Below are 57,671 nucleotides of genomic sequence, written 5' to 3'. Positions count from 1 at the left end.
TTTCTTTTTCTTCTTTTTCTCTTCCTTTTCGCGCAGCTCCCTTTCTTTTCGCTCACGCTCCTTGCGTTCTTTCTCTTCCCTCTCGCGCTGTGCCTTGGCGGCGCGTGCGGCAGCTTCCTGCTCTTTCAGCGCTTCGTCGTCAACGAATATGTCGACCGGTTTGGGAGGAACATTGGAGGCAGGCTGCTGCACCGGTTTCACCTCTTGCAGGCAGCAATTCTCGTTGCCGGCAGCCAGCAGGCCCAGCAGTGTGTTGTGCATGCCGTCCTTTTTGGGCTCTTCGCTGCGTGTGTGGACGGTGGTCTGTACGAACTTGGCGGTCTTTACCTTTTCAATCTTGCTCACTCTATGGAAGGCTTTCTCAAGATTCTTCAGATTGGCTCCTCCACCGGTAAATACTACACCGGAGAAAAGTTTGTCCTCGTAGCCGGAAAGCTGTAACTGGTTCCATACGTTGGCAAGGATTTCTTCTGCACGGGCTCCGATAATATTGTTCAGCAGGGCCAATTCGAAGGTACGGCCGTCTTCCGACATACATACGGCAGGAGTCTCGGCGTCTTCTTCCTCCTCGTAGAGGGCATCACCGTATTGCAGTTTCAGCTTCTCGGCATCTTCCTCTTCCATTTGCAGGGAAGTGATGTCGTGGGTAATGTTGTTTCCACCCAGCGGCAGTACGCTGAGGTAGCGCAGGATATTGTTCTTATAGACCAGCACGGTGGTGGTGTCGGCACCGAAGTCCACCAGTGCGCAGCCCGAACGCATCTCGTTTTCAGTCAGCACGGCTTTGGCCAACGCAGTGGGGGCTACGAGCAGGTCGTCGGCAATTTCCACTTTGGCTTGCTCGAAGCTGTGTTCGAGGTTCTTTTTCAGCGAGGCGCGCGCCACGATGTTGAGGAACTGTCCGGTGATGTATTTTCCGGCAACTCCTACGGGCTCCACGTGCAACGTGTTGTCTATCTTGTATTCTTGTGGGGCTACATCCAGCACACTCATGTCTACTAGGGGTACATCACGGTTCTCGTCGCAAATCTCGTCTACCAGTTCTTGCGAAATGATGCTCTCTTCCTCCAGCGTACGGCTTACCGCATTCCTCACCGTGCGCAATGATTGTCCGCCGATGCCTACATATACTTTGGCGATGGAGTTGTTCAGCTGGCCTTCCAGCTTGTTGATGATGGAAGTCAGCGCTTGTGCGGTCTTGTCAATGTTGTAGATGGTCCCTTTGTGTATAAACGGGGATGCATCTTCGCATGCATAAGCCAACACCTGGATACTTCCGTCACTGTTCTTCTTCCCTGCGATACCGGAAATCTTGGAAGAACTCAACTCGATAGCGGCGATGAAATCTGTTGTTGCCATATCTATTTATTTACTATTTTACAATTTACAATTTACTGCGCTTTGATAAGGGATAAATCTCTTTACTCCCTCTTCGTGCAGATAATCTGATTATCGAATTCAACGTTAATGCGGGAGTATTTGTTCCAGCCCACCTGGTTCAAACCTCTTTCGTAGAATGCTTTTACACGTTTCAGTTTCTTTTCAAAACCGGCCATCTTACCCAAATAGATGAGATGGTCGCCGACACGTGGCACTAATTCTATATTTTTGCCAGGCAGTACATGAATCTGTTCAATCTGTGCATTCCAAAAAGAATTCTTCTGCAAAAATACACCAAACTTATATAAATCCCTCATGGCAAACGACTTTTCTACATTTCCGGTCACTACGGCAAGGTGTGCAACGCATTTTGCATCGGGGGGCATTACAGTACCCTTGTTGTCCAGATAGTAGTTTTCGCCATTGGCGCTCATCACGCGCAGGATGGGGATTCGCTGGGTCACTTCGATGCAGAGCTTGCTGCTCGGGGTCTTGTAGCATTCCACCTGGTCGATGAGGGGATGCTTGGCAAGTTCGCGCTCCAAGGTCTTGGTGCGCACGCGTTTCAGGTCTTTCCCAATGGGGCTGATGCCTTTCTTCTCCAGCAGGGTAGCTACTTCCTTCTTCGTGATGAAGCCGGCATATACCGTGTCTTTTATCACCAGCTCCACATCATGGCACACCTGGGTGGCCGGTTTGCGGTTGAGGGCAGTGACAGCCACTACCAGATAGACAATGACAAGCAACAGGACGATAGAAAGTAGAATCCTTTTAACCATGATACTTCTCTGATAATAGTTGGGTGATTTGGGGAGCATAGTTGTCCAGGTCGCCGGCTCCCAGCACTACCACTACTTCGGTATGCTTCTGGGCGAGGAGGCTGAGGACGTCTTCTTTCCTACAAATACATTTCTCGATGCCGGGGCGGAGGTTGTCATAAATCAGCTGACTCGTCACGCCGGGAATTGGTTGCTCGCGGGCAGGGTATATCTCTGTCAGAATCACCTCATCGGATAGGGAAAGGCTGTTTGCAAAATCCTGGTAGAAGTCGCGGGTACGGGTGTACAAGTGAGGCTGGAAGATGACGGTTACCTTCTTGTCTTGGTACAGTTCACGGACGGACTTCAGACTTTGGGCTATTTCCGCCGGATGGTGGGCGTAATCGCTGAGGAATACAATTCGGTCATTCTTCAGCTTGAAGTCGAAACGGCGGTCCACTCCGCGGAAGCTTGCCATGCCTTGCTTGATTTCCTCGTCGGTGGCACCGCTGAGATGGGCGAGTGCCATGGCGGCAACGCCGTTCTCGATGTTGATGCTGACGGGAACACCTAGCTGGATATCATTGATGCGGGTGTCCGGTGCTACGAAATCGATGAAAATTTCACCGTTTCCGATACGGATGTTCTCGGCATGGAAGTCACCTTCATGGCGCGAGTAGGTATAGGTGGCTACCCCTGGCTGTACGTCGGGCTGCATCTCCAGTCCTTTGTGCAGAATCAGGGCGCCGCCTGGTTGTATAAGCGCGGTGTAGTGGCGGAAGCTTTCGAGATAGGCTTCTTTGGTGCCGTATATATCCAGGTGGTCGGGGTCGGTGGCAGTAATGACACTCATCCAGGGTGACAGCCAGTGGAAGGAACGGTCGAACTCATCTGCTTCGATAACGGTATAAGGGCTGGTGGCGGAAAGCAGCAGATTCGTACCGTAGTTCTTCGAAATACCTCCGAGGAAGGCGGTGCAGCCCACGTGTGACTGGTGCAGCAGGTGGGCAGCCATGGTGCTGGTGGTAGTCTTGCCATGCGTACCTGCCACGCACAAACCTTTGCTGCTGCGGGTGATGATGCCCAATACTTGGGAGCGCTTATATATGTCGAAACCGTTTTCACGGAAATAGGTCAGTTCTGCATGCTCTTGCGGCACGGCGGGGGTATAGACCACGAGCGTGCTTGCCTTGTCTTTGCACATCTCCGGAATAAGGTTGATATTCTCTTCGTAGTGTATCTGTACTCCTTCCGTAATCAGGCGTTCTGTCAGTTCGCTCGACGTACGGTCGTAGCCCGCTACTTTCTTTCCTTTAGAGAGGAAATAACGTATCAGCGCACTCATGCCGATACCGCCGGCACCAATGAAGTAAACGGATTTAATTGTTTCTATATTCATATCTTTCATTAAGATGCTCTCCTAATTTATTTCTTAATTAACTTCAATACCTCCTTCGCAATAATTGTTGCCGAGTCCGGCAACGCCAGCTTGGAGATATTCTTGCTTAAGTCTTGCAGCTTCTCGGAGTTGGCGATTGTCTCCAACGCCACCGGCAGCAGCTTCTCTTTCGCTTCCACATCCTTCACATAGATAGCTGCACCCTTATCCACCAGCGCCAGCGCATTCTTGGTCTGGTGGTCCTCTGCCACATTGGGTGAGGGAACCAGGATGACTGGCTTGTGCAGCAGGCAGAACTCGGAGATGGAACCGGCTCCTGCACGTGAAATCACCAGGTCGGCAGCCGCGTATGCATTTGCCATATCCTTAATGAAGTCCGTCACGTACAGATTGGGGATGGCACTAATGCGCGGGTTGCGTACGGCTTCTCCCGTTGTATTTGTAATAGCTTCTCTGACCTGGTCAATGTATATCTTCCCCGTTTGCCAGATGAATTGCACTTCGGGATTGGCGCGAATGACATCCAGTCCGGCACTCAATGTCTGATTGATGGTGCGGGCTCCGAGACTGCCGCCCAATATCAGTATTGTTTTCTTCTCCGGGTTCAGTCCGAAGTATTTCACGGCATCTTCGCGGCAGATGGAGTGGTGGAGCAGATTCTGGCGCACCGGATTACCGGTCATGATTATCTTTTCTGCCGGGAAGAATTTTTCCATACCTTCGTAAGCCACACAAATCTTGCATGCCTTCTGTGCCAGCAGCTTGTTAGTGACACCGGCGTAGGAATTCTGTTCTTGTATCAGTGTGGGAATACCCATCATTCCCGCCATTTTCAGCGTAGGACCACTGGCATAGCCACCTACACCGACAGCTACTTGCGGGCGGAACTCCTTGATGATGCTCCGTGCTTTCCACTGGCTCCGTATCAGTTTCAGCAATACGGAGACGTTCTTCCACAGATGTTTACGGTCAAATCCGGCAACGGGTAAACCTATAATCCGGTAACCAGCATCGGGAACACGCTGCATCTCCATTCTTCCTTCGGCACCTACGAAGAGAATCTCTGCGTCGGGACACAACTCTTTTATGGCGTTGGCAATGGAGATAGCCGGAAAGATATGTCCTCCGGTACCACCGCCACTGATGATAAGCCTCACTCCCTTCCCCGTAGAGAGAGGGGTAGAGTTACTTTGACTTGTATAGTTGTTTGCCTCTTTACTCATATTCTTGTTCTTCTTTATTTTTGTATTATTGGCATACTCGCCATTACTCAATCACTCTTTTCTCCCCTCCCTATAGGGGAGGGGGTGGGGGAGAGGCTGTTATTCAAACTCCGCATCACTGTTCAGTACCTTTGCTGTCGGTTCGGCGGCTGTTTGTGCCTCGCTGTCGATCGGTTGTTTCAGGTTTTCTGCATTTCCGGTATCCACCAGCATAGTCACTTGTGCATCATGCATCCGTTGTTCCTCCAGTTTGGCTGTATAGCGGCTGACGCTCAGTATCATGCCGATGTAGGCACAGTTGATGAAAGTGGATGTACCACCCTTGCTGATGAGCGGAAGCGGTTGTCCCGTGACGGGTGCCAGACCTACGGCAACCATCATGTTGAACAACGCCTGCGTGACGAGTAGCAAGGCTATTCCGGTAATGAGGAAAGCGGGGAAGGTGCGGTCGCATTTTTTGGCGATACGGCCTACTCGCACCAATAGGCAGACATAAAGGAACACAACGACTATCCCGCCTACCAGTCCCAGTTCCTCAATGATGATGGCATAGATAAAATCGGAGAATGCCTGGCTCAGAAAGTCACGTTGTACGGAGTTTCCCGGGCCCTTGCCTACAACGTTACTCGTAGCTACGGCAATACGGGCATGTGCCACTTGCCCGTCGCCGTCGATGTCGAATTTGGCAGCAGGAACTTCTTCCTTGTTGGTAAAGTCTGCAATACGGGATTTTACAGTGGTAAAACGGTGTCCCATCGGTATATTTTCCAATGTCTTGTCTGGCGTGGCCAGCAGGAAGGCAACAAAGACTGTAACGAATGCCACAATCCCTCCTCCCAGTATCAGTAGGTTCCTGGCAGATACCCGCCCGATGAACATCATTAGGTAGACCGTTCCGAAGAGCAACATTCCCGTTGAGTAGTTTTCCGGCAGGATAAGGCCACAGACTATGCAGGTAATAATCATGATGCGCTTAAAGGCTTTCGGACTTGCACCGTCTTCGTCCTGCCCTTTCGAGAGGATAAAGGCTGTAACGATGACGACGGCCATCTTCGCTATTTCCGACGGCTGGAACTGAATGCCCATGAAGGTCATCCAGCGGGCTGCGCCGTTTACGCGGTCACCGGTAATGAATCCCATCAGCATCACAAAAGCCAGCAGTCCGATGGATATCGGAAGCAAGAATACCGGGAACACCTGGAACCATTTATAGGGGATGTTGTGTACCAGTACTACAATGACGGCACCTACCATCAGGAGAATGCTGTGCTGCGTAATCGGTCCCCAGTGGTCGCCACTCTTGTAGGTCAGCGTACTGGCAGCACTGAATACCTCTGTGATGGAGATGAGGCAAAGGAAAAGGAAAATAATCCAAATCACTTTGTCGCCTTTGAATATGCTCTTTAATAAATCCAATGCTTCGCAAATTAAAAATTAATAATTAAAGAATTACAAGTTGACAGTCTCATGCGGCACTTGTCTTTTATAGTGCTCTGACACATGCTTTGAACTGTTCGCCGCGGTCTTCATAACTCTTGAAGAGGTCGAAGGAGGCACAGCAAGGGCTGAGCAACACGGTTTCACCTTTCTTTGCCAGTTTGAAGGCTGCTTCTACGGCATCCTTCATGCCGGTCTGAACATCAGCTACGGGCAATCCTAAGCGGTCGAAGAAGTCGTGCAGCTTTTCGTTGTGTAATCCCAAATATACCAGGGCAGAGCACTTTTCGCGTACAAGGTCTTCGATTTCCGTATAATCATTTCCTTTGTCCTTACCGCCGAGGATAAGTACGGTTTTGCCGGTCATGCTTTGCAGGGCATACCAGCAGGAGTTTACGTTCGTTGCCTTGGAATCATTGATGAAGCTTACGCCGCGTACGGTGGCTACTTTCTCCAATCGGTGCTCCACTCCCTTGAAGTCGGACAAAGCCTTGCGGATATATTCTTTTCGGATACCGGCCAAGTTGGCTGAGATACCAGCGGCTAATGAATTGTATAAGTTGTGTGTGCCGTGCAGCGCCAGCTCCTCTTGCTCCATATTGAAGGCTATCGGTTCGTTGATTTCCACTTCACCGTCTTCCACGTATGCGATGGCTCCGTCTTCCTTTACGGCAGCGAACGGGTAAAGATGGGCGCGCAGGCCATGCTTGTCCAGTTCGCGCTTGATGATGGGGTCGTCGTTCCAGAAGATAAAAGCGTCTTCCGGTGTCTGGTTTTGGGTGATGCGGAATTTGGCGTCCACATATTTCTGCATACAGTGGTCGTAACGGTCCAAGTGGTCCGGAGTGATGTTCATCAGTACGGCAATGTTGGCACGGAAGTTATACATATTGTCCAGTTGGAAGGAACTCAGCTCAATGACGTAGTAATCATGCTGCTCCGTGGCTACCTGCAAGGCCAGGCTGTTGCCGATGTTGCCGGCGAGGCCGACGTTCAGTCCTGCACTCTTGAAGATGTGATAAATGAGCGAGGTGGTTGTAGTCTTTCCATTTGAGCCGGTGATACAGACCATCTTTGCGTCAGTGTACCGTCCCGCAAACTCTATCTCAGAGATGATGGGCGTACCTTTTTCCTTTAATTTCACAATGAGCGGAGCGTCGTTGGGGATACCGGGGCTTTTCACCACTTCGTCAGCATTCAGAATCAGCTCTTCTGTGTGGTGTCCCTCTTCCCAGGCAATGCCGTATTTATCCAGCAGTTCCTTGTATTTGTCTTTAATGGCAGACATGTCGGAGACGAACGTGTCGAAACCTTTCACTTTGGCCAGTACAGCAGCGCCTGCGCCGCTTTCGCCAGCTCCTAATACTACAATTCTACTCATAATATTTATATACTAATATGTCAATGTGGAAACTATGCTAATGCATCCCACATTATCTAATCTTTAATGTTATAATTGTTATCGCTGCCAGTACAATCGTCACAATCCAGAAGCGGATGGTGATTTTGGATTCGTGGAACAGCTTGTCCGGTTTGGTGAATACCACGCTGCATCCCGGTTCTATCAGGCTCATGGAAGTGCGGAAGTGGTCGTGTATCGGCGTTCTTTTGAAGAGACGTTGTTTCACGCCTTTCCGCTTGCCTGTCTTGTAGTAGAGGCGTTGCAGGATGACCGAGAGGTTCTCCACCAGGAAGATACCGCAAAGGATGGGTATCAGCAGTTCCTTGTGAATAATGATGGCGTATACTGCGATGATTCCTCCAATGGTCAGACTGCCCGTATCGCCCATGAATACTTGGGCCGGATAGGCATTGTACCATAAGAAGCCGATAAGTGCACCGATGAAGGCACAGATAAAGATTACCAGTTCTTCCGAGCCGGGAATGTACATGATATTCAGGTAGCCGGCATATTCAATGTGGCTCGACACGTAGGCGAGTATTCCCAAGGTCAGTCCGATAATGGCGGAGTTCCCTGCCGCCATTCCGTCCATTCCGTCATTCAGGTTGGCTCCGTTGCTGACGGCGGTAACTACGAAAATAGTGATAATCACGAACAATATCCAACCTGCTGTTTGGGCATGTTCACCCATAAAGCTTACTAAGTCGGAATAGTCGAAGTTGTTGCTTTTGAAGAACGGGATGGTGGTCTGCGTTGCCTTGATTTCCTTGGCTGCATGTACTACTTCTATTTGTCCCCCTGGCTTCTCTATTTCTATGTTCTCGCGGATAACCACCTGCGGGCTGAGGTAGAGAGTCAATCCGACGATAAGTCCTAAACCTACTTGACCGATGATTTTGAACTTACCGTGCAGGCCTTCCTTGTCCTTTTTGAATATCTTGATGTAGTCGTCGGCAAATCCTAGCGACCCTAACCAGATTGTGGTAATCAGCATCAATATCATATAAATATTGTCTAACTTGCCCAGTAGCAAGCAAGGAATGAGTGTGGCAAAAATAATGATGACACCGCCCATGCTGGGTACTCCCACTTTGTTCACACCGAATGGATCGATACTGGCATCACGTTGCGTTTCGGTAATTTGCTTGCGCTTCAGTAGATTGATGAACTTGTCTCCCCAGATGCTCGAAATGAGCAATGCCAGAATGATTGCCATCAACGAACGGAAGGATGTATAGCCGAACATGCCCGCACCGGGGAAGTCATATTTGTCTAACCATTGAAATAAGTAGTATAACATGATGTTAATTATTTAATTATTTCATTTAATATCTCTTTGTCGTCAAAATGGTGTTTCACGCCTTTAATCTCCTGATAATTCTCATGCCCTTTGCCTGCAACGAGAATCACGTCTCCCGGCTGTGCCAGCATGCAGGCTGTCTTGATGGCTTCGCGGCGGTCGGTGATGCTGATGGTTTTCTGCATGTCGTCTTTATCCAGCCCCGCCAGCATGTCGTTGATGATGTCCTGCGGCTCTTCAAAGCGCGGGTTATCGGAGGTAATGATGACCCGGTCGCTCAAGCGGGCGGATTCTTTGGCCATGATGGGACGCTTGCCTTTGTCGCGGTTGCCGCCGGCACCTACAACGGTAATCACTTTTCCTTTTCCTTCCAGCACTCCGTGAATGGCATTCAATACATTGACCAGGGCGTCTGGAGTATGCGCATAGTCCACAATGGCAGTGTAGCCTTTCGGTGAACGAATGGCATCGAAGCGGCCGGTTACCGGACGCAGCGTACTGAGGGCAACCAGTACATCTTCTTCTTTCTTGCCCAGCAATACGGCAGTACCGAATACCGCCAGCAGGTTATAGGCATTGAATTTCCCGATGAAACGTACTGCCAGTTCGTGGTTGTTGAAGTCAAGTAACATTCCCTCGAAATGAGATTCCAAGACTTTGCCTTTGAAGTCGCTAAGACTGCGCAAAGAGTAGGTGTATACTTTCGAACGGGTATTCTGTGTCATCACGAGTCCGTTCTTGTCATCCAGGTTGGTCAGGCTGAAAGCTCCTTTCGGCAGTTCGTCGAAGAACTTTTTCTTGGCCTTGAGATAGTTCTCCACCGTTTTATGATAATCCAGATGGTCGCGGGTCAGATTAGTGAAAATACCGCCGGCAAACTTCAGACCGCTGATGCGCTTCTGGGCAATGGAATGGGAACTGACTTCCATGAAGGCATACTTGCAGCCGGAGTCCGCCATCTCTCCAAGTAGGCGGTTCAAGGTTATTGGGTCCGGGGTGGTATGTTCGGTCGGTACGGGCTGGTCGTCGATGTAATTACATACAGTGGAAACCAGTCCGACCTTGTAGCCGAAGTAGCGGAAAGTATTATATAATAAGGTAGCAACGGTTGTTTTTCCGTTGGTTCCGGTCACGCCGATGAGTTCCATCTTGGATGTAGGGTCACCATAGAAAGTGGTGGCCACTTTCCCTACGGCATCTTCACTGTCTTTCACCAGAATGTAGGTGGTGCCGGTCTTGAGCTCTTCCGGCAATTCTTCACACAATACTGCGACAGCCCCTTTGTCGATAGCAGCTGGGATATAGGCATGCCCGTCGGTCTGCGTACCACGCATGGCCATGAACAGATGTCCGGTTTCTATCAGGCGGGAGTCTATATTCACTCCCGTTATCTCCATGTTTGTACTTCCGGCAATCCGGACCGGCTGTATTGTTGCCAACAAATCACTTAATTTCATACCTTATTATATAATGTATATCCAAATCTTGTTTATTCTCATGTTAACGTAGTGTCAGGGCTATGGTTTGTCCTTTCACTATCCGACTGCCGCTTGCTATGGACTGGTTCCTCACCCGTCCTACGCCGTTTAGCCTTACTTTCAGTCCTTTGCTCTCTAAAAGGTAGACTGCATCTTTCGCTCCCATACCGACCACGCTGGGCACGGTGCCCGAGGCCAGTTCCTGGTCTTGCAGGATGACTGCCGACGGGGCAGCTTGTGTATGTCCCCACTGCTCCTTTTTCTTTTGTTCGGAGAACTGTTTCTGGACGGGAACTTTCAGATCGTTCAATACAAGGAGCGCCTCGTTCATCTCTCCGGCTTTCACGGGAGGAATCACATTGGTGGTACTGTCTATGGCACTGCGTATGTCAAAACGCAGGTCTTTGGCATAAACTCTTTCCGCTATTTTCCCAAAGACACTACCTGCCATCAGACCGCCTGAAGCTGGTAACCCAGGCTTCTGAATGGAAACGATGCAACTGTATTTAGGTGCTTCCGAGGGGAAATATCCGCAGAAACTTACAAGGTAGTTCACCCGTCCCGACTTATATCCGGCGGCTCCTTGAGAAATCTGTGCCGTACCCGTCTTGCCCGATACGGAGAACTGCTTGCTGCCGGCGGGTTTTGCCAGACCTTGCGATACCACTTTCCGAAGGATTTCGCGGATCTGTGTCAGGGTATGGTCGGAACATATCTTGGGATTGATTACTTCCGTAGGATATTCTTTCACTACCTCACCATCCTTTACCGCTGCTTTCACAAACTTGGGGCGTACCATGACCCCATTGTTGGCTATGGCATTGTAGAAGGTCAGTATGTTCATAGGAGGTACCTGGGTCTCGTAGCCGATACTCATCCACGGCAAAGTCGTTTTGGCAAAATAACGCTCTTTAGGCCCTTTGATGTTGGGTTTCCCTTCACCAGGAATTTGCAGATGAAGCGGCTGGTCGATGCTCATGCGCTTCAAACCGTCCACGAACTTCTGCGGATTATCCTTGTAGTGCTTGTCGATGAGGTAGGAGACGCCCACATTGGAAGAAACTTCCAGAATACGTGTCACATCTATCTTTCCATAGCCTCCCCGGTGCCAGTTGTGGTCTCTCATCTTGCTGCCGTACATATTCATAATACCGTTGCCCGTGTCTACCTCGGTATCCGGGGTTATCTTGCCGTCTTCCAGTGCCACCATAATGGAGGCTGTCTTGAAGGTGGAGCCCGGTTCCAACATATCGCTGATGGCATTACTGTTCATTTCGTAGTAATTGCCGTCTCCAGCTTTCATCATGTTGACAATGGCCTTCACTTCTCCGGTAGCCACTTCCATCAGTACGGCTACCCCGACATTGGCATTGATTTCCTTCAACTTGTCCACCAGGGCTTTTTCGCAGATGTCCTGCATGCCTACGTCGAGGGTGGATATGATGTCACAACCGTCTACCGGGGGAAGGTCTACGATATTCAGGTATTTGTTCATCACCTTCTGACGGTGGGTAATACCGTTCCGTCCTTTCAGCAGGGTGTCGAAGGCCAACTCAATGCCGTTGCGGGCTCCCATGGCTGTATCGGCATAAAGACGGCCCAGGGTTTGGGCTGCCAAAGAACCGAACGGCTTTTTACGCTGGTTGTATATCTGTTCGTGGAAACCGCCTCGGTATTTGTTCATCTTGAATACGGGTAACCGCTTGGCTTCCTTATACTGAATGTAAGAGATGCGCCGGTTGCGGTTGGGAAGAATGTTGTAGTTCCGGCTCTTCATCTCCCGCCCCTTGCGCAGATGGCTTTTGAAGGTGGCGGCACTGATGTCCGGAAAAATCTGATGAAGCCCGATACAGATGGAATCGAAATTGGCTTTCCAGATAGAATCCTTGCGCTGCTGGTCCTTTTTGCGGCGCTTCTCGTCCCTTTCGCCGGACATGAAGTCCATATATATTTTATATTCCGGCAGCGAACTTGCCATCAGTTTACCATCCGAGGACAGGATATTTCCCCGGTTGGGCTTCACCGTTACATTCTCTTTTACGAAGCGGTCGGCTACATCGTGCCAGTACTGTCGCTCGGCAAACATAATCATGGCGCCTTTCACAACAATAGCTATCCCCACCAGCCCCATGAGTAGGACGACGAAGAAGTAACGGGTCATTATGTTTTTTTTATTTACAGCCAATGTTATTTACGATTTAACGATTTACGATGTGCTATTGAAATTACTTTAATCCTCAATTCTCCATTATTTTAGTAAGTACGGTGGATTAGTGGAAGTCTGCAAATCACTTTCTTTGGTGGCGATGTATTCTTCGATGCGCGATTGGCGGCTCCGTTCCATTAATTCCGAACTGCGTGTCAAGGCATCGTACTTGATGTCTATCAACTCTTTTTTAAGGTTGTCTATCTCTATCAGTTGCAGTTGGCATTCGTAACGGTTGTTGATGTAAATAATGATAAGCACCATGATAAGGAACAACAATCCGGCTTGACGGCGGAAGAAGTCTGTGGCCAGAATGTCGCCTCCTATGATGTTTTTCAGTGAGGTGCGTTTTTTCACCTTCTCCGTATTCTTTTCTTCTTGTTTCTTTTCCATTGCTAGTCACTAATCATTCGTTACTCTTTCTGCAATTCTCAGCTTGGCGCTGCGCGAACGCGGATTGCGCTCTATCTCTTCCTCGTCCGGTACAATTACTTTGTTGTTGACCAGCCGGAACGGGGTCAATACGTTCCCGAAGAAATCTTTTTCGGCCTTGCCTTCCACGTTGCCGGTTTTCATGATATTCTTCACCATACGGTCTTCCAGGGAGTGATAGGTTATCACCACCAGACGGCCTCCCGGCTTTAGCGCTTCTGTTGCTGCATACAGCATTTCTTTCAGTGCCTCCATTTCCTGGTTTACCTCAATGCGCAATGCCTGGAATACCTTTGCTAGTTCTTTCTTCTCACGTTCGCGGCCGAAGAGTGGCTTGACGATTTCCAAAAATTCGCCGATGGTGGCAATTCTCTGCGTAGCCCGTGCTTTAACAATGACAGATGCCAGTTTCCGGCTGTTCTTCAGCTCGCCGTACAGATAAAAAATATCGGCCAGCTTTTCTTCTTCGTAGGTATTCACGATGTCGGCAGCTGTCAGGCCGGCACGTTTGTTCATACGCATATCCAGTGCTCCGTCGAAGCGGAAGGAAAATCCCCGTTCGCTGTCATCAAAGTGATGGGAAGATACGCCGAGGTCGGCAAGTATGGCATCCACTTTTTCGATGCCGTGATAGCGTAGGAAGTTGTGCAGGTAGCGGAAGTTGCTGCGTACGAATGTAAAATGCGGGTTGTTCACAATGTTGCGTTCCGCATCCTCGTCCTGGTCGAAGCTCAGCAGCCGGCCGCCGTCTTCCAGGCGGGACAGTATCTCGCGCGAATGTCCTCCTCCACCAAACGTTACGTCTACATACGTGCCGTCCGGACGGATGCTCATCGCATCTACGCTCGGCATCAGCAATACGGGGATATGATATGTTGTTTCTTCTTTCATCATCTGTTGTTTATAGCTTATTTTCGTCACAGCAAATATTTTCGTCTCCCAGCAGCTCTTCAAGAGCCTCACTGAACTCGTCAGGGTTCATGAATGGTTGTTCGGCACGTTCCTTGGCCCAGATTTCTATTGTGTTGTCCACGCCAATGAAGCGGACATCACTTTGTATACCCACCATTTGCAGGTAACGCTTTGGGAGCAGGATGCGTCCGTTCCCGTCAGGGATCATGATTTCCGCGTCACTTACGAACTGGCGGAAAATCATTTGCTGTTTAGCGTTCCATTTATTCAGCCGGCAGCGAAGTTGGTTTTGGGTGGCAAACCATACACTTTCCGGGTAGAGCACCAGGCAATCCTGATATACGTCCTTGCGCAACACGAGCTTTTCTTCGGAAGCGGCCTGCAGCTGTTTCCGGAAGGTGGCCGGGATGAAAACTCTTCCTTTTGCATCTGCCTTCGCCTCGATATTACCTAAGAATTGTATCATTTCTCACCTTATTATAATAAGCGACGGTAAAAATACACATTTCTCCACAATTCCCCACAATCTTTTAACTAAAATCTTAGGAAGAAGTTTTCAACACCTTGTTGATAGCTTATTCATTTGATAATGAAGCTACTTTTGAAGCACTTTGCTGGTGGGGAATTTGTGTAGTCTCTTTTGAAAAGATTCAGTTAGAGATGGCGGGTCTTTGGTTTGAAAGTCGCTTGTTGGTGGAATGGTGTCTTGGGCGGGAAACTTCTTTCCCAGCCTTGCGGATATCTAAACCAAGCCTTGGTTTTTCTATCTCAAGGCTTGGTTTGGAAAAACCAAAGTTTGGGATAAAGCTCTTTCTTAACTCTTCCTTGTTTTAGTATTAACTTCTTAACTCTTTTTTGTTAATTTACCATCTTTTTTTGTGAACGTTACCGTTTGCCGGGAGATGATGGGGAGGAGTGATAATATTTCCCTAGGGTGGTTGATTATTATATTCATCCACAGAATCCGGTGGATAAATCTTTTTTTTACTGTATGCTGTTCAGCGAGTCAAGTTTGTCTTCATTGACCAGCTGTACGTAGTGCCATACCTGCGTACTTGACGTGCTTGCTCATGGCCGGCTGTACGACAAAAACAGCAGGAGCTTCCATTGCCATTGTTACAAATGTGCAGGCTGTAATGGTTGTCTGTTTCTTCATGTTGTTTATTAATCACTCGGTTTTTCTTTAGGTATCTTGGTTTGTATTCTATGATTGTCTGAAAATAAGTATATTTCGTTTTTATCCGGCCAATAAATAAACAATTCTTTGCTTGCCGTATTCTCTTATCTGAAATCCTTCAAGTCATGCTGCAGCTTCTGGCGGGTAAAAAAGATACGGCTCTTTACTGTTCCAAGTGGGAGGTTCAGCTTTTCTGCGATTTCACGGTACTTGAAACCGGAAATGTGCATGGAGAAAGGTATCTTGTACTCACGTGGCAGGGCATTGACAATGCGGTGCATTTCCTTCAGGTCGTAAGCACTTTCTGTGCTGTCGAGTGTGAGGTCATGCGGTGTATTCAGATGATAGAGATTGTCTGTGGTATCTGCAAACGTCTGGTCACGTACCACTTTACGGTAATTGTTGATGAAAATATTACGCATGATGGTATATATCCATCCTTTAAAGTTGGTATCAGGTGTATACTTCTCTTCATTGTCCAGAGCTTTTAATGATGTCTCTTGAAGCAGATCGTTGGCTTCTTCGCGGTTGGAGGTTAATTTATATGCAAAGCGTAATAAGTCGTTTTGAACTCCGAGTAGGTCTTGGGTAAATGTTCTATTATTCATAATGGATGTTTTTTTAATTATTGTTCGTTTTATTGATGATGCAAAGTTATGGATGATTCTTTTTTTTGATAGACGGAAATCAAACTCTCTTTGGGGGGAAATCTAATAATTGGCAGTTTTCAGGTGGTTTTGGTTAGCTTTCAGTGCTTCGGATAGCTGGAAAGGTGGAATGTAACCAGAGGTTACTACCTGATTTTTGTAAATAATATTATCGCAAAGCGTAACGGCTTGAATATGTTCGTGCAGAAATATAAAGGCGAGGCCATGAAAGGTAGACATGGGATTGTCCCGGCCTACCTTTCTCTCTTTTGATACAACTAAAATTTGTACTCTTCTTAATTTATGGAAATCACTGGTTTTATATGCTGGGTTCTTAAACAAAATCCTTCAAGTCTTGTTGTAATCTTTGGCGGGTGAAGTAAATGCGGCTCTTTACCGTGCCTAAGGGTAACCCCAGCTTCTCTGCAATTTCGCGGTACTTGAAGCCGGAGACATGCATGGAGAAGGGAATCTTGTACTCCCGTGGCAGGGCGTTGACAATGCGGTGCATCTCTTTCAAATCATATGCTCTTTCTGTGCTCTCAAAAGCGGTGTCATGCGGCAGGTTCAGGTGATAGAGATTATCCGTGGTGTCCGCAAAAGTCTGGTCACGCACCACTTTGCGGTAATTGTTGATGAAGATATTACGCATGATGGTATATATCCATCCTTTGAAATTGGTATCGGGAGTATACTTCTCTTCGTTATCCAGAGCTTTCAGGGATGTTTCCTGCAGGAGGTCGTTGGCTTCTTCACGGTCGGAAGTAAGTTTGTATGCAAAACGCAATAAATCGTCTTGAACTCCGAGCAGGTCTTTTTTAAATGTTATATTGTTCATATGTGCTATGTTTTTTCGTTAATCATGATATTGCAAGTTTACGGAAGTTTTCTTTTTCAGGCAGACGGATTTCAAACACACTTTAGGGGGAAAACTGTCAATTGATAGTTTTTAGGTGTTATTTGATAGATTTCGGGTGTAGTTTTCTGTCCTTTTTTTGCGATTAATTAAAAAGATGAGTTAATTTTGCACATTCATTTCATCAAAAGAAGAATGGCTGACGACTCTTTATTTTTGATTGACATAGACAAGATACTTCGGGAAAAGGCTCCGAAGAAGTCTAAGTATATCCCCAAGTTCGTAGTTTCTTATTTGAAGCATATCGTTCATCAAGAGGAATTGAATGTCTTTTTGCGGGAGTCGAAAGATAAAGTCGGTGTGGATTTTCTGAAAGCTTGTCTGGAGTTCCTTGATGCCAATATTGTGGTAAAGGGGGAGGAGAATCTGCCTAAAGAAGGGCTTTATACTTTTGTATCCAACCATCCCCTGGGTGGGCAGGACGGAGTGGCGTTGGGTTATGTCTTGGGCTCCTTTTATGGCGGCAAGGTGAAATATATGGTCAACGACCTGCTGATGAACCTGCACGGACTGGCACCGCTCTGCATCCCCATCAACAAGACGGGAAAGCAGGCCAAAGACTTCCCGAGAATGGTGGAGGCGGGATTTGCTTCGGACAATCAGCTCATCATGTTTCCCGCAGGTCTTTGTTCACGTAGGCAGAATGGGGTCATCCGTGACTTGGATTGGAAAAAGACCTTTATCGTGAAGAGTGTCGAAGCCCACCGTGATGTAGTTCCCATCCACTTCGAAGGGCGGAACTCCAATTTCTTTTATAATCTTGCCAATCTTTGTAAGATATTGGGTGTCAAGTTCAATATCGCCATGCTTTACCTGGCAGATGAAATGCTGAAGAATCGCCATAAAACATTTACTATCACCATAGGGAAGCCTATCCCCTGGCAAACTTTCGATAAATCGAAAAGCCCGGCTGGATGGGCGCAATATGTGAAGGATATTGTATATAAATTGTAGAGAGACCGTATTTATATAAAAGAAGAACTACTAACAGAGAAATATGGAAGATGTAATTGCACCGATAAGCAAGGAGCTGTTGAAAGCGGAGTTGACTGAGGAGAAGCGCCTGCGCATGACCAATAGAAGTCATAACCAGATATATATCATTACTGCCCAAGACTCTCCGAATACCATGAAGGAGATCGGCCGTTTGCGCGAGATTGCGTTCCGCGCTGCGGGAGGAGGAACGGGCAAGTCTATGGATATTGACGAATATGACATCATGGACAATCCGTACAAGCAGTTGATTGTCTGGAATCCGGAAGCTGAAGAAATTTTGGGTGGATACCGTTATATCTTAGGTACGGATGTGCGTTTTGATGAACATGGTGCCCCTATTCTGGCAACTGCCCATATGTTTAACTTTTCGGATAAATTTTTGAAGGACTATCTTCCTACGACCATTGAGTTGGGACGTTCGTTCGTTACGTTGGAGTATCAGTCTACGCGTGCAGACAGTAAAGGTCTGTTTGCGTTGGATAATCTGTGGGATGGTTTGGGCGCACTGACCGTAGTCATGCCCAATGTGAAGTATTTCTTCGGAAAGGTGACTATGTATCCCAGCTATCATCGTCAGAGTCGTGATAAGATTCTTTATTTTCTTCGGAAACACTTTGCGGATAAGGACAACCTGATTACTCCGATGAAGCCGTTACTTCTGGAATCGGACGAGAGTGAATTGGCAGCTCTCTTCTGTAAAGACTCTTTTAAAGAAGACTATAAGATTTTGAATTGTGAAATCCGTAAGGCGGGGTATAATATTCCCCCTCTGGTGAATGCCTATATGAGTCTCAGCCCTACCATGCGTATGTTTGGTACAGCCATCAATTACGGTTTCGGAGATGTGGAGGAAACGGGTATCCTGATTGCCGTGGACGAGATTTTGGCAGAAAAGCGCATTCGTCACATCGAGTCATTCATAGCGAGCGCACCGGAGGCATGCAAGCTTACGTCGGGAGCAAATAAGGTTGTATCATAGGACTATCCGGAAGAATGCTTGTCGTCTGTTATACCGCTGGCAAGCTATTCCCGTTTATTTTCCTGTATAAATCGAGTGCAAATACATCTGTCATTCCGGAGATGTAATCCAATACCGCCTGTATTCTTTCATAGAGTGCAGGCGCTTTTATGTTGTACTGGCCCGATACGCGATTGATGAGCAGTTGCGAATATGCCTTTTCTGGAGAACGCACGGCGTCAATCATCAGTTCGAGTAGGGTACTGATGATGCGGAAACCGGCAAGTTCAATGTCCAGTACGTCGCGTGAGCGGTAAATCCTCTTCAGGGAGATGTCTGCACAGTGCTTGTAGGCATTGGCTGGTACCTCGGATATATGGTTGATGAGGCTTCCTTCAAATTCTCCTTTCAGAATCTTTTCTTCATTGTCTACAAAGGCTTGCACGCATTCGCCGATAAGCAGCCCGATAACGCTGGAACGCAGATAGGCTATTTGCTCATTGGTGTCACTTACTATCTCCATCGTTTTGAGCCGGTGTGCTTGGCGCTCTTTCGAGAAATAAGAAAGAAGCAACTCTTTGGTTTCTTGTGTAGTCAGAATTTTCAGTTTGTGAGCATCCTCAATATCCATCATCTGGTAGCAGATGTCATCGGCGGCTTCCACCAGATAGACCAGCGGGTGGCGGGCATATTTCAACGGGGCATCGTTCTGCTTCTCCATACCCAACTCTTCTGCTATGCGGCGAAAACTTTCTTCCTCTGTGATGAAGAAACCGAATTTTGACTTTTTGCCTGCAAGACTCGATGAAAAGGGATATTTCACGATGCTTGCCAAGGTGGAGTAGGTGAGTACAAATCCTCCCTGTCGCCTTCCCTCAAACTGGTGGGTAAGCAGGCGGAACGCATTTGCATTCCCTTCAAAGTGGGTAAGGTCCTCCCATTGGGAAGGTGTCAGTTGGCCCTTCAGGGACATTCCTTTTCCTTCAGAAAAAAAGGTGGAAATAGCTCGTTCTCCCGAATGTCCGAAAGGAGGATTTCCCAAGTCGTGTGCCAGGCAGGCGGCCGAAACTATGGAGCCTATTTCGGTGAGGTAGCTGCCTTGCAGTTCCGGGTGGCGGGCAATGAGAACTTTCGATACATCGTTGCCTAATGAGCGGCCTACGCATGATACTTCCAAGCTGTGTGTCAATCGGTTGTGGACAAATACACTACCGGGAAGAGGGAATACCTGGGTTTTGTTCTGCAGACGGCGGAAGGGGGCAGAGAAGACAAGGCGGTCATAGTCACGTTGGAATTCCGAGCGGTTTTCATGGCGTTCCTGGTGAAACTCTTCCAGTCCGAAGCGTTTGGCAGATATGAGCGTATTCCAATTCATCATGATGTTATTTGAGATTTGACGATTTACTATTTACGATTGAAGTTACTATTATTTAACTGCAAATGTATCACTATTTTGTATAAAAAGCCGTATTTTCGCCCAAGTTTATAGTAAAAGGAAGATGAATTGCGAAACTTGAATTACTCGAATTGTAAGAATAGAAGTAGCCCCAATCGTAAATAGTAAATCGTCAAATCGTAAATAACATCATGTTGAACGTACAAATCATCAATAAATCAAAGCATCCGCTTCCGGCTTATGCCACTGAGCTGTCTGCAGGAATGGATATCCGTGCAAACCTTAATGAACCTATTTCGCTGGCTCCGATGCAGCGGTGTCTGGTGCCTACTGGCCTTTATATCGCTCTTCCGGAAGGATTTGAGGCGCAAGTGCGTCCGCGTAGCGGATTGGCCATTAAGAAGGGGATTACCGTGCTGAACTCCCCTGGAACGATTGATGCCGATTACCGTGGTGAAGTTTGTATTATTCTCGTCAACCTTTCTGCAGAAACCTTCGTCATCGAAGATGGGGAGAGGATTGCACAAATGGTGATAGCGCGTCACGAACAAGCTCTTTGGCAGGAAGTGGAAGTGCTGGATGAGACGGAGCGCGGTGCCGGTGGCTTCGGGCATACGGGTAAAAAATGAATGGATATTGTTCCGTTTTACGGGTTAAGAATTTATAATTAAATAGATGAGAATCAGAGTAAAAATAATACTTGCGTTGTTGATAGGTACCTTCTGCTTTACTACGTACGGAGTGCAGGCTGCCAATGTTCAAGCTTCTAAGGAGAAAATGAGCGGGTACGGTCGGTCTGAAAAGGCACGGAAGGAATTGAAGAAACGGAAGAAGTCGAAGAAAGCCGACGTTTCGCCCGTAAAGGAGCTTACCCCCGAACAGCAGCGCCGTTACGACTACTTCTTTCTTGAAGCCGCCCGTCTGAAAGTCCAGAAAGACTATGATGCGGCTTTCGATGTCCTGCAACATTGCCTGACGATAAACCCGAACGCATCATCGGCTTTGTATGAGATGGCCCAGTATTATATGTACCTCAAGCAGGTGCCGTTGGGACAAGCCGCGTTGGAAAAGGCGGTGGAGAATGCTCCCCATAATTACTGGTATGCCCAGGGACTTGCCAATCTGTATATGCAGCAAAACGAAACGGAGAAAGCCGCTGCCTTGTTGGAAAATATGGCGGTACGTTTCTCGGATAAGCTGGACCCGCTATACAACTTGCTGGAGATTTACAACCGCCAGGAAGAGTATGACAAAGTTATCGGTATACTGAACAAGCTCGAGGAACGGATGGGCAAGAATGAACAGCTCAGTATGGAGAAGTTCCGCATCTATCTGCAAAAGAAGGACGACAAGAGCGCCTTTCATGAAATAGAAAGTCTGGTAGAAGAGTATCCCAACGATATGCGCTATCAGGTTGTGCTGGGGGATGTCTATATGCAGAACGGGAAAAAGCAGGAAGCTTATGAGATTTACAAGAAGGTGCTGGCCGAAGAGCCGGACAATGCAATGGCCATGTACTCATTGGCTTCTTACTACGAAGAGACCGGACAGAAGGAGCTGTATGAACAGCAATTGGACACGCTGTTGCTGAACAAGAAAGTGGCTTCGGACACCAAACTGAATGTGATGCGGCAGTTCATCGTGCAGAATGAGCAGGCAGGCAAGGACAGTACACGTGTCATTACGCTCTTCAACCGCATCATGGAGCAGGAGCCCGATGAGGCGCAATTACCTTTGCTGTATGCCCAATATCTTCTTTCCAAAGGAATGAACAAGGAGGCAGGGCCGGTTCTGCGCCAGGTTCTGGCGATAGACCCTACCAACACAGCGGCTCGTATGACATTGCTGGGGGAAGCTGTGCGCCAGGAGGATTACAAGGAAATAATGAATTTGTGCGAAGCCGGTGTGGAGTCCAATCCCGATATGTTGGAGTTCTATTTCTATCTGGCCATTGCCTACAACCAGGCGGAACGGACGGATGATGCCCTTGCCATCTGTCAAAAGGCTTTGTCGCATGTCAAGGACGACAGCAAGAAGGAGGTCGTATCAGATTTTTATGCCATTATCGGTGATGCTTATCACACCAAGAATCTGCATGTGGAAGCTTATGCGGCTTATGATTCCGCTTTGGTGTACAATCCTTCAAACATCGGTGCCTTGAATAACTACGCATATTATCTTTCCGTGGAGCGCCGCGACTTGGACAAGGCGGAAGAGATGAGCTACAAGACAGTGAAAGCCGAGCCGAACAATTCCACCTATCTCGATACATATGCATGGATATTGTTTGTTAAAGGTAATTATGCCGAGGCGCGTCTCTACATAGATGAGGCGATAAAGAATGATAAAGATAGCAGTGACGTGGTCTTGGAACATTGCGGAGATATCTATTACATGACTGGCGATGCGGAAGGTGCCTTGAAATACTGGAAACAAGCCTGGGATAAGGGCAATCGCTCTGATACGTTGAAACAGAAAATACAAAAAAAGAAATATATATCAGATGAAACTAAACCTGCTGAATGATATGGCAAGGATATGCCGCCTGTTGTCCTTGCTGTTGTTGCTGGCTGTGGGGCTTGCCGGTTGCAAGACTTCGCGTCACTCAAGTTCTCTGTCCGGAGAATCTGCCTGCCTTTCCTCCAAAGTGCAGCTGACGGTACCCCATAAAGATGCCACCCTTACTGTGAACGGTACGATGAAGTTGAAGAAGGAAGAATGCATGCAGATTTCCTTTCTGATGCCGATACTTCGTACGGAGGTGGCACGTATGGAAGTCACCCCGGATGAGATTCTGTTGGTAGACCGTATGGGAAAACGTTATGTCCGTGCAACACGTAAGGAACTGAAGGATGTGCTGCCCAAGAAGGCGGATTTTGCCCATTTGGAGAAACTGCTTTATGCTGCTTCCAAACCCAATGGCAAGAAGGTGCTTACCGGCAAGGAACTCGGGATACCCTCTCTGGAAAAGGGAAAGATTGAACTTTCCAACTTCTCGGATAAGCCTTTTGCACTGACTCCTACCCAGCTCTCACAGAAATATAAAGAGGTGGAGCTGGAAGAACTGCTGGAAATGCTGATGGACCTTTGATTAGTTGATAATTGTCAGATAATCCCTCATAACTTATAACTCATAACTTATGAAGCTTCTCCTTCTCTTCTTTCTCCTCCTTTTGCCGGTTTCTCCGCTCCTTGCCCAGTCCAACAAGCTGATTAAGGAACTGGAAAGCAAGCGTGGTGCCTTGCAGAAACAGATAGCAGAGTCGGAAACGCTGTTGATAACCACCAAGAAGGATGTGGGAAGCCAGTTGAACGGTCTTGCTGCACTGACCGGACAGATAGAAGAGCGCAAACGCTATATTCTGACTATCAATAATGATGTGGAATCCATAGAGCGCGAGTTGTCTTCATTAGAACGTCAGTTGACCCGCCTGCAACGTGACCTAAGGGACAAGAAGAAGAAATACGAATCGTCCGTTCAATATTTGTATAAGAACCGCTCCATTGAAGAGAAGCTGATGTTCATTTTCTCTGCCAAGAGCCTGGCACAGACCTATCGACGCATGCGCTATGTACGTGAATATGCTACTTATCAGCGCCTGCAAGGCGAGGAAGTGTTGAAAAAGCAGGAGCAGGTGAACCGTAAGAAGACTGAGCTTCAGCAAGTGAAGGTTGCCAAAGAAGGATTGTTGAAAGAACGTGAAGAGGAGAAAGTCAAGCTGGAAGCGCAGGAGAAGGAACAAAAGTTGTTGGTAGCCAATCTGAAAAAGAAACAGCGGGGCTTACAGAACGAACTGAATAAGAAACGCCGTGAAGCCAATCAGCTCAATGCACGCATTGACCGTCTGATAGCGGAAGAAATAGAGAAAGCGCGTAAGCGTGCGGCAGAAGAAGCGCGCCGTGAGGCAGCCGCACGTAAAAAGGCTGGTGAAAAAACCGAAAAAACGGCAACTGCCTCTACGCCCGCAAAGCCGAAGGCACAGCCTTTGGAAACTTACTCCATGAGTAAGGCAGACCGTGAATTATCAGGGAACTTTGCTAATAATCGCGGTAAGTTGCCGATGCCCATCACCGGAGCGTATATCATTACCAGCCATTACGGCCAGTATTCTGTGGAAGGTTTGCGCAATGTCAAGCTGGACAATAAGGGCATCGATATACAAGGGAAACCGGGTGCCCAAGCCCGTGCCATCTTCAATGGTAAAGTGGCGGCTGTCTTTAAACTGAACGGACTGTTCAATATCCTTGTCCGTCACGGGAATTATATATCAGTCTATTGCAACTTGTCATCGGCCTCGGTGAAGCAGGGCGATGATGTCACCACCAAACAGACCCTCGGACAAATCTTCTCGGATGGGGCCGACAATGGTCGTACGGTGCTACACTTCCAATTGAGGAAAGAGAAGGAAAAACTGAATCCGGAGCCGTGGCTGAACAGATAATGATAATTTAAATTTTTACTCCTTCCAGCAGCTCCAGATACATCCCTATCGCCTCCTCTATCTCCTTGACAAAGATAAATTCATCGGCAGTGTGTGAACGGGCACTTTTCCCCGGTCCCATCTTCAGAGAAGGGAATGGCATCAGTGCCTGGTCGGATAAGGTCGGCGAGCCGAAAGGAGTACGTTTCATGGCAATAGCCTTTTGCACTACCGGATGCTCCGGAGCTACGTGTGAAGAGCTTAGCCGGAAGGAGCGGGCTTTGGCTTCACACGTGATGTGTTTCTGTATTTCATCGAATAGCTCCTGATTGCTATAACACTCGTTGCTACGAATGTCTACGACAAAAGTACAACGGTCGGGAATGACGTTATGCTGTGTACCGGCGTTTACCATGGTTACGCTCATCTTCACGGGACCCAGCAGGGAAGATTCTTTTGGGAAACGGTAATCACGAAACCAGGCAATATCATCCAATACCTTATATATAGCATTATCTCCCTCGTTTCGGGCAGCATGTCCCGATTTTCCGGTAGCAGTTACGTCCAGCACCATCAATCCTTTTTCTGCAATGGCAGGTTGCATCTCTGTCGGCTCGCCTACAATGGCAAACTGTATGGGAGGGAGTTCCGGCAATACGCATTCTATTCCCCCCTTGCCTGATACTTCCTCCTCACACGAGGCAAGATATATCAGATTGTAGGCCTGAGTGGTGCGGCACAATGTCAGGAATACTTGCAGCAGGCTGACTACACTGGCTCCGGCATCGTTGCTGCCCAGCCCGTAGAGCTTTCCATTACTTTCCAGCGTTGGTTTGAAAGGATCTTTCCGCCACCCGTTGACGGGTTTTACGGTGTCGATATGGGAATTCAGCAGCAAGGTCGGTTTCTTTAAGTCGAACATCGGGCTGAGGCACCATACATTGTTGCCTTTACGTCCTGTTGCCATGCCTTGCATTTCGATATAGTTCTGCAGATAATCTGCCGCCTTCTCCTCGTCGCGGCTCAAGGAAGGAATGGCTATCAGTGATTTGAGCAATCCGATTGCTTCGGAAGTTAAAGTCGGTATATCGTAAATCATATTCGGTAAATAAATAATCTGGCCGCAAACTTACGGATAAAAAATGAAAAGGACGCCAAACCGACGTCCTTTCTGTTTTTTCAATATTGTTTAGAAGAAGCAACTGAGTGATATCATCAAGTTGCGGTTTTTGTTGCCTGAATCTTTAATGTTCTCTACCAGTCCCCAGTCATAACCGATGGAAATCTGATATTTCTGACTGAATTCGACTCCGGCTTTTAATCCGAGACCGAAATCAAAACGCTTCATGGCATCATCCCCGAATACATTGGTGGAGTTATCATCAAACTCATATTCGTCAAGAATATCTCCTTCCGCCTTGGCTTTGCCAAAAAGACCGATGGCTAAATAAGGACCGGCATTGCCGAATATGGCAAAGTTCTCATTTACTGCATATTTATAGCCAATGTGTACAGGAATTTCCAGGTAGTAGGGATTGAACTTGATAGAAGCAGCAGAGCCTCCGTCTATTTTGGCTCCTTTCAGCGTAAGTAATGCACCCATATCGAGGTAGACTCCTTCTGAAATTTGAGGCAATCCTACTTCAGCCTTTACCCCAGCATGAAAGCCTATTTTACTGTCGAAACCGGTAATGGAGAAGTTACTGGAGTTCATGCCGACTGTTGCTCCCCATCTGAGGTTGTCTTGAGCATTGATGCTTGCTAAACCTATGGTCAGCATAACCATTAAAAGCAATACTTTTTTCATGTTCATTGAATTTGATTTAGTTTGTATATCACCACAAATATATAGATATTTAATATGTTTCTATTGTTTTAATGGTAAAGAAAGTATCTTTTGTGGATAATTTGCTAACGGATGGTCGGATACTTTAAAGGTAAAGTTTGAATAATTACCCGCTAATATCAAATTAGTTTCAAATGAAACCACTACCTTTGTACCGTATTTACCAATATCAAAAGTTATGACTTATCATCATTTATCTGTCCTGGTGCACCGCCAGGCAGAGAAGTATGGAGACAAAATAGCCCTGAAATACAGGGACTATGAAACTGCACAATGGATACCCATCTCTTGGAAAGAGTTCTCACAGACTGTACGCCGGACTGCCAATGCAATGGTGGCTTTGGGAATAGAGCCACAAGAGAATATCGGTATCTTCTCGCAGAATAAACCCGAATGTCTCTTTACTGATTTCGGTGCATTCGCCAACCGGGCGGTGACTATACCTTTGTATGCTACCAGCTCACCGGCCCAGGCACAGTATATCATCAACGATGCACAGATACGTTATCTGTTTGTAGGCGAGCAGTTCCAGTACGATGCCGCTTTCAGCGTGTTCGGATTTTGCCAGTCTCTGCAGCAGCTCATCATCTTCGACCGTGCTGTGGTGAAAGATCCGCGCGACATGACTTCCATCTATTTTGATGAATTTATGGCAATGGATGAAGAGTTGCAGCACAATGCCATTGTAGAAGAACGTACAGCAGCTGCCTCAGATGATGACCTCGCCAATATCCTTTATACTTCCGGTACTACCGGTGAGCCGAAAGGTGTCATGCTCCATCATTTCAATTATAGAGAGGCTTTCCGCATTCATGATATCCGATTGCCTTTCATGACAGACCAGGATGTTTCCATGAACTTCCTTCCGCTGACCCATGTATTCGAAAAGGCATGGACCTACCTTTGTATACACCGGGGAGTGCAGGTCTGCATCAATCTCCGTCCACAAGATATCCAAACTACTATTAAAGAGATACGCCCTACACTGATGTGCAGTGTACCCCGTTTTTGGGAGAAAGTCTATGCCGGTGTGCAGGAGAAGATTTCCCAGGAAACCGGTCTGCGTAAGGCGATGATGTTGGATGCCATCAAGGTGGGCAGGACGCATAACATTGATTATTTGCGCCAAGGAAAGACTCCTCCGATGATGCTTCATCTGAAATACAAGTTCTACGAAAAGACCATTTATGCTCTGCTGAAGAAGACGATAGGTATTGAGAACGGTAATTTCTTCCCTACGGCAGGTGCTGCTGTGCCCGATGAAATCTGCGAGTTTGTGCATTCTGTAGGTATAAACATGGTGGTGGGCTATGGTCTGACGGAATCTACGGCTACCGTTTCCTGCTTCCTCAACGAAGGCTATGAGATTGGTTCCGTAGGTACGGTGATGCCTGATGTGGAGGTGAAGATTGGCGAGAACAACGAGATACTTCTTCGTGGTAAGACTATCACTACCGGCTACTACAAGAAACCGGAGGCAACGGCTGCTGCCATCGACCGTGACGGTTGGTTCCACACGGGTGATGCCGGTTATTTGAAGGATAGCCATCTGTATCTGACGGAGCGTATCAAAGACTTGTTCAAGACTTCCAACGGAAAATACATTTCACCGCAGGCATTGGAAACGAAGCTGGCTATTGACCGTTACATTGACCAGATTGCTGTCATTGCCGATGAGCGTAAGTTTGTTTCCGCTTTGATAGTTCCCGTTTATGGCTTTGTGAAGGATTATGCCAAGGAGAAAGGCATTGCATACAGCAATATGGATGAGTTACTGCAACATTCCAAGATACAAGCGTTGTTCCGTGCCCGTATCGATACCTTGCAGCAGCAATTTGCCCATTATGAGCAAGTGAAGCGTTTCACGCTTCTGCCGGAACCATTCAGCATGGAGCGTGGGGAACTGACGAATACGCTGAAGCTGAAACGTTCTGTTGTGGCAAAGAACTACAAGGAGCTGATTGACAAGATGTACGAGGAATAGATTTCCATTTGTTTGTTTTTGAACCGTCCGACTTGGAGTGAATTATTTTCATTCCGGGCCGGACGGTTTGTTTTATGTATGGACTTGCCCTTGGCAGATAGGACTCTCGAGTATGTGCACGTTAGTTAGGCTTAAAAAACAGCCTGGTAGATAAATGGGGATTTATCATTTCAAAACAGCTTCTTCAAAGATAAAGGGGAAGAACCGTTTGTCATCTGTCACGGGATTCAAGCACGTAGTCCGGAACGCTCCCCTTGTTCAGTCCGTCTTTCCCCGTTGCTTTATCCCTCAAACGCTTGGTGTCTGTCCCCGAAACAGCCTTTGTTCATTGTCGGCTCACTCGGGTGAACAAATCAGCTCACTATGGTGAACAACTCCGTTCACTATAGTGAACGAGTCAGACCACTATAGTGAGCCGCTCAGAAACTCAAAGCCTCTATAAGACAAAGAAGCGGACACAACAAGAGAAAAAAGGGGACGAGACAAGAGAAAGCAAGGGAACGGGACAGACCGAACACCGGTGAGGGCAAAATTTGCCCTCACCCTTTTTATTTGCCCTCACTCACCCATGTAATGCCGATGAACAGGGCGGTTCGGGAAGTGAGTGAGGGCGGTGAGGGCAACATTAAGAAAATCGTATTAGTTTTTCCTTCTTCTTCCGAACCCGATTAACTTTTATTAGCAAAGAAACTTCTGTTTCTCGATAGGGTTGCGGTTCTCTACCCGGTTTTATATACGAAGCTTAAAAAGAAATCTGCAGAATAAGAGACATTTTAATAAGCTCGAGTATTAACCGTAACATTCTAATAGCCTATGTAGCATACAAAAAGAAACAAATGAGATTGACATTCAACCCTGCTTGTCAATCGGAAAGACAGACCCCATCAGAATCTGTTTATTAACTTAACACACATTTAATCTAATATTTATTTTCCGAAAAACAGCTTATGAAAAAAAGAATTATGCTGACCTTGGTTTGCCTGCTGGCAGCCATCGGTTGGGTAGCAGCCCAAAATTCCCCCATTACCGGTATCGTTATTTCAGCTGAGGACAATGAACCGATTATCGGAGCTTCCGTATTGGTAAAAGGAAGCACTACCGGAGCCGTAACAGACTTAGACGGCAAATTCACTATTACAGATGCGCCCGCAGGTGCGAAAATCCTGCAAGTGTCTTTCGTAGGTATGATAACACAAGAAGTTCCCGTCACTCCGGGGACGATAAGAGTCACATTGAAGAATGATGCCAAATTGCTGGACGAAGTGGTGGTAACGGCATTGGGTATCGCAAAGAAAGAAAAATCACTGACCTACTCTACCCAGGTGGTGAACGGTGATGAACTGGCACGCGTGAAAGACCCCAACATGATGAACGCATTGGCCGGTAAGACGGCAGGTGTGCAGATCAATAAGAGTTCTTCCGGTCTGGGAGGTTCTTCCAAAGTGATTATCCGTGGTAACCGTTCGGTAAGCGGAAGTAACCAGCCGCTCTATGTGATAGACGGTGTGCCGTTCGGCTCTTCCACCAACGAAAGTACGGCTACTACCATCGGCGGAAACAACGACAGCGGTAACTACGACCGTGGAGACGGTATTTCCAATCTGAACCCCGATGATATTGAAAGTATGAACATACTGAAAGGTCCTGCCGCAGCTGCCCTTTACGGTAGTTCGGCTGCCAATGGTGTGGTGATTATTACCACTAAGAAAGGAAAGGAGGGACGCGCCAGTATCAGTTTCAACTCAAGTACGACGATTGATAATGCGGCTTATGGCATTCCCGAGTTTCAAAACCATTATACAGGTACTGGTCAGAGTTGGGGTAGTAAAATCAACGGTAGTCCCGATTATGCCGACGAGTTCTTCAGAACCGGTGTAACTACTATCAACTCTCTTTCTTTGAGCATGGGTTCGCAGGCTATGCAGACTTATTTCTCGTATGCCAATACTGTAGGAAAAGGAGTGGTAGAGAATAATCGTCTGATGAAGCATAACTTCAACTTCCGCGAAACTGCCAATTTCTTGAATAACAAGTTGACTATTGATGCTAATATTAATGGTATGTACCAGCGTGGTAACAACCGTGTAACTTCCGGTGGTTACTACATGAATCCTTTGGTAGGACTTTATCACTTCCCACGTGGTGGAGTAGAAGGGGGCAAGGACTTCAACTACTATAAAGAGAACTATCAAGTACTTAATCCGTCTCGTAATATGATGGATCAAGCTTGGTACCAGAATGCCAGTGTAGGTGCAGGTGACTTTGAGCAGAATCCATATTGGTTGATTAACAAAGTTCCTAATGAGGATACCCGTTATCGTGCCATGTTTAATCTGAGTGTAAAGTATCAGTTTAACAAACTCTTTAGCCTGCAAGCCCGTGGTAGTGCAGACTTTATCAACGACAAGAATGAGACGCATATGTATGCCGGTACCAGCTCTATCTTGGCGGGTCTGAACGCCCAGCAGACGGGTTCCAATGGTCGTTATATCTATGGTGAAGGCAGTGAACTGACCACTTATGGTGATATTCTGTTTACTTATCAGCAACAATTCGAGAAGTTTAGCGTGAATGCATCGGTCGGTGCCAGTATAAATGACTATACCGGTAGAGGTACGGGATTTGACTCCTATCCGGGTACGCTTTCCATTCCGAATGTATTTGTAATAGGTAATGTGGATGTGAACGGAGGTCTTCCGAGCGATTGGAAGACTCACACGCAGTCGCAATCAGTATTCTTCACCGGACAGGTAGGCTTTATGGACCAACTTTACCTGGATGTCACTGCTCGTAATGATTGGACTTCCACACTTGCATTCACTAAATACAAGAACAAAGGTTTCTTCTATCCGTCGGTAGGTGTGACTTGGTTGCTCAACGAAACGCTGAAACTACCCGAATGGATTGACTTGGGTAAAATTCGTGGTGCATGGTCGCAAGTGGGTAACGGATTGAGTTCTTATATTTCTCATCCACTCAATTCTATTAGCAAAAATGGTAATGTAAACTTTAATACTACTGCCCCGTTTGACGAACTGAAACCGGAAAGAACTACTTCTATAGAATTCGGTACGGAATGGCGCTTCTTCAATAGCCGTTTGGAGTTTGACTTTACCTATTATAAGACAAGTACCAAGGATCAGCTTTTCAATCTGCCGGCTCCTACCGGTTCTTCTTATGCGCGTTATTATGTCAATGCCGGTGAAATCCAAAACAAGGGTGTGGAAATTGTGCTGAATGCCACTCCGGTGATGACTAAGGATTTCCGTTGGAAAACAGGTGTGAACTTTGCCACCAACAAGAATGAAGCAATCAAACTGGTGGATGAACTTGACCGTTTTATGTTCAACGGTGGTGAAAGTAATAATGTATGGAGTTATCTGGAAGTGGGCGGCTCGTTCGGTGATATTTATGGTACTACGTTTGTACGCGATGACAATGGCAAGATTCAGTATGAGAAGAAAGAAGTGGAAATTGACGGAACGAAAGAGACCATGACTATTCCAATGGTCAATAAGGATCCCGTGAAGCTGGGCAATTCCAGTCCTGACTTCAATTTGGGATGGAGCAACACCATCACTTGGAAGGACTTTTCTCTTTACTTCTTGATTGATGGACGGTTTGGCGGTGATGTGATGTCATTGACAGAAGCTGACTTGGATCAACAAGGTGTAAGCAAGATATCGGGTGATGCCCGTGACCGTGGGTACATTATGTTGGAAGGAACCCGCATCGACGGTGGAAAAAACAACCGGAATATTCAGGAATTCTACAATGTGGTGGGCGGACGTGCCGGTGTGACAGAACACTATATGTATGATGCTACCAACATCCGTCTGCGCGAATTGTCACTCTCTTACTCATTGCCGCAAGCACTGCTTGCCAAAACCGGCTTCATCAAAGGGCTACAAATTTCTTTGATAGGGCGCAATCTGTTCTTCTTCAAGAATAATGCTCCTTACGACCCGGACGGTCTGATGTCTACCAGCAATCGTTTGCAAGGTGTCGATGTATTCGGTATGCCGACTAATCGCTCGTTTGGTTTCAACTTGAAGGTTAACTTTTAAATGATTTAGCAAATATGAAGAAATTTATAAAATATACAGGTATTGCTTTTTTAGCAGCCTCTTTCCTTACTGCTTGTACGGGAGCTTTTGAAGATATGAATACAAATCCCAAAGGGGTTACGGACGAAGAACTGAAACAGGACGGTAATTATATAGGTGCTCATTTTGTACCTATGATGAAGTCGGTTTATTACAATACCAGCGGTGGAAACTGGGAATTCCAGTTGACGCAGAACTTGCATGCCGACATGTTTTCCGGCTATATGTCAAGTATCAATCCCTTTAATGGCAATGTCAATAATATGACTTATTCCATGAATGCCGGTTGGAACGATTACTGCTGGGATTATGCTTATAATACGGTCATGTCGGAATGCCTGAAGGCACAGAAAAAATGTGCGGAAGACCCGGATACCTATGCTCACTTCAATGCCATCAGTACCATTATCCGCGTGCTTGCCATGTCGCGTACGGCTGACCAATACGGTTGCATCATCTATTCTGAATATGGCAAGTCGGCCACCGGAGGTAAATACGATGCCGGTGATGTGGTCTATAAAGCTTTCTTTAAGGAATTGAAAGAGGCTGCGGATGTATTGCGTGACGCTCTGACGAAATCAGTGGTAGGTTTTGGTGCCTTCGACCTTGCCTATGGTGGAGACCTTGCCAAGTGGGCCAAGCTGTGCAACTCTTTGCGTCTTCGTTTAGCTATGCGTGTAGTGAAGTTTGATGCCGTTTGGGCGCAGACAGAAGCTGAAGCTGCCATGAGCGATTCTAATGGTCTGATTGAAACCAACGATGGCAACCTCAAATTCTCTGGTAAAGGCTATACTAATCCGTTGACAACTTTGGTTGCATGGGGCGATTGCAGTTTGAATGCGAATATGACTTCTATCTTGGGCGGTATGAACGATGCTCGTTTGAAGCTGATGGCCAATGAAATAGATGGTAAAGTCGTTGGTTTTAGAACAGGTGTTGATATTCCGGGTGGTTTTAAAGACGTGGCTTTTGGCAAGGTAAGTTCGCCTGCTACAAAAATTGATGAAACGATTCCTTTGGTTACTGCCAGTGAAACGCTTTTACTGGAGGCCGAGGCTGCTTTGCGTGGTTGGAACGTTAACGGCAAAGGAACCGCAAAAAGCCTTTATGAAAGAGGGGTACAGACTTCGTTCGAACAATGGGGAGCAGTTATTGGAAACTACCTTGAAGGTGAAACTCCTGCAACTGACCATAACGATAATTTGTTGCCGACAGCTTCTACAAAAGCTGTCAGCAAGGTGACAGCCAAGTGGAACGATGCTTTGAGCAACGAAGAGAAGTTTGCCAAGATTGCCACACAGCGCTGGATTGCTATCTTCCCCGAAGGTATCAACGGTTGGGCCGATTATCGTCGCACAGGTTATCCTAAGCTTTTCAAGAACGATGTTAACTATAGCCAGGGAGAGATTGACACGGATTTGGGACCTCGTCGTCTGCCTTTCACATTGGCTGAGAAAACTACTAATCCCGACTATGCGGATGCGGTTTCCAAATTGGGTGGTCCTGATAATGCGGGTACTCGTGTATTTTGGGATATAGATAAACCGAACTTCTAGGCTAATCGTATCATAGATAAAAGAGTTCTGGAAAAAATAATCTTTGATAAATGAAAATAGGGAGAAGTCTGAGATATGTTTCTCATACTTCTCCTTATACAATATTTGATATTATACTTGATTTTTATGAATGCAAAATATATTCGGAACAGTTTATTCATATTGTGTTATTCAATGTTTTTAGCATTAACAAGTGCTTGTGATAATGGATTAGAAGCAGTTAGCTTTGAAAAACAAAAGCCACAACGACCCGCCTCTATCGGAGATGATATGTGCATAATCCAATCACTTGGATTTGATACTTTAGATGTAGTAAAACTAAAATCAGGATATCTGATTCAAGGTGATATATATATAGAAAAAAGTAAACTTGTTGCTTATGGTCAGCCACAAACAAGACAAGCTTATCATACTACCGGTTTAATTGGTCACCCCAAACAAAGAGCGATTACCGTTGGTGTTGATAGCTCGATACCTGCATCAGGTGTAGATGATTGGCGAGATGAAATACAGGAAGCCATCAATCTGTGGAATCCTCTGAGTAACCTTAAAATGACTTATACTACAGCTGCTAATCCGGATATACTTATCCGTAGTGATGCCAGCACTCCTTTACCGAACAATGCTATTGCGGCAGGCTCTTGGCCTATGAACGGAAAACCAGGTCCCTCTATTTGGATAAACTTGGATTATGATTATAACAAAACCATTCCAAGACTTCAGAAGATATACAATATGGTGCATGAGTTGGGACATTGCTTTGGTCTAAGACATACAAATTGGAAATCAAGGAATGAATCTAACGCTTATGACATTTATGGAACGCCTGATTCTGATTCCTATTCTGTGATGAATGGAGGAACTGCCGAATATCAATGGTCTGGGTTTAGTGAGGGAGACAAGAAAGCTATTGAATATTTGTATCCATCTACTTTTACTGCAGATTTTGTGGGTTATCCTCAAGAAGTGAAGCATTGGGGAGTTGATGTATATAGGTTGAGCGTTCGAGGCAGTCATCCGATTGTTAGTTATGAAGACTGGAGTATGTCTGGTGGATGGGTCGTCCGTATTAATGATGATTCAGCGGATGTCGTTTTTGGAAGTCCATATACTTCTGCTGCTTATGTTACATTCACAACTATTTATGGAGAAAAGTATATCTTAACTAGGTGGTATACAGAACAAATCCCCAATTTGTCACGTATTGACTAATTTGGTGTTTTATAGAAGGGGAATTCTTAACTTAGCACAATCAGGCTACTGAACCCCATTTTTTCAATAGCCTGATTTAATCTTAAAAAATATATTATGAAGAAACTCATGAAACCTCTCTGCTTGTTGACCGGTCTGCTTTGTGCCCCGGCTGTTTTGCTTCATGCCCAAGTAGATGAAAAGTTGAAAGCCGACATCGTCAGCACGGGCTACGTGCACAGTCCGTTGCCGCTCGACGAGACAAAGGCTTTCGAGACATTCGGCTTGAAAAAGAAAGTGTTGGAAACTGTGATGCTGTGTGATATGGAGGATTTCTCCAAATGGTCGCACAAGGGCATCGGTAAGATTGGTTTGACTGACGAACGGAGCAAGTCCGGCAAGTACAGCCTGCGCCTGGAAGCGCCCGCCCATCCGGAAAAGATTCTCGGCTGGGGGTTGGGACGCGGTACTTGCATGGCCTCTTATGATATAGGAGGTGTGAACTGGGAAGGTTACAACCGCCTGAAGTTCTATATCTATCCCACGTGCGAAGGAGCACGCAGCATCTACCTCAACCTTTATGTAGAGAATGACGGAGAAATAAAAGTACCCGACATTTACGGTCGGGAAGGCTACCACGAAATCAATCTGAAAAATAACCAATGGAACGAATGCTTCGTCGAGATGTCTGGACTGGCGCGCGACAAGGTAACCAAGATTTCATTTGCCATCGAAGTGTTCGGCAAAGAACGTACTATGGGCGACTTCCTTCGCTTCGATGTAGATGCCGTGGAACTTCAGAAGGTGGAGAACCCGGAAACCGTAAAAGGCTGGATGCCTGCACAGAACCGCATTATCTTCTCTACTACCGGTTATAGTATAGAGAGCCCCAAAAGCGCCATTGTCAATGTGGAAAAGCACGGCGGACAGTTCCAGTTGAAGGATGCCGCTACGCAGGCCATCGTTTATACCGGTCCTGTTCGTAAGGAAAAGACCGGCCTGGGAGAGTTCGAGACGATAGACTTCTCGGACTTCAAGACACAAGGCCGTTACGTCATTCAGGTAGGGGATGTCACCACCTTGCCTTTCTATATCCATCAGGATGTGTGGGAGGATTCTGCCTGGCGTATGGTGAACTTCCTGTTCTGCGAGCGTTGCGGTTATCCCGTTCCCGGAAAGCACGGGGCTTGTCATAATGACTTGCATGCCACTTACAACGGACATATTATTCCTATAAACGGAGGATGGCACGATGCTGCCGACATGTCCCAACAGACCTTACAGACGGGAGAAATAGCCTATTCCTTGCTCTTGATGGCCGAACGCGCCAAAGAAAAAGGCAATGTCGACTTGTACAACCGCCTGATGGAAGAGGCTTTGTGGGGAATGGACTATGTGATGAAGACCCGGCTGGGCGATGGTTACCGTGCACAGACATGGGGTACCAATCTATGGACTGACGGTGAGGTAGGCACCGACGACGATGCCGGCCGCCGTGAACTGCTTGTCCATAACGGAGCTTTGGAAAACTTCCTGCTTGCAGGAATTGAAGCGTATGCCTCCATGATGGTTGAGAAGGATGAAGCCCTCAGGAGCAATCTGAAAAAGATTGCAAAGGAAGACTTCGGTTATGCCATGAAACGCTTTAATGAGTTGGGCTTTGCCGAACTGATAAAGAAGGGTGGGGGACATGCCGCCATGGCATCCGAAAGCCAGTATCACGCCAATATTTCATGGGCAGCCAGCATGCTCTACAAGCTGACCGGCGAACAGCAGTATGCCGATGAGGCCGTGAAGGCTATCCGCTACACCTTGCAGTGCCAGCGCACCGAACCGCTGAAAGACAAAGACAAGACCTGCGGCTTCTTCTACCGTGATTTGGCCAGGAAGTCCATTGTACACTATACCCACCAGTCCCGCGACTATGCCTATATGGAAGCCCTTGCCGCCCTTTGCGAGACACAGTCCGGCCATGCCGAGTATGAGCAGTGGATTCGTGCCATGAAACTCTATGGCGGTTATCTGAAGAATATCATGAAGTATGTATATCCTTATGGAATGGTGCCCAGTGGCATCTATCACAAAGATGAAGTGAAGGATTCCGCCAACTTCTACGCCGTTCAGGTAGGGATTCGCAGCGGTGCCGATAAGGATTTCGAGGAACAGCTCGAAAACGGTATCCGTCTGGATAAAGAGCATTATTTGCGCATATTCCCCGTCTGGTTCTCGTTTAAGGGAAATATTGCCGTACATTTGTCTACCGGTAAAGCTGCCGCTATCTGTGCCAGGGTACTGAAGGACAAGGAACTGAAAGACATTGCAGAACAGCAGCTCTTCTGGGTTGTAGGCCGGAATCCTTTCGGGCAGTCCATGATTTATGGGGAAGGCAGCAACTATCCGCAGCTCTACACGGCATTGCCCGGAGAAACGGTGGGAGAGATACCCGTAGGCATGCAGTCCTATTTCAATGAGGACGCGCCCTATTGGCCACAGTTCAATACGGCTACTTATAAAGAGGTGTGGGGCTCTTCGGCAGCCAGATGGCTGATGTTGGTTTCTGAATTCTAAAGCAAGATGATATGAGTGACAAGACTGTTTATTCACGGCGCAACCTGGCCATCGACATGCTGAGGGCATTGACCATGTTCATCATGATTTTCGTCAATGACTTCTGGAAAGTGCATGACGTACCCCATTGGCTGGAACATGCCGTCTATGGTGAGGATTTTATGGGACTGGCGGATATTGTATTCCCCTGCTTTTTGTTTGCAGTGGGAATGTCCATACCTTACGCCATTGAGCGCAGATATGCCAAGGGCTTCTCGGCAGAGTCCACCTTGGGGCATATCCTTTCCCGCACCTTTGCCTTGCTGGTGATGGGGGCGTTTATAACGAACTCGGAGTTCCGGCTTTCACCGGAAGCTCCCTATCCGATAGGAGTATACTGGTTCCTGATGGCCATAGGCTTTATCGGTGTGTGGAACCAATATCCGAAACCGGCTTCCGGCACTCAGAAGAATCTTTTCCGTGCTTTTAAAATAATCGGAGTATTGGTTCTCCTTTACCTTGCCTTCACGTTCCGCAATCCGCAGGGAGGTGTATTCGGTGCCTATTGGGGAATATTGGGCTCCATCGGCTGGACCTATCTGGTATGTGCCGTAATCTATATTTTCAGCCGTGACCGGTTGCAGTATCTGCTGCCTGCCTGGGGTGCCTTTATCCTGATATGCCTGCTGGGTACGCCTTTGCGCGAGGGCTTTGGCGGTGAGGCTATCCTTGCCTTTCCCGAACGCAACTTCTATCAGGACATGTTGTCCATCCTGCATATCGGCAACGGGGCTTTGCCCGCATTTACAATGGGAGGTGTCATCCTTTCCATTCTCAGCGCCCGCTATGCCGGCAAGGGTGACGGCTGGAAACTCCGCAATGGGCTGACGGTTGCCGTTCTGCTTCTGCTGGTCGGAATTGGGACACACCATTTCTGGATTGTGGCCAAGATGGGTGGCACTCCTCCCTGGGTGTTCTATGTGACTGCCATTTCCGTGGGGCTCTACACACTGCTCGGCTATCTGGTCAGCCATCAGGTCACAGGTTGGTTCAACCTGATACGCCCTGCCGGAACGGCTACGCTGACCACTTATCTGGTGCCTTATGTCTTCTATGGCTTTGCTGATGTGACCGGTGTTGTCCTGCCGGACTGGTTCACACATGGATTCATGGGGCTGGTCAACTGCCTTTGTTTTGCCTTTGTGGTAATCGGCGTTACGTGGGTGATGGAAAAACTGCATGTTAAACTTAAAATTTAGATAGAATGAAAAAGAGCTTTTTACCTGCATTCTTGCTGCTGTTCCTTGCGCTGGGCATGTTCTCGTGCCAGCAGGGAGCTAAGGAAACAACCAAGGAATATCCCATGTTCTGGACGTGGCTGGACTATCGTCCCGGCATGAACTTCGACTCCATCTGCCAAGTGATGAACGACATCGGCATGGATGGAATTATGCTGAATGCGCCGACTCCCGACGATTACCGGGCTGCTATACCGGTTGCCCATAAACACGGAATCGAAGTGTATGCCTGGTTATGGACCATGAATCTGGAACACGACCGTGACAAGATATTGAAGGAGCATCCCGAATGGTTCAGCGTGAATCGTAACGGCAAGAGCCTGGCAGACACTACCGCCTATGTAGGCTATTACAAGTTTCTCTGCCCGGCATTGCCCGAAGTCCGCGAGTTCATCAAGGAAAAAATCAAGGCCTACTGCGAAGTGGAAGGCTTGAATGGCATTGCCATCGACTATCATCGTTTTGTGGATGTGGTGCTTCCCACCACCTTGTGGCCCCATTATGGCATTGTGCAGGACCGTGAATACGCTGCGTGGGATTACGGTTACCATCCGGAAATGCTCAGGTTGTTCAAGGAGCAGTACGGTTATGACCCCCGCGAGCAGGAAGACCCTTCCCTCGATGTGAAGTGGCGCCAGTTCCGTTGCGACCAGATAACCGAAGTGGCCAATATGATTGCCGAAGTGGTGCACTCCTACGGCAAGACAATGGCTGCCTCCCCGTTCCCCACCCCGAAGATGGCTTCACGCATGGTGCGCCAGGACTGGGGCAAATGGAATCTCGACATCGTGTTCCCGATGGTTTACCATACCTTCTATACGGGCGATGCCAGCTTCATTTCCGACTGTACGGTTGAGAATGTACGCGACAAGAACGATATGACTACACTGTACTGCGGCATGACCGCCACCGACGGCCCGATGATGTTCGAATGCATGGATGCCGCTCTCAACAACGGCGCCCAGGGAATTGCCGTATTTACCATTCATGGACTGCGTTCTCCGGAGGTGAAGAGGCAGTTCAAGGCTTATACGGACAGTGTCAGAGCCGTGCGTGCCGCCAATGGCGGGGTGATAAAGGCTACCCATCCCGAAGTGGCGGATCCCGACCCCTTCAAGCATGAAGGCATTATGAAGCTGATGCAGGAGCGCATGCAGCAAATCATAGCCAAGGCTGCCGGCAAGGAAGAGCCGGCTCCGCTGGCATTGGGCGAGTACAAGGAGGTGGATTCCTATGACGCGACACGCTGCTACCAAGTGGTGGATGAGAATAGCAAGACTACTTTTGACGTGACATTCTATCTTTACGGCGACGTTGTTTCCGGTTGGGATGTAGCAGTAGCAGACAAGGCTTCTACTAATAAGAAATGAAAGGACGTTTTATGATAGTGAGAGATTACGGGAGCAAACTCCTTCTGCTCTTGGTGTTTTCAATGGTAGGCATGGTTTGTTGCAATGCCCAGAGTGGAAAGAGCTTGTCCGTAAAGAAAGTAATGTGTACGGCTTCACCGGAAGGTGAGGCTGTGCCGTCCTTGCTGGACGAGAACGGGATAGAGTTTCAGCCCCTTGATGTGGTCAACTGGAAAGATTATCCCTACAAGCCGGAAGTGAGTTTCCGCATAGCCCATACGGGGCGCGAAATCCTGCTCCACTACAAAGTGAAGGAAGCCAGTGTGCGTGCAGTGGCCTCCGGAGACAATGGCCGGGTATGGGAAGATGCTTGTGTGGAATTCTTCGTATCTCCCGAAGGTGACGACCGCTATTACAATTTCGAATGTAACTGCGCCGGCAGGCTGCTGATTCAGGGAGGTGCAGTCAATGAGCGCCGTCCTACGGCGAGTCAGGAGGTGCTGGGCATGGTGAAACGTTGGAGCTCGTTGGGCGGCGAACCTTTCGAGGAACGTTTGGGCGAGTGCAGCTGGGAACTGGCCATGGTTATTCCCGTTTCCGCTTTCTTCCAGCATTCCGTCGGTTCTTTGGACGGAAAAACAATGAAAGGGAATTTCTACAAGTGTGGTGACAAACTCCAGACTCCCCACTTCCTTTCTTGGAGTCCTATCGGGCTGGAACGCCCCATGTTCCACTGTCCGGCCTTTTTCGGCACCTTGTCTTTTGAATAAATCTTTAGGGTGTTCTGGTGGAATCATTTGCCGTTAGCATTACTTATTGGATTGACAATTGCGGAATTATGTGTTTTTTTATACCTTTGCACTTCCTAAATTGTAAATGCATATATGATTACCGCAGAACAACTGAAAGATATCAAAGAACGTACCGAGGCGTTGAACCGCTATCTGGACATTGAAGGAAAGAAGATACAGGTGGAAGAAGAGCAGCTCCGCACCCAGGCTCCCGGTTTCTGGGACGACCAGAAGGCTGCCGAGGCTCAGATGAAGAAAGTGAAGGGCTTGCAGCAATGGATTTCCGGCTACAATGAGGTAAAGACCTTGACTGACGAGGTACAACTGGCTTTCGACTTTTACAAAGACGAACTGGTGACTGAAGAGGAAGTGGACGATGCCTATGCCAAGGCAATCACTGCTGTCGAGGCCCTCGAACTCAAGAATATGCTTCGCGAGGAAGCCGATCAGATGGACTGTGTGCTGAAAATTAACTCTGGTGCCGGTGGTACGGAGAGCCAGGACTGGGCAAGCATGCTGATGCGTATGTATCTGCGCTATGCCGAGACTCACGGCTATAAGGCCACCATCGCCAACCTGCAGGAAGGAGACGAGGCAGGTATCAAGACTTGTACCATCGAGATTTCCGGCGATTATGCCTACGGCTACCTGAAAGGTGAGAACGGTGTACACCGCTTGGTGCGTGTTTCGCCCTACAATGCCCAGGGCAAGCGTATGACTTCTTTTGCATCCGTGTTTGTCACTCCCTTGGTAGATGATACCATCGAGGTGAACATCGAACCTGCCCGCATGTCATGGGATACCTTCCGAAGTGGTGGCGCCGGTGGACAGAACGTCAATAAGGTAGAGTCCGGTGTCCGTCTGCGCTATCAGTATAAGGATCCATATACGGGCGAAGAGGAAGAAATCCTGATTGAAAATACCGAGACACGAGACCAGCCCAAGAACCGCGAGAACGCTCTCCGCCTTCTCCGTTCCATGCTTTACGACAAGGAACTCCAACACCGCATGGCCGAGCAGGCAAAGGTGGAAGCCGGTAAGAAGAAAATCGAATGGGGTAGCCAGATTCGTAGCTACGTCTTCGACGACCGCCGCGTGAAGGACCACCGTACCAACTTCCAGACCAGTGATGTGAATGGTGTGATGGATGGAAAGATAGACGGCTTTATCAAAGCTTACCTGATGGAGTTTGCAGGAAGTGGCGAATAAATTTTCTCCCTTTCATTTGCATTCTTCCCGAATTTCTTCTTACTTTGTTCATCGTTGAACTTTAAACTATAAAACACACCATGGGAAAAAGTAAAAAGAAAGCAATGCACAGCCAGAAGGAAGAGCAACAAGCCAAGAAAGTGATGATGACGATGGGAGTAATAGCCATTGTATTGGTCATCGCCATGTTTGTGGCTTACTCTTACTGGGGCTGATAAAATCACTGGAAACGACATGCCGCAGGAGATAGAACGGAAATTCCTCGTGACGGGAGAATACAAGCCACAAGCGTATGCACACAGCCGTATCGTACAAGGATACATCAGCAGTGTACGTGGACGGACAGTACGGGTGCGCATCCGCGATGAACGGGGATTTCTCACCATCAAGGGTGCATCCAATGAATCGGGAACCAGCCGCTACGAGTGGGAAAAGGAAATTCCGCTGTGCGAAGCGCGGGAATTGCTGAAGCTGTGCGAACCGGGTATCATCGACAAGACCCGTTACCTGGTGCGCAGCGGACAGCACGTCTTTGAGGTGGATGAATTCTATGGCGAGAATGAGGGACTGACTGTGGCCGAGGTGGAACTCTCCTCGGAAGACGAGCCTTTCGTGAAACCTGCATTCATCGGACGGGAGGTGACGGGAGATGTCCGCTACTATAACTCGCAACTGATGAAACACCCTTTCACCACATGGTAGCAAACCAATTGTATGCCGTACTTGTTTAATCGTCATGGAGAAACTTTACGACTACCTGCCAAGAGAACTGGTCACCTTCCTTTTGGTCACTGTATTCTCTTTACTCATCGGGCTTTCACAGCGTAAAATCAGCTTGAAGCGCGAAGGGGAAACTACGCTTTTCGGTACCGACCGCACCTTCACTTTTATAGGCATTCTGGGCTATCTGCTCTATATCCTCGACCCTACGGGCTATCGTCTGTTCATGGGAGGAGGAGCCATTCTGGGACTGCTGCTCGGACTGAACTATTATGTGAAGCAGTCACAGTACCATGTGTTCGGAGTAACCACCATCATTATTGCACTCATCACCTACTGTATTGCTCCCATTGTGGCCACGCAGCCGTCGTGGTTCTACGTCATGGTCATAGTGACCGTCCTGCTCTTCACCGAGCTGAAACACACCTTCACGGAACTGGCCCAGCGCATGAAGAACGACGAGATGATTACGCTTGCCAAGTTCCTTGCCATCAGCGGCATTATCCTGCCGATGCTGCCCAATGAGAATCTTATTCCCGGCATCAACCTGACGCCATACAGTATTTGGCTGGCCACGGTGGTTGTATCGGGCATTTCCTACCTTTCTTATCTGTTGAAGCGTTACGTTTTCCATGAGTCGGGCATTCTGGTTTCGGGCATCGTGGGAGGCTTGTACAGCAGCACGGCTACCATTTCCGTACTGGCGCGAAAGAGCCGTAAGGCTTCTGTGCAGGATGCTCCCGAATATGTGGCAGCCATGTTGTTGGCGGTCAGCATGATGTTCCTCCGTTTCTTGATATTGATAGGTATTTTCAGCCGGGAGACGCTACTGGCCATTTATCCCTACCTGCTGATAATGTCGGTGGTAACGGCAGCCGTGGCATGGTATCTGCATTCCAAGCGGAAACGGGTGGACGACGGCACGCAGACCACGGAGGACGAGGACAGCAGTAATCCGTTGGAGTTCAAGGTAGCGCTGATTTTTGCCATGCTGTTTGTGGTGTTCACTATCTTGACCCACTATACGCTGGTGTATGCCGGCACGGGTGGACTGAACTTGCTCTCTTTCATTTCGGGGTTCAGTGACATTACTCCTTTCATCCTGAACCTGCTTCAAGGAACGGGCAGTGTGGCGGTGCTGGTGATTACGGCTTGCAGCATGCAGGCTATTGTCAGCAATATAGCGGTAAACATGTGCTACGCGTTATTCTTTGCCGGTGGAAAAAGCCCTTTGCGGCCGTGGATATTGGGGGGATTCGGCTCTGTTATTGCCGCAAATATCTGTCTGTTACTTTTCTTCTATTTTCTCTAAATTGCTTTCTTTTTGCTTTTTTAACTCCGAAAGTCTCGTAAATGCATGAAAAAGGGGCTATTTTTGCAGAATTCATTGTGACAAAACTCGAACGGGAAACGTCTAATACCAAGACAATAAACATGAATAGTCACTAAATATAAAAACGCAATGAGAACAAAATGGACTGTGCTGCTATGGATGCTGATGATTTCGGGACTGCTTGCAGCGCAAAACACGGCAAACACTTCTTTCCAGGTTAAAGGAATTTTGCTCGACTCACTCACCCAGGAGGGTGAACCTTATGCTACCATTAAAATCGTGAAGAAAGAGGCCCCTGCAAAGGCGCTGAAAATGCTGGTAACGGACATGAAAGGCCAGTTCCAGGAGAAAGTACCCGGTACGGGCAACTTCGTGATGACCATCACTTCCGTGGGACGTACTCCCATCGTGAAGGACTTTTCTGTGAAGGCAGGGGAGAAGCTGGTGGACTTCGGCACGCTGTATATCGTAGATGCCTCCAATGAGCTGGGGCAGGTGGAAATAGTGGCACAGAAGCCTCTGGTGAAGGCAGATATCGACAAGATAGAGTACAATGTGCAGGATGACCCTGACGCCCAGTCGAACTCCGTGCTGGAAATGCTTCGCAAGGTACCGTTGGTAACGGTGGATGGCGAGGACAATATTCAGGTGAACGGGAGTAGCAGCTTTAAGGTATATGTCAACGGAAAGCCCAACAACATGATGAGCAACAACCCGACGGAAGTGCTGAAAAGTATGCCTGCAAACAGTATCAAGCATATTGAAGTGATAACCAATCCCGGCCCCAAGTATGACGCCGAGGGTGTGGGCGGTATTCTGAACATCGTCACCGTGGGCAGCGGACTCGAAGGCTATACGGCTACGTTCAGTGCCAACGTCAGCAACCGCGGTGCAGGCGGCGGGGCATTCGGTACCATAAAGAGCGGAAAGCTGACCGTCAGCGCCCGCTACAATTACAATTACAACGACCAGCCCCGCAACTACAGCAGTGGTAGCCAGCATGTGACACCGGAAGCTGTTACGGAGAATTCTTCCAATCTGGACTATGACGGCAGCAACAAGGGACACGGTTCTTTCCAGTCGGGCAGCATGGAGGCCAGCTACGAAATAGATACATTACGCTTGGTTACCATGTCTTTCGGACTTTGGGGCGGTGGGAATAAGAGTAACGGCTCTACGGACTACATCGCCACCTTTCCAGAGAACATAAATGCTGCTCCCATTTACAGTTATTCTGCCTTTAACCGCAGCAAGTCTTCCTGGTATTCTATCGACGGAGGTATCGACTACCAGCGTCTGTTCAAGGTCAAGGACCGCATGCTGACGTTCTCCTACAAGATAAACACCCGTCCGCAAACGTCGGATTCCTATACGGAATATGAAATAGACAATGGCTATAACCCCGATTGGGCGGACTATCTGAACCGTTTGAAGAACCAGCATAACGACGGTGAGCAGAATACCACGGAGCATACGTTCCAGGCCGACTATACCACGCCTATCGGCAAGCTGCATACCTTGGAGGCAGGTGCCAAGTACATTCTGCGCAACAACTCCTCCGAAGACGACCGTTTTGATGCGGACGATACCGGAAAGTATGAATACAACAAGAACCAGAGTTCACACTACAAGCATTTGAACGATATTATCGCCGCCTATCTGGGATATGGACTGAAGGTGAAGAGACTTTCGGGCCGTTTGGGATTACGCTACGAGCATACCATCCAAGATGTGAAGTATCTGGTGGGCCGCGGCGAGGATTTCACAAAGAACTTTGACGACGTAGTGCCTTCCGCTTCTATCGGCTACAAGCTGACGGATATGTCCAATCTGCGTTTAGGATACAACATGCGTATCTATCGTCCGGGAATCTGGTCTCTGAATCCTTATCTGAATGATACGGACCCCTCCTACATCAGCCAGGGTAATCCGGAGCTGGACAGCGAGAAGAGCCATGCTTTCAACTTGAGTTACAGTAACTTCACACAGAAGTTCAACATCAATATCTCGGCCCGTTACTCGTTTACCAACAACAGTATTGAGAATGTGACAAGGCTCATGCCCGATACGGAGATTGAGGGATTGAAGAATCCCACGGGCAAGGATGTGCTTTATTCTACCTATGCCAACATCGGCAAGACCCGTTATGCCAGTGTGAACGGCTACGTCAACTGGAATGCCACTCCACGTACACGTATCTACATGAACATGAGCGGCAATTACTCTTATCTGGAGGGCAGTGAAGGCATGCGTAACGATGGCTGGAGCCTCTTTGCCTACGGCGGTGCACAGCAGACGCTGCCCCATGACTGGCGCATCAGTCTGAATGTCTTCGGACAGACGCCGTGGATTATGCTGCAAGGTAAGGGCAGCAGCTTCTTTGATTATGGCTTGAGCGTCAACAAGTCCTTCCTGGACAAGCGCCTCACCTTGTCTGCCTTTGCCAGCAACTTCTTCAAGAAGTATATGGACCAAAGCTCCACCACCGAAGGCAGCGGTTTTATACGGGAAAGCAATTATAAGTACAGCCGCCAACGCTTCGGCATAAGCGTCAGCTACCGTATCGGTGAGTTGAAGGCAAGCGTGAAAAAGGCTGCGCGCACTATCAGCAATGATGATGTGAAGAGCGGTGGCAGTGGTTCTGGTGGCGGCGGTGAATAGGTTGTAAATACATCCCCTTCTGAAACTTGTACCTCGCTATTCATCAGAGAATACAAGTTTCAGAAGGGGATTTTTTATGATAGTAAGTTACTTGCTGACTGTTGAGAACCCCAACTCCTTCAACCCTTTCTGCACATCCGGATGACTCATGAAGAGCTTCCACAGCAGTCCCGACCGATAATTCTCGAGCATGACGGCTATCGGGCCCTGGTCAATGGCGAGGTAGCGCTGCGGATACCAGTTGTCCGTTTCGCTGAAAGCATCGTAGAAGCCATAGGGGCCGAAGACCTTATCTCCCATCTCGTAGAGGTGGCGCATCACTTGCAACGACTGTTCCGGGGTATAGACGATGGATGACAAGGCGGCAGTTGGAGAGATGACTCCCTGGTCGTCGCGTTCGTTGGGAGCGTGGGCGGCATATCCGTTGACGGAGTAGCTGGCTGTCAGTCCCCAGCAGTCGGGCCCGAAACCTTTGTAGTGCTTGGGGTTGCGGACACAGTAGGCACGGTTCACAAGCGTCAGGTTACGCATCTCGTCGAAGTAGTTGGCGCAGTATTCATCCTTCAGCCCGATGGGGTCGAGGCCGAGGAACGAGTATTGTGCCCAGAAGAGCGGTCCGGCTTCTGTGCCTTGATAGCGCAGATGCAACTCGATATTCTCCACTTTATGAGGGTCTACAATGGCCCCGTTCTGCGCCCAGCCCTCGTGATAGACTGCTGCAGGCACGCCGTGGGTAGGCGAGGCGGCAGCAAGGATATACATGATGAGGCATTCGTTGTAACCGTGTACGGGAAAGTTCATTTCCCAACCGTATTCCGGACTCCAGTGCCAATAGAGCACGTTCTGGCCGTTCTGGCGGTAGAAGTTCCAGTCCACTTCGCGCCACAACTTGTCGATGCGGGCGGCGAGGGCTTGCTCGGCGGGCGAACCGTCGATGTAGTACTGGTGGACGGAGAGCAGCGCCTGCATGATGAAGGCTGTTTCTACCAGGTCGCCGCCATTGTCTTTCTGCCCGAAGGGTTTCACCTTGCCCGTATCGCCATACCACCAGTGCGGGTAGGCACCGTGGAAACGGTCAGCGGTTTCGAGGAAGGAGACGATTTTCTCCATTCGTTCCAGCCCTTCCTGGCGGGTGACATAGCCGCGGTCTATACCGGCAAGTATAGCCATGATGCCGAAGCCGCTTCCACCGGACGTGATTACGTTCTGGTCGTTCTCCGGATAGACACCGTCTATGTGGATGCGTTCGCGTGCCAGTCCGCTGTTGGGCTCGGCACCTTCCCAGAAGTAGTTGAAGGTACGGCGCTGTACGGTGTCCATCAGGGCATCGTCGCTCAGCCGGTCTTCTTTGGCGGCGGGGCTTTTGCATTGCGTGAAACCGAGCAACAGCAGGAATAATAATAAACTGTATTGTATTTTCATTGTACCAATGCTTACTTGTTTTTTTATCATTTACTTATCTATATTCATTGCACGGTCAATTCAACAAGTATAGGACAGTGGTCAGAAAGATAACTGTTCTCCGGTTTGTCTTGGATAACGCGGTAGCGGTCTATCTTTGCGCCTTTGGTCACGAAGACATAGTCCAGCAGTACGCGTTCCTCCACCGGCAGACGGCCGAAGTCATGGAAAGACCAGGACGGACCGTAGGTGACGGCAGCTGTCTTTGCGGCATTTTCCATTCCTCCCTTTTCCAGCGTTTGCAGAGGTTCTTCACCGGGCGTACAGTTAAAGTCACCGGTGATGATGGCGGGCATGTCCGGTGCTATCTCCTTGATTTTGTCGAGAATGAGTTGCACGCCCTCTTTGCGGGCTGTCTTTCCGTCGTTGTCCAGATGGGTGTTGAAATATACAAACTTTTGTCCGTTGTTCTTTTCCTGCAGTATCGCCCAGGTGGTGACACGGTTGTAGGAAGCGTCCCAGCCCTTGATGCCGATAGTTTCGGGTTGCTCGCTGAGGGAGAAATTGCCGTATTCCAACAGTGTAAACCGGTCGGTCCGGAAGAATATCGGGCAGTATTCGCCTGCTTCCTTGCCGTCGTCGCGCCCCACACCGAGTGCTGTGTATTGCGGCAGCCCGCGTTTTAGGTCTTCCATTTGGTTGTGAAGCACTTCCTGCATGCCCAGCAAGTCGGGGCTGTAGTAGGCTATCATACGGCAGGCGTCACCCTTGCGGTAATTCCAGTTGTTTACACTGTCCGAAGGAATATCCAGGCGGACATTGAACGTCATCACTTCCAGCGGCTGTCCGTTCTGTGCGGAGGGCTGGCTCTTGCAGCTGCTAAGGAGCAGAATGCTGCAAAAACAAAGGAGTAAAGTAGTATATCTCATGTTTTCTTGTTTTTAGAGTGCAATATTAAATATTTTATTTTATTTCAGTGTCAGTCGGGCTATCTTTTCTGCCTGGCTGCTGCCACCTATCATCACATCGAAATCTCCCGGCTCGGCCACGTGGTTGAGGTCGTAGTCGTAGAAGCGGAGCAGCTCAGGGGTAATCTTGAAGGATACGGTCTTGCTTTCGCCCGCTTTCAGGAACACCTTTTCAAAGCCTTTCAGCTCGCGTACGGGGCGGGTAATGCTGCCTACGAGGTCGCGGATATAGAGCTGCACGACTTCTGCGCCGTCACGCTTACCGGTATTGGTCACGGTGACTACGGCAGTGGTGGAGCCATTTTGTCCCATGACCGGGGTACTGAGGGCGATGTCGCTGTACTGGAAAGTGGTGTATGAGAGCCCGTAGCCGAAGGGATACAGCGGTTCATTGTCCACATCCAGATAGTTGCTGCGGAACTTCTCGAACCAATTGCCGGCAGCCAGCGGGCGACCGGTATTCTTGTGGTTGTAGAATAAAGGTATCTGCCCTACGTTCTTCGGGAAAGTCATGGTCAGCTTACCGCTTGGGTTCACGTCACCGAACAGTACGTCGCCGATGGCGTATGCCGCTTCACTGCCACCGAACCATACGTTCAAGATAGCGGGCACATGTTCCTGCTCCCAGGTGAGCGTCAGCGGTCGGCCGGTGAAGAGGGTCAGTACAACGGGCTTTCCGGTCTTCAGCAAGGCTTCCAGCAGGGTGCGTTGCACGTCGGGGATGTCGAGGTCGGTACGGCTGGAGCTTTCACCGCTCATTTCGGAAGACTCGCCCAGGGCGGCTACAATCACGTCGGCACCGGAGGCTACCTTCAAAGCTTCGTCCAGCAGTTCCTTATCCGTACGGTTGTCCCGGCCCAGCGATCGGCCGAATAGGGTGGCGCGTTCCTCGTAGGCTACATCACCGATGAGGTTGCTGCCTTTGGCGTAGGTGATGTTCACCCGGCCGGCTGTCATTTCTTTCAATCCTTCGTACAGAGAGGGATAGTCGTCCAGGCGTGCGGCAACACTCCAGGTACCGGGCATGTTGCTGCGGGTATTGCCCAGGGGGCCGATGACGGCGACGGTGCCTTGCTTCTCTAAGGGAAGGACGGGACGAGAAGACTTCTTGCCTTGTCCCTCAAAAGGTTCGTTTTTCAGCAGCACAAAGCTTTCGGCGGCAATCCGGCGGGCAGCGTCGCGGTGCTTGCGGGTGAAGATGTCGCGTGCGGGACGGCTGAGGTCGCAGTATTTGTAAGGGTCATCAAACAGCCCTAACTTGTATTTCGCTTCAAGGATGCGGCGGCAGGCTGCATCCAGCGTCTTCATGGTTATTTTGCCTTCGGTGAGCGACTTTTTCAACGTGCCCACGAAACCTTCGCTCACCATATCCATGTCCACACCGGCGTTGAGCGCACGGGCGGAAACGGTCTGCAGGTCACCGATGCCGTGCTCCACCATTTCGGAGATACCGGTAAAGTCGGTCACCACAAAACCGCTGAACCCCCATTGTTTGCGCAGCACGTCTGTCATCAGCCAGCGGTTGGCTGTGGCGGGCACACCGTCCACTTCGTTGAAAGAGGCCATTACACTGCCCACTCCGGCATGGACGGCTGCTTCATAGGGGTACATGTATTCGTTGAACATGCGGTTGCGGCTCATGTCTACGGTGTTGTAGTCGCGTCCGGCTTCTCCGGCACCGTACAGTGCGAAGTGCTTGACGCATGCCATGATTTCGTCGTTCCGTTTCAGTTGGTCGTTCAGGTCTTTTCCCTGATATCCCAACACCATGGCGCGGGCGATGGCGCCTCCGAGGAACGGGTCTTCGCCCGAACCTTCGGATACACGTCCCCAGCGTGGGTCACGGCTGATGTCTACCATTGGACTGAATGTCCATGAGATACCGTCGGCACTGGCTTCTGTAGCGGCTATGCGGGCAGACTGCTTGATGGCTGCCATATTCCACGTGCAGGAGAGGCCGAGGGGGATGGGGAAGATGGTCTCATAGCCATGTATCACATCCATGCCGAACAGCAGGGGGATGCCCAGGCGGGAGTTCTCTACGGCCAGTTTCTGTACGTCGCGTATCTTGGCCACTCCTTTCAGATTGAAAAGCCCTCCCACGAGCCCCTGCTCAATCTTCTTGGCCACGTCGCTGCTCTTTGCCTGACCGGTGGTGATTTCTCCGGTCACGGGCAGGTTGAGCTGGCCGATTTTCTCTTCCACAGTCATCCGGCGCATCAGTGCGTCGATGAAGCGGTCCATGTCCTGCGGAGATTTCTGCGCCTGCACGGTGGCGGTGCCACCTATTAAAGCGGTTGCGAGCAGCAGACTTGTTCTCTTGAAAATTTTCTTCATATTCATATTGAATTAATTGTTTGTAAGTATGTTCCCTTCATTGTTTTTAGATTGCCGTCACTCTATTGCAGTGGTGCTATGACTTCTTTGCAACGGTGCTGCAATTTCTCTGCAGTGATACTGCAAACGATTTGCAGCGCTACTGCAACTGCTTTGCAGCGACACTGCAACTGTTGTGCAGTACTACTGCAACACTTTTGCAGTGCCACTGCAAAAAGTTTGCAGCTCTTTGCAGTAGCAATGCTTTGATTGAAAGCAAGTTATGAAATAGACCTTTTGCCATTGATTGGGTCGGCTGTTTCCTTTGGCCGGGTATCAATAGTCGGGGTTCTGTACCAGTACTCCGTTCGATTTGTCTATCTCTGTCTGGGGCAGAGGCAGTAGTGCATTCTTGTCCTGGTAATTCTTTCCGGCAGCTTGCAGCACTTCTTTGGCAATGCCCCAGCGCACGAGGTCGTAGAAGCGGTCGGGTTCCAGTGCCAGCTCTACGCGGCGTTCGTGGCGAATGGCGTCACGCAGCACAGACTGGCTGGCAGATTCTACCTTCGGAAGCACGTCTGCCAGTGTGCCGCGGGCATGGGCGCGTACTTGTTCCAGATACCCGGCGGCTTCGCCCGTCAGCCCTTTCTCGTTGGCGGCTTCGGCAGCCATCAGCAGCACGTCCGGATAGCGGATGAGGCGGATGTTTACCCAGAAACCCATACGGCTGTACTTGCGGCGCAGTGTCGGGTCCGTGTAGGCCTTCTTGTTGAAGTAGGCACCCATGGCGGTGGATACGGGTGACTCGCCATAAGGCTGGTTGGTATTCTCCGGTGTGATGGGCTCGTCCGTGCTGCGGCGGAAGTAGAGCAATGTGGCGTTCCGGCGCGGGTCGCCCGGCTCAAAGGCTTCTCCCATCAGTTTGGTGGCCATGTGCCAGCCCCATCCCAGGTCCCACTCGCCGGCTCCGCGCACCCCTTGCACCTGACAGAACTGGCTGCCGATGCTGGCATCCTCTTTCATGGCATCGGTGGCTTCGCATTGCAGTTCGAAGATGCTCTCACCGCAATTCTCCCCTTCTACGGTGAAGACTTTGTCGACCGGTGTATTCAGGTTGTAGATGCCCGACTTTATCACTTCGGTGGAGGCTGTGTACATATTGTCCCAATCGTTCCGCATCATATAGGTGCGTGCGTGCAGGGAGCGTGCGGCGCCCCAGGTCAGCCGTCCCGTATAGTCGCTGTCCCACCGCAGGGGCAGGCATTCTTCGGCTTCGGTCAGGTCTTTGTCAATCTGTTCGTATATCTTTTCCGCCGTGGTCTTGGGCACGTTGGCATCGGAGGCTTCCACTACCTTGATGGTGACCAGCGGCACTTCGCCAAAGGCGCGTACCAGGTTGAAGTAGCACCAGGCACGGAAGAAGAGCGCTTCGCCGCGGTTGCGGATGGCTTCGGTGTCGTCCTTGTGTCCGCTCTTCTCAATGTCGTCCAGGATTTCGTTGCACTGGTAGATGATTTTGTAGTTCTGTCCCCAATAGGCGCTGAGCGGCCCGTTGGAGGCAGTGTATTCGAAGTCGTCCCACATGGCGGCCTCGTTGCTGCCGTCGCCGGCGTCACTGCCTTTCTCGGAGTCCTCGCTGCGCACCATGTGCACCATAAAAGCAGGAATACCGGCAGTGATGTCGTACGAGCGCATCAGGTAGTAGACGTTGAATATCTTCCCGCCTACAAGGGCGTTGGGAGAGTCATCTTCCGTGAACTGCCCCAGCGGATCGCGGTCCAGGAAGTCGTTGCAGGATGTCAGTGAGAGGGCTGTTGCACCCACCAGCAATGTAAATATGTATTTTATCAGTTTCATAAATTTATATTTTTCATTCCCCGTTCCCTTTGAAGGAGTCGGGGGAGGTTTGAAGTTACTCTTTTTTAGGGGAGAGGCTTTTAGAACGTCAGATTAAATCCGAACGTATAAATCGCCGGCATCGGATAACTGCCGTCGTCCACCCCGAAGGCGATGGCGCTTCCGCCCAGTTCCGGGGTATATCCGGTGTTGTGCTTCCACGTCTTCAGGTTCTGTATGTTCACGTAGAGCTTCAGCGCCTGCATGCCTATCTTCGAAATCAGCGCCTTGTCGAAGTTGTATGCCAGCGACACGTTACGGATGCGGAAGAACGAGCCGTCCTCTATGTAATACTCGGAGTTCAGATTGTTGATGGTATGCTTGGTGTTCAGCAGCGGCTGGGTGTTGCTGGTCCCTTCACCGTGCCAGCGGTCCATGCGTTGCTCCATAAAGTTGAACTGGCTCCAGTTGTAGTTGTCCCAGGTACGGTAAATCTGATTGCCGCCTTGTCCCATCATGTCAACGGCAAGCTCCCAGTTCTTGTAGCCCAGGCCGAGCGTGAAGCCGTAGGTGACATCGGGTGTAGGATTACCAATCATCGTACGGTCTGCCGTGGTGATTTCACCGTCACCGTTCACGTCGCGGAATTTCAGGTCGCCCGGGGTGACGGTTGCCAGTGTGTTCTTGGGAGAGTGCTCAATCTCCTCCTGGGTCTGGTAGACGCCTTCCACCTTGTAGCCGTAGAAGTAGCCGATGGGGTATCCTGCCATTGTGTAGCTCTGCTGCTTGTCTCCGGCTATGATGGAGTAGCCTTCCTGCACGAGGCTCAGTACCTTGTTCTTGATGGTGGCAAGGTTCATTCCGATGTTGTAGTTCCAGTCGCCTATCCGGTCGCGCCAGCTCAAGGCAAGCTCTACGCCCGAATTCTCGATGGAGCCAAGGTTTCCGATACCCGGTACGGTGCCCGAGATGCCCGGCACTTCGGCCAGCAGGTCTTTGGTTTTCTTCTTGTAGTACACCCCTTCAAAGTGCAGGCGGTTGCGGAGGAAGTTGGCTTCTGCACCGGCTTCCCAGGCTTCCACCTTCTCCCAGCGCAGTTTGGGGTTGGGCAGGTAGGCAAGCTGGTAGCCCGGATAGATGGCAGACGGGGTGCCGAACACGGCGGAGTAGGCATTCGTCAGCAACGGTTCGGCGGGATAGGCGCGGTCCAGGTTCTGGTTGCCCAGTGTGCCCCATGAGCCTTTCAGTTTCAGCATATCCAGCCAGGTGATGTCCTTCATCCATGCTTCCTCGCTCATCAGCCAGCCCAGGCCGACGGAGTAGAAGTTCTGCCACTGGTTGCCGGTGTAGGAGAAGGCGGAAGAACCGTCGCGGCGGTAGGAGCCGTTGAACAGGTACTTGCCCTTGTAGTTGTAGAGCACGCGTGCCAGCACGGACACGGTGGAGCGCTCCCACTGCGTACTGCCGTTGGTGGCGGTGGCTGCGTCGCCGATACTTACGTACCATTTGTCGGGATTGTCCGGAATGACCAGGCCTACCCCTTGGGTACGGGCGCCGTTCAGATTCTCGAGCTTGTTGTAGTAGGTGGTGAAACCGGCTGTGGCCGTCACGCTGTGGTCTCCCCAGGAGTTGGTGTAGGTCAGCAGATAGTCGCTCTGTACCTTCATTTCCGTTTCTTTGGCTTGGGACACTCCGGTCTTGCCGTTGCCCAGCGTGGCTATGTCTCCCTCGACGCTTGCGTCATATACCTGGATAACCGGGGTGTATGTCCGTGTGCTGTTCGAGGCATAGTCCAGGGAGAACATGGCCTTGAACTGGAAGTGTTTCAGGAAATCCCATTGCCCGTACACGTTGCCCGAGCCACGGTAGTTCTCGGCTTTCGTGGTATTCGCCTTCAGGTCTACGTCCACCATCGGGTTGTTCATCTGTGCCTTCTGGAATCCGGGCAGTGAGGTGTAGAGGCCGTACTCGGAGTTGAATACATGCGCCACCGGAGCTGCGCGCAGGGCTGTAGCCACACTCTTCGTGTCGGCGGGCAGCATGCGTGCCCCGTTGAATTGGAAACCTACCTTGAGGTTGTCCGTCACTTTATAGTCGTTGCTGATGTTCAGCGTGATTTTGCTGTACTTCTCGTGCTTGATGTTGCCTTGCTCGTAAGCATAGCCCGCACCGAGATAGAAGCTGTTCTTGTCCGAGGCACCCGTGATGCTGATGTTGTTGTTGGTGATGAACCCAGTCTGGAAGATTTCATCCTGCCAGTTGGTGTTTCCCGTCCAGTCCGAGAAGTTGTATTCCGGGTTGCCTTCATTCCTCAACTGTTCGTTGTACAGCAGTTTGAAGCCTTCGGCATCCGTCAGTGCAATTTTGTCGGTGACGGACTTGAAACCGAACGAGCCGTTGATATTGACGCGTGTCTGTCCCTCTTTCGCCTTCTTGGTGGTGATGATAATCACGCCGTTGGCACCGCGCACACCGAAGATGGCGAGCGACGACGGGTCTTTCAGTATCTCCATGGATTCGATGTCCTGCGGATTCAGGAAGTTGATGTTGTCGTTGAACAGTCCGTCCACCACATAGAGTGGCTTGTAGCCGTTGATGGAGTTTGTTCCGCGTACACGGATTTCCGGGTCGGAGCCTGCCTTGCCGGAGTTTATCACCTGCACGCCGGCAATCTTGCCTTGCAGTGCGGATACGGGGTTGACCACCGGCTTGTTGGCGATTTCGTCGCCTTTAATGTTGGTGATGGAGCCCGTAAGGTCTCGCTTCTTGGCGCTGCCATAACCGATGACAACGGTTTCGGCCAGCATCTGCGAGTCGTCTTTCATCTGGACGTTGATTACCGACTGGCTGCCTACCTTGACAGCTTGCTTCACCATGCCTACATAGGAAAAATCCAATGTGTTCTCCGGGGTGGCCTGGATGGAGTACCGGCCGTCTATGTCGGTAATCACGCCATTGGAGGTTCCCTGCACCAATACGGTGGCACCAATCAGCGGGTCACCCAGGGCATCGGTCACGGTACCGGTTACTGTTTTCTCCTGCGCCGATGCGGCGACACTTGCCAGCAGGCACACCGTCAGAAATAGGTTTCTCAGTCTTCCGGTTTTCTTCTTGGGAAGGTTTAGGTTCTTCTTCATTACATTGATTTTTTAGTGGATAAATCATTCAGTTTCTCCTCTGAACAATCAAAATGCAAAAAAGATTTGGTGACGGTGTTAAAAAAGGGCAGCCCGGTTTTCGCGGACTGCCCTCTTACCTAAAAGCAAAACTATACCTATTTCAACTCAAAACTCGTAGTCTTTACATCGCGGCTGTTGGGTCCAATCATTACATGGAACTCGCCGGGTTCGTATACATACTGTATGTCGTAGTTGTAGAACTTCAGCAATTCGGGGGTAATGGTGAAGGTCACCTGCTTGCTTTCGCCTTTTTTCAGGTGGATGCGCTCGAAGCCTTTCAGCTCTTTCACGGGGCGGGTAATGCTGCCCACCAAGTCGCGGATATAGAACTGTACGATTTCATCTGCATCGTAGTTGCCCGTATTGGTTACGGTTACGGAAGCGGTCAGCTTGCCGTCCGCATTCAGTTGCTTGGAGCTGAGCGTGATGTCACTGTACTGGAAGGTGGTGTAGCTCAAGCCATAGCCGAAAGGATACAGCGGGTCGTTGCTCACATCCAGGTAGTTGCTGCGGAACTTCTCGAACCATTTGCCTTCTTTCAGAGGACGGCCGGTATTCTTGTGGTTGTATGCCATAGGCAACTGGCCCACATTCTGCGGGAAAGTGGTGGTCAGCTTACCGCTGGGGCAAACGTCTCCGAACACTACGTCGGCAATGGCGTCTGCAGCTTCACTACCTCCGAACCATACATTCAGGATGGCAGGAACATTTTCATTCTCCCAAGTCAGCACTACGGGACGTCCGGAGAACAATACCAATACTACGGGTTTGCCCGTTTTCAGCAATGCTTCCAGCAGGTGGCGCTGTGCGTCCGGCATTTCCAGTTCGGAACGGCTACTGCTCTCACCACTCATCTCGGAGGACTCGCCGAGGGCGGCTACAATGACATCGGCTTGTGCGGCTACTTTCAGGGCTTCGTCCAGCAGTTCTTGGTCATTGCCA

44 protein-coding genes (2 of these 44 only partly in view) are annotated in these 57,671 nt (G+C 49.1%); 20 read left to right on the top strand and 24 right to left on the bottom strand.

Translation table 11 applies throughout. The features are described from left to right. From ftsA to mraZ, 12 genes are all read right to left on the bottom strand, one after another. Positions 1-1,359, bottom strand: the 5' portion of a protein-coding gene (gene ftsA, locus EYA81_RS07330) for a cell division protein FtsA (RefSeq protein WP_131225571.1). The gene continues 75 nt to the left of window position 1, outside the view; 1,359 of the gene's 1,434 nt are visible here — the first part of the coding sequence; the start codon lies at positions 1,357-1,359; its stop codon lies beyond the left edge, outside the window. Positions 1,360-1,421: 62 nt separating this feature from the next. Continuing rightward, a complete protein-coding gene (locus tag EYA81_RS07325) occupies positions 1,422-2,159 on the bottom strand; it encodes a cell division protein FtsQ/DivIB (protein WP_117600202.1) in 738 nt (245 codons plus the stop codon). Continuing rightward, positions 2,152-3,537: a UDP-N-acetylmuramate--L-alanine ligase gene (gene murC, locus EYA81_RS07320; protein WP_119961450.1), complete on the bottom strand. Its 1,386-nt coding sequence runs from the start codon at positions 3,535-3,537 to the stop codon at positions 2,152-2,154. The genes EYA81_RS07325 and murC overlap by 8 nt, the downstream gene beginning before the upstream one ends. Before the next feature lie 26 nt (positions 3,538-3,563). Then, positions 3,564-4,760 (bottom strand): undecaprenyldiphospho-muramoylpentapeptide beta-N-acetylglucosaminyltransferase, encoded by a 1,197-nt coding sequence (murG, locus tag EYA81_RS07315; RefSeq protein WP_117600285.1) that lies wholly within the window; start codon positions 4,758-4,760, stop codon positions 3,564-3,566. Positions 4,761-4,859: 99 nt separating this feature from the next. Further along, positions 4,860-6,176 (bottom strand): FtsW/RodA/SpoVE family cell cycle protein, encoded by a 1,317-nt coding sequence (locus EYA81_RS07310; RefSeq protein ID WP_117600203.1) that lies wholly within the window; start codon positions 6,174-6,176, stop codon positions 4,860-4,862. A gap of 67 nt (positions 6,177-6,243) precedes the next feature. Further along, positions 6,244-7,578, bottom strand: coding sequence for a UDP-N-acetylmuramoyl-L-alanine--D-glutamate ligase (murD, locus tag EYA81_RS07305; RefSeq protein WP_119961397.1), 1,335 nt, complete (start codon positions 7,576-7,578; stop codon positions 6,244-6,246). A gap of 52 nt (positions 7,579-7,630) precedes the next feature. Continuing rightward, entirely contained in the window at positions 7,631-8,899 is a 1,269-nt protein-coding gene (gene mraY, locus EYA81_RS07300; RefSeq protein WP_117600205.1) for a phospho-N-acetylmuramoyl-pentapeptide-transferase, read from the bottom strand. A gap of 8 nt (positions 8,900-8,907) precedes the next feature. After that, complete coding sequence (locus EYA81_RS07295; protein WP_117600206.1) at positions 8,908-10,356, bottom strand: UDP-N-acetylmuramoyl-L-alanyl-D-glutamate--2,6-diaminopimelate ligase; 1,449 nt, start codon at positions 10,354-10,356, stop codon at positions 8,908-8,910. A 43-nt stretch (positions 10,357-10,399) separates the two neighbouring features. Continuing rightward, entirely contained in the window at positions 10,400-12,538 is a 2,139-nt protein-coding gene (locus tag EYA81_RS07290) for a penicillin-binding protein (protein ID WP_117600207.1), read from the bottom strand. Between the two features lie 87 nt (positions 12,539-12,625). Next, complete coding sequence (locus EYA81_RS07285; RefSeq protein WP_005830386.1) at positions 12,626-12,976, bottom strand: FtsL-like putative cell division protein; 351 nt, start codon at positions 12,974-12,976, stop codon at positions 12,626-12,628. Positions 12,977-12,985: 9 nt separating this feature from the next. Then, positions 12,986-13,906, bottom strand: a complete 921-nt coding sequence (rsmH, locus tag EYA81_RS07280) for a 16S rRNA (cytosine(1402)-N(4))-methyltransferase RsmH (protein WP_117600286.1) — start codon at positions 13,904-13,906, stop codon at positions 12,986-12,988. A 10-nt stretch (positions 13,907-13,916) separates the two neighbouring features. After that, positions 13,917-14,393, bottom strand: coding sequence for a division/cell wall cluster transcriptional repressor MraZ (gene mraZ, locus EYA81_RS07275; RefSeq protein WP_117600208.1), 477 nt, complete (start codon positions 14,391-14,393; stop codon positions 13,917-13,919). Between the two features lie 98 nt (positions 14,394-14,491). Between mraZ and EYA81_RS07270 the strand changes: the two genes are divergently transcribed. Further along, positions 14,492-14,761 carry a hypothetical protein gene (locus EYA81_RS07270; RefSeq protein WP_226791248.1) on the top strand — a complete coding sequence of 90 codons (270 nt, stop codon included), beginning with the start codon at positions 14,492-14,494 and terminating at the stop codon, positions 14,759-14,761. A gap of 184 nt (positions 14,762-14,945) precedes the next feature. Here EYA81_RS07270 and EYA81_RS19175 read toward each other — a convergent pair whose 3' ends face one another. From EYA81_RS19175 to EYA81_RS07260, 3 genes are all read right to left on the bottom strand, one after another. Then, positions 14,946-15,083, bottom strand: coding sequence for a hypothetical protein (locus EYA81_RS19175; protein ID WP_158562784.1), 138 nt, complete (start codon positions 15,081-15,083; stop codon positions 14,946-14,948). A gap of 125 nt (positions 15,084-15,208) precedes the next feature. Then, positions 15,209-15,712 carry an RNA polymerase sigma factor gene (locus EYA81_RS07265; protein ID WP_117600209.1) on the bottom strand — a complete coding sequence of 168 codons (504 nt, stop codon included), beginning with the start codon at positions 15,710-15,712 and terminating at the stop codon, positions 15,209-15,211. Positions 15,713-16,085: 373 nt separating this feature from the next. Further along, entirely contained in the window at positions 16,086-16,589 is a 504-nt protein-coding gene (locus EYA81_RS07260) for an RNA polymerase sigma factor (RefSeq protein WP_117600211.1), read from the bottom strand. Between the two features lie 213 nt (positions 16,590-16,802). Between EYA81_RS07260 and EYA81_RS07255 the strand changes: the two genes are divergently transcribed. Continuing rightward, positions 16,803-17,621, top strand: coding sequence for a 1-acyl-sn-glycerol-3-phosphate acyltransferase (locus EYA81_RS07255; protein WP_117600212.1), 819 nt, complete (start codon positions 16,803-16,805; stop codon positions 17,619-17,621). A 43-nt stretch (positions 17,622-17,664) separates the two neighbouring features. Further along, on the top strand, positions 17,665-18,642 hold the full coding sequence (locus tag EYA81_RS07250) for a GNAT family N-acetyltransferase (protein WP_117600213.1): 978 nt from the start codon (positions 17,665-17,667) through the stop codon (positions 18,640-18,642). A gap of 28 nt (positions 18,643-18,670) precedes the next feature. Here the strand turns inward: EYA81_RS07250 and EYA81_RS07245 are convergent, their stop codons facing one another. Continuing rightward, complete coding sequence (locus tag EYA81_RS07245; protein ID WP_061411069.1) at positions 18,671-19,999, bottom strand: deoxyguanosinetriphosphate triphosphohydrolase; 1,329 nt, start codon at positions 19,997-19,999, stop codon at positions 18,671-18,673. 212 nt (positions 20,000-20,211) lie between these two features. On the opposite strand from EYA81_RS07245, the gene dut reads away from it, so the two are divergent. From dut to EYA81_RS07225, 4 genes are read left to right on the top strand one after another with little or no spacing between them, the layout of a single operon-like run. After that, positions 20,212-20,646, top strand: coding sequence for a dUTP diphosphatase (dut, locus tag EYA81_RS07240; protein ID WP_025831605.1), 435 nt, complete (start codon positions 20,212-20,214; stop codon positions 20,644-20,646). A gap of 46 nt (positions 20,647-20,692) precedes the next feature. After that, positions 20,693-22,543: a tetratricopeptide repeat protein gene (locus tag EYA81_RS07235; RefSeq protein WP_117600214.1), complete on the top strand. Its 1,851-nt coding sequence runs from the start codon at positions 20,693-20,695 to the stop codon at positions 22,541-22,543. Then, entirely contained in the window at positions 22,521-23,108 is a 588-nt protein-coding gene (locus EYA81_RS07230; RefSeq protein WP_008662710.1) for a DUF4292 domain-containing protein, read from the top strand. The genes EYA81_RS07235 and EYA81_RS07230 overlap by 23 nt, the downstream gene beginning before the upstream one ends. Before the next feature lie 49 nt (positions 23,109-23,157). After that, positions 23,158-24,459, top strand: a complete 1,302-nt coding sequence (locus EYA81_RS07225; protein WP_057253814.1) for a murein hydrolase activator EnvC — start codon at positions 23,158-23,160, stop codon at positions 24,457-24,459. 7 nt (positions 24,460-24,466) lie between these two features. Here the strand turns inward: EYA81_RS07225 and EYA81_RS07220 are convergent, their stop codons facing one another. Both EYA81_RS07220 and EYA81_RS07215 read right to left on the bottom strand, forming a co-directional pair. Further along, complete coding sequence (locus EYA81_RS07220) at positions 24,467-25,537, bottom strand: M20 family metallo-hydrolase (RefSeq protein WP_005830364.1); 1,071 nt, start codon at positions 25,535-25,537, stop codon at positions 24,467-24,469. A gap of 90 nt (positions 25,538-25,627) precedes the next feature. Beyond that, positions 25,628-26,245 (bottom strand): porin family protein, encoded by a 618-nt coding sequence (locus EYA81_RS07215; protein WP_165491361.1) that lies wholly within the window; start codon positions 26,243-26,245, stop codon positions 25,628-25,630. Between the two features lie 217 nt (positions 26,246-26,462). Between EYA81_RS07215 and EYA81_RS07210 the strand changes: the two genes are divergently transcribed. From EYA81_RS07210 to EYA81_RS07155, 13 genes are all read left to right on the top strand, one after another. Beyond that, positions 26,463-28,268 carry a long-chain fatty acid--CoA ligase gene (locus EYA81_RS07210; protein WP_117600216.1) on the top strand — a complete coding sequence of 602 codons (1,806 nt, stop codon included), beginning with the start codon at positions 26,463-26,465 and terminating at the stop codon, positions 28,266-28,268. A gap of 947 nt (positions 28,269-29,215) precedes the next feature. Then, the gene (locus EYA81_RS07205; RefSeq protein WP_117600217.1) at positions 29,216-32,335 is read left to right on the top strand and encodes a SusC/RagA family TonB-linked outer membrane protein; all 3,120 of its coding nucleotides are present in this window, start codon (positions 29,216-29,218) and stop codon (positions 32,333-32,335) included. A 14-nt stretch (positions 32,336-32,349) separates the two neighbouring features. Then, positions 32,350-33,930, top strand: a complete 1,581-nt coding sequence (locus EYA81_RS07200) for a SusD/RagB family nutrient-binding outer membrane lipoprotein (RefSeq protein ID WP_117600218.1) — start codon at positions 32,350-32,352, stop codon at positions 33,928-33,930. Positions 33,931-34,056: 126 nt separating this feature from the next. Beyond that, positions 34,057-35,142 (top strand): M57 family metalloprotease, encoded by a 1,086-nt coding sequence (locus EYA81_RS07195; RefSeq protein WP_242496928.1) that lies wholly within the window; start codon positions 34,057-34,059, stop codon positions 35,140-35,142. A gap of 96 nt (positions 35,143-35,238) precedes the next feature. Next, positions 35,239-37,689 (top strand): glycoside hydrolase family 9 protein, encoded by a 2,451-nt coding sequence (locus tag EYA81_RS07190; RefSeq protein ID WP_117600219.1) that lies wholly within the window; start codon positions 35,239-35,241, stop codon positions 37,687-37,689. An 11-nt stretch (positions 37,690-37,700) separates the two neighbouring features. Then, positions 37,701-38,927: a DUF5009 domain-containing protein gene (locus tag EYA81_RS07185; protein WP_117600220.1), complete on the top strand. Its 1,227-nt coding sequence runs from the start codon at positions 37,701-37,703 to the stop codon at positions 38,925-38,927. Between the two features lie 5 nt (positions 38,928-38,932). Beyond that, positions 38,933-40,336: a family 10 glycosylhydrolase gene (locus EYA81_RS07180; protein ID WP_005830352.1), complete on the top strand. Its 1,404-nt coding sequence runs from the start codon at positions 38,933-38,935 to the stop codon at positions 40,334-40,336. Further along, complete coding sequence (locus tag EYA81_RS07175; RefSeq protein ID WP_117600222.1) at positions 40,333-41,085, top strand: carbohydrate-binding family 9-like protein; 753 nt, start codon at positions 40,333-40,335, stop codon at positions 41,083-41,085. Before EYA81_RS07180 ends, EYA81_RS07175 begins: the two co-directional genes overlap by 4 nt. A gap of 114 nt (positions 41,086-41,199) precedes the next feature. Beyond that, positions 41,200-42,315: a peptide chain release factor 2 gene (prfB, locus tag EYA81_RS07170; RefSeq protein ID WP_005830350.1), complete on the top strand. Its 1,116-nt coding sequence runs from the start codon at positions 41,200-41,202 to the stop codon at positions 42,313-42,315. A gap of 80 nt (positions 42,316-42,395) precedes the next feature. Then, positions 42,396-42,530 (top strand): hypothetical protein, encoded by a 135-nt coding sequence (locus EYA81_RS19795; RefSeq protein ID WP_005830349.1) that lies wholly within the window; start codon positions 42,396-42,398, stop codon positions 42,528-42,530. Positions 42,531-42,549: 19 nt separating this feature from the next. Beyond that, entirely contained in the window at positions 42,550-43,017 is a 468-nt protein-coding gene (locus EYA81_RS07165; RefSeq protein ID WP_005834595.1) for a CYTH domain-containing protein, read from the top strand. Between the two features lie 34 nt (positions 43,018-43,051). Next, on the top strand, positions 43,052-44,347 hold the full coding sequence (locus EYA81_RS07160) for a DUF4010 domain-containing protein (protein WP_005830344.1): 1,296 nt from the start codon (positions 43,052-43,054) through the stop codon (positions 44,345-44,347). Positions 44,348-44,497: 150 nt separating this feature from the next. Further along, positions 44,498-47,029 carry a TonB-dependent receptor domain-containing protein gene (locus EYA81_RS07155; RefSeq protein WP_117600223.1) on the top strand — a complete coding sequence of 844 codons (2,532 nt, stop codon included), beginning with the start codon at positions 44,498-44,500 and terminating at the stop codon, positions 47,027-47,029. A gap of 87 nt (positions 47,030-47,116) precedes the next feature. Here EYA81_RS07155 and EYA81_RS07150 read toward each other — a convergent pair whose 3' ends face one another. The 6 genes from EYA81_RS07150 to bglX (EYA81_RS07125) all read right to left on the bottom strand — a co-directional run. Further along, positions 47,117-48,451: a glucoamylase family protein gene (locus EYA81_RS07150; protein WP_117600288.1), complete on the bottom strand. Its 1,335-nt coding sequence runs from the start codon at positions 48,449-48,451 to the stop codon at positions 47,117-47,119. A 44-nt stretch (positions 48,452-48,495) separates the two neighbouring features. Beyond that, complete coding sequence (locus tag EYA81_RS07145; RefSeq protein ID WP_131225570.1) at positions 48,496-49,359, bottom strand: endonuclease/exonuclease/phosphatase family protein; 864 nt, start codon at positions 49,357-49,359, stop codon at positions 48,496-48,498. 39 nt (positions 49,360-49,398) lie between these two features. Next, complete coding sequence (bglX, locus tag EYA81_RS07140) at positions 49,399-51,735, bottom strand: beta-glucosidase BglX (RefSeq protein WP_117600289.1); 2,337 nt, start codon at positions 51,733-51,735, stop codon at positions 49,399-49,401. A gap of 315 nt (positions 51,736-52,050) precedes the next feature. Then, a complete protein-coding gene (locus EYA81_RS07135) occupies positions 52,051-53,571 on the bottom strand; it encodes a RagB/SusD family nutrient uptake outer membrane protein (RefSeq protein ID WP_005830332.1) in 1,521 nt (506 codons plus the stop codon). Between the two features lie 80 nt (positions 53,572-53,651). Next, positions 53,652-56,687, bottom strand: coding sequence for a TonB-dependent receptor (locus tag EYA81_RS07130; RefSeq protein ID WP_035447064.1), 3,036 nt, complete (start codon positions 56,685-56,687; stop codon positions 53,652-53,654). Positions 56,688-56,824: 137 nt separating this feature from the next. Next, positions 56,825-57,671 carry the end of a beta-glucosidase BglX gene (bglX, locus tag EYA81_RS07125; protein ID WP_131225569.1) on the bottom strand. It continues 1,445 nt past the right edge of the window, so only the last 847 of its 2,292 coding nucleotides appear in the window; its start codon lies off the right edge, out of view; the stop codon is at positions 56,825-56,827.

Source organism: Bacteroides sp. A1C1, from assembly GCF_004328515.1.
GTDB classification, from domain to species: Bacteria; Bacteroidota; Bacteroidia; order Bacteroidales; family Bacteroidaceae; genus Bacteroides; species Bacteroides uniformis.
This window is presented reverse-complemented; position numbering and strand designations above follow the sequence as displayed.

Bases quoted from the DNA above. Each gene is read 5' to 3' on its own strand.
- EYA81_RS07190 (WP_117600219.1), top strand. From the start codon at position 35,239: ATGAAGAAACTCATGAAACCTCTCTGCTTGTTGACCGGTCTGCTTTGT.
- EYA81_RS19175 (WP_158562784.1), bottom strand. From the start codon at position 15,083: ATGAAGAAACAGACAACCATTACAGCCTGCACATTTGTAACAATGGCA.
- EYA81_RS07180 (WP_005830352.1), top strand. From the start codon at position 38,933: ATGAAAAAGAGCTTTTTACCTGCATTCTTGCTGCTGTTCCTTGCGCTG.
- EYA81_RS07295 (WP_117600206.1), bottom strand. From the start codon at position 10,356: ATGAAATTAAGTGATTTGTTGGCAACAATACAGCCGGTCCGGATTGCC.
- prfB (WP_005830350.1), top strand. From the start codon at position 41,200: ATGATTACCGCAGAACAACTGAAAGATATCAAAGAACGTACCGAGGCG.
- EYA81_RS07175 (WP_117600222.1), top strand. From the start codon at position 40,333: ATGAAAGGACGTTTTATGATAGTGAGAGATTACGGGAGCAAACTCCTT.
- EYA81_RS07265 (WP_117600209.1), bottom strand. From the start codon at position 15,712: ATGAATAATAGAACATTTACCCAAGACCTACTCGGAGTTCAAAACGAC.
- bglX (WP_117600289.1), bottom strand. From the start codon at position 51,735: ATGAAGAAAATTTTCAAGAGAACAAGTCTGCTGCTCGCAACCGCTTTA.
- EYA81_RS07160 (WP_005830344.1), top strand. From the start codon at position 43,052: ATGGAGAAACTTTACGACTACCTGCCAAGAGAACTGGTCACCTTCCTT.
- EYA81_RS07235 (WP_117600214.1), top strand. From the start codon at position 20,693: ATGAGAATCAGAGTAAAAATAATACTTGCGTTGTTGATAGGTACCTTC.
- murD (WP_119961397.1), bottom strand. From the start codon at position 7,578: ATGAGTAGAATTGTAGTATTAGGAGCTGGCGAAAGCGGCGCAGGCGCT.
- EYA81_RS07285 (WP_005830386.1), bottom strand. From the start codon at position 12,976: ATGGAAAAGAAACAAGAAGAAAAGAATACGGAGAAGGTGAAAAAACGC.
- EYA81_RS19795 (WP_005830349.1), top strand. From the start codon at position 42,396: ATGGGAAAAAGTAAAAAGAAAGCAATGCACAGCCAGAAGGAAGAGCAA.
- EYA81_RS07155 (WP_117600223.1), top strand. From the start codon at position 44,498: ATGAGAACAAAATGGACTGTGCTGCTATGGATGCTGATGATTTCGGGA.
- EYA81_RS07290 (WP_117600207.1), bottom strand. From the start codon at position 12,538: ATGACCCGTTACTTCTTCGTCGTCCTACTCATGGGGCTGGTGGGGATA.
- murG (WP_117600285.1), bottom strand. From the start codon at position 4,760: ATGAGTAAAGAGGCAAACAACTATACAAGTCAAAGTAACTCTACCCCT.
- EYA81_RS07230 (WP_008662710.1), top strand. From the start codon at position 22,521: ATGAAACTAAACCTGCTGAATGATATGGCAAGGATATGCCGCCTGTTG.
- EYA81_RS07185 (WP_117600220.1), top strand. From the start codon at position 37,701: ATGAGTGACAAGACTGTTTATTCACGGCGCAACCTGGCCATCGACATG.
- EYA81_RS07150 (WP_117600288.1), bottom strand. From the start codon at position 48,451: ATGAAAATACAATACAGTTTATTATTATTCCTGCTGTTGCTCGGTTTC.
- EYA81_RS07260 (WP_117600211.1), bottom strand. From the start codon at position 16,589: ATGAACAATATAACATTTAAAAAAGACCTGCTCGGAGTTCAAGACGAT.
- EYA81_RS07130 (WP_035447064.1), bottom strand. From the start codon at position 56,687: ATGAAGAAGAACCTAAACCTTCCCAAGAAGAAAACCGGAAGACTGAGA.
- EYA81_RS07200 (WP_117600218.1), top strand. From the start codon at position 32,350: ATGAAGAAATTTATAAAATATACAGGTATTGCTTTTTTAGCAGCCTCT.
- EYA81_RS07165 (WP_005834595.1), top strand. From the start codon at position 42,550: ATGCCGCAGGAGATAGAACGGAAATTCCTCGTGACGGGAGAATACAAG.
- EYA81_RS07205 (WP_117600217.1), top strand. From the start codon at position 29,216: ATGAAAAAAAGAATTATGCTGACCTTGGTTTGCCTGCTGGCAGCCATC.
- EYA81_RS07225 (WP_057253814.1), top strand. From the start codon at position 23,158: ATGAAGCTTCTCCTTCTCTTCTTTCTCCTCCTTTTGCCGGTTTCTCCG.
- EYA81_RS07195 (WP_242496928.1), top strand. From the start codon at position 34,057: ATGAATGCAAAATATATTCGGAACAGTTTATTCATATTGTGTTATTCA.
- EYA81_RS07255 (WP_117600212.1), top strand. From the start codon at position 16,803: ATGGCTGACGACTCTTTATTTTTGATTGACATAGACAAGATACTTCGG.
- mraY (WP_117600205.1), bottom strand. From the start codon at position 8,899: ATGTTATACTACTTATTTCAATGGTTAGACAAATATGACTTCCCCGGT.
- EYA81_RS07135 (WP_005830332.1), bottom strand. From the start codon at position 53,571: ATGAAACTGATAAAATACATATTTACATTGCTGGTGGGTGCAACAGCC.
- rsmH (WP_117600286.1), bottom strand. From the start codon at position 13,906: ATGAAAGAAGAAACAACATATCATATCCCCGTATTGCTGATGCCGAGC.
- EYA81_RS07245 (WP_061411069.1), bottom strand. From the start codon at position 19,999: ATGATGAATTGGAATACGCTCATATCTGCCAAACGCTTCGGACTGGAA.
- mraZ (WP_117600208.1), bottom strand. From the start codon at position 14,393: ATGATACAATTCTTAGGTAATATCGAGGCGAAGGCAGATGCAAAAGGA.
- EYA81_RS07325 (WP_117600202.1), bottom strand. From the start codon at position 2,159: ATGGTTAAAAGGATTCTACTTTCTATCGTCCTGTTGCTTGTCATTGTC.
- EYA81_RS07215 (WP_165491361.1), bottom strand. From the start codon at position 26,245: ATGAAAAAAGTATTGCTTTTAATGGTTATGCTGACCATAGGTTTAGCA.
- EYA81_RS07210 (WP_117600216.1), top strand. From the start codon at position 26,463: ATGACTTATCATCATTTATCTGTCCTGGTGCACCGCCAGGCAGAGAAG.
- EYA81_RS07250 (WP_117600213.1), top strand. From the start codon at position 17,665: ATGGAAGATGTAATTGCACCGATAAGCAAGGAGCTGTTGAAAGCGGAG.
- EYA81_RS07220 (WP_005830364.1), bottom strand. From the start codon at position 25,537: ATGATTTACGATATACCGACTTTAACTTCCGAAGCAATCGGATTGCTC.
- EYA81_RS07145 (WP_131225570.1), bottom strand. From the start codon at position 49,359: ATGAGATATACTACTTTACTCCTTTGTTTTTGCAGCATTCTGCTCCTT.
- murC (WP_119961450.1), bottom strand. From the start codon at position 3,537: ATGAATATAGAAACAATTAAATCCGTTTACTTCATTGGTGCCGGCGGT.